The 57,671-nt window shown below is 63.9% G+C and carries 52 protein-coding genes (2 of these 52 running past the window's edge); 29 read left to right on the top strand and 23 right to left on the bottom strand.

The window, feature by feature from the left end; genetic code table 11:
• Positions 1–412: the 3' end of an aminotransferase class V-fold PLP-dependent enzyme gene (locus tag H6718_11080; protein MCB9585932.1), read on the top strand. 1,313 nt of this gene lie to the left of the window's left edge; only the last 412 of its 1,725 coding nucleotides appear in the window; its start codon lies off the left edge, out of view; its stop codon occupies positions 410–412.
• A 33-nt stretch (positions 413–445) separates the two neighbouring features.
• On the opposite strand, the gene H6718_11075 is transcribed toward H6718_11080, so the two are convergent.
• Entirely contained in the window at positions 446–2,854 is a 2,409-nt protein-coding gene (locus H6718_11075) for a TonB family protein (protein MCB9585931.1), read from the bottom strand.
• Between the two features lie 16 nt (positions 2,855–2,870).
• The gene (locus H6718_11070; protein MCB9585930.1) at positions 2,871–3,560 is read right to left on the bottom strand and encodes a DUF2461 domain-containing protein; all 690 of its coding nucleotides are present in this window, start codon (positions 3,558–3,560) and stop codon (positions 2,871–2,873) included.
• 143 nt (positions 3,561–3,703) lie between these two features.
• On the opposite strand from H6718_11070, the gene H6718_11065 reads away from it, so the two are divergent.
• The 7 genes from H6718_11065 to H6718_11035 are packed head-to-tail and all read left to right on the top strand — an operon-like array spanning position 3,704 to position 8,457.
• Positions 3,704–4,951, top strand: a complete 1,248-nt coding sequence (locus H6718_11065) for a TraB/GumN family protein (protein ID MCB9585929.1) — start codon at positions 3,704–3,706, stop codon at positions 4,949–4,951.
• An 11-nt stretch (positions 4,952–4,962) separates the two neighbouring features.
• Entirely contained in the window at positions 4,963–5,358 is a 396-nt protein-coding gene (locus H6718_11060) for a nuclear transport factor 2 family protein (GenBank protein MCB9585928.1), read from the top strand.
• Positions 5,358–5,720, top strand: coding sequence for a hypothetical protein (locus tag H6718_11055; GenBank protein MCB9585927.1), 363 nt, complete (start codon positions 5,358–5,360; stop codon positions 5,718–5,720). The genes H6718_11060 and H6718_11055 overlap by 1 nt, the downstream gene beginning before the upstream one ends.
• A 2-nt stretch (positions 5,721–5,722) precedes the next feature.
• The gene (locus tag H6718_11050; protein MCB9585926.1) at positions 5,723–6,574 is read left to right on the top strand and encodes an MBL fold metallo-hydrolase; all 852 of its coding nucleotides are present in this window, start codon (positions 5,723–5,725) and stop codon (positions 6,572–6,574) included.
• 31 nt (positions 6,575–6,605) lie between these two features.
• Positions 6,606–7,181: a Crp/Fnr family transcriptional regulator gene (locus tag H6718_11045; GenBank protein MCB9585925.1), complete on the top strand. Its 576-nt coding sequence runs from the start codon at positions 6,606–6,608 to the stop codon at positions 7,179–7,181.
• 55 nt (positions 7,182–7,236) lie between these two features.
• On the top strand, positions 7,237–8,034 hold the full coding sequence (locus H6718_11040) for a glutathione S-transferase (protein MCB9585924.1): 798 nt from the start codon (positions 7,237–7,239) through the stop codon (positions 8,032–8,034).
• A 21-nt stretch (positions 8,035–8,055) separates the two neighbouring features.
• Positions 8,056–8,457, top strand: a complete 402-nt coding sequence (locus H6718_11035; protein MCB9585923.1) for an NUDIX domain-containing protein — start codon at positions 8,056–8,058, stop codon at positions 8,455–8,457.
• Between the two features lie 10 nt (positions 8,458–8,467).
• Here the strand turns inward: H6718_11035 and H6718_11030 are convergent, their stop codons facing one another.
• From H6718_11030 to H6718_11000, 7 genes are all read right to left on the bottom strand, one after another.
• The gene (locus tag H6718_11030; protein MCB9585922.1) at positions 8,468–9,064 is read right to left on the bottom strand and encodes a fasciclin domain-containing protein; all 597 of its coding nucleotides are present in this window, start codon (positions 9,062–9,064) and stop codon (positions 8,468–8,470) included.
• Positions 9,065–9,257: 193 nt separating this feature from the next.
• Positions 9,258–11,423 (bottom strand): sel1 repeat family protein, encoded by a 2,166-nt coding sequence (locus H6718_11025; protein MCB9585921.1) that lies wholly within the window; start codon positions 11,421–11,423, stop codon positions 9,258–9,260.
• Positions 11,424–11,490: 67 nt separating this feature from the next.
• Positions 11,491–12,138 (bottom strand): hypothetical protein, encoded by a 648-nt coding sequence (locus H6718_11020; GenBank protein MCB9585920.1) that lies wholly within the window; start codon positions 12,136–12,138, stop codon positions 11,491–11,493.
• Positions 12,138–13,037: a DUF3025 domain-containing protein gene (locus H6718_11015; protein MCB9585919.1), complete on the bottom strand. Its 900-nt coding sequence runs from the start codon at positions 13,035–13,037 to the stop codon at positions 12,138–12,140. The genes H6718_11020 and H6718_11015 overlap by 1 nt, the downstream gene beginning before the upstream one ends.
• Positions 13,027–13,632, bottom strand: coding sequence for a hypothetical protein (locus H6718_11010; GenBank protein MCB9585918.1), 606 nt, complete (start codon positions 13,630–13,632; stop codon positions 13,027–13,029). The genes H6718_11015 and H6718_11010 overlap by 11 nt, the downstream gene beginning before the upstream one ends.
• Positions 13,633–13,901: 269 nt before the next feature.
• Positions 13,902–14,213, bottom strand: coding sequence for a hypothetical protein (locus H6718_11005; GenBank protein ID MCB9585917.1), 312 nt, complete (start codon positions 14,211–14,213; stop codon positions 13,902–13,904).
• Positions 14,214–14,429: 216 nt separating this feature from the next.
• Positions 14,430–15,446, bottom strand: a complete 1,017-nt coding sequence (locus H6718_11000; protein MCB9585916.1) for a hypothetical protein — start codon at positions 15,444–15,446, stop codon at positions 14,430–14,432.
• Between the two features lie 259 nt (positions 15,447–15,705).
• Here H6718_11000 and H6718_10995 point away from each other — a divergent pair, with 259 nt between their 5' ends.
• From H6718_10995 to H6718_10955, 9 genes are all read left to right on the top strand, one after another.
• Positions 15,706–16,302 carry a MarR family transcriptional regulator gene (locus H6718_10995; GenBank protein ID MCB9585915.1) on the top strand — a complete coding sequence of 199 codons (597 nt, stop codon included), beginning with the start codon at positions 15,706–15,708 and terminating at the stop codon, positions 16,300–16,302.
• 2 nt (positions 16,303–16,304) lie between these two features.
• Positions 16,305–17,738 (top strand): 3-isopropylmalate dehydratase large subunit, encoded by a 1,434-nt coding sequence (leuC, locus tag H6718_10990; GenBank protein MCB9585914.1) that lies wholly within the window; start codon positions 16,305–16,307, stop codon positions 17,736–17,738.
• A complete protein-coding gene (gene leuD / locus H6718_10985; GenBank protein MCB9585913.1) occupies positions 17,735–18,352 on the top strand; it encodes a 3-isopropylmalate dehydratase small subunit in 618 nt (205 codons plus the stop codon). Before leuC ends, leuD begins: the two co-directional genes overlap by 4 nt.
• Before the next feature lie 506 nt (positions 18,353–18,858).
• Complete coding sequence (locus tag H6718_10980) at positions 18,859–20,427, top strand: 2-isopropylmalate synthase (GenBank protein MCB9585912.1); 1,569 nt, start codon at positions 18,859–18,861, stop codon at positions 20,425–20,427.
• Positions 20,428–20,483: 56 nt separating this feature from the next.
• Entirely contained in the window at positions 20,484–21,587 is a 1,104-nt protein-coding gene (leuB, locus tag H6718_10975; GenBank protein ID MCB9585911.1) for a 3-isopropylmalate dehydrogenase, read from the top strand.
• 119 nt (positions 21,588–21,706) lie between these two features.
• Complete coding sequence (gene ilvB / locus H6718_10970) at positions 21,707–23,425, top strand: biosynthetic-type acetolactate synthase large subunit (GenBank protein ID MCB9585910.1); 1,719 nt, start codon at positions 21,707–21,709, stop codon at positions 23,423–23,425.
• Complete coding sequence (ilvN, locus tag H6718_10965; protein MCB9585909.1) at positions 23,422–23,946, top strand: acetolactate synthase small subunit; 525 nt, start codon at positions 23,422–23,424, stop codon at positions 23,944–23,946. Before ilvB ends, ilvN begins: the two co-directional genes overlap by 4 nt.
• A gap of 66 nt (positions 23,947–24,012) precedes the next feature.
• Entirely contained in the window at positions 24,013–25,035 is a 1,023-nt protein-coding gene (gene ilvC, locus H6718_10960; GenBank protein ID MCB9585908.1) for a ketol-acid reductoisomerase, read from the top strand.
• Between the two features lie 284 nt (positions 25,036–25,319).
• The gene (locus tag H6718_10955; protein MCB9585907.1) at positions 25,320–26,156 is read left to right on the top strand and encodes a hypothetical protein; all 837 of its coding nucleotides are present in this window, start codon (positions 25,320–25,322) and stop codon (positions 26,154–26,156) included.
• 45 nt (positions 26,157–26,201) lie between these two features.
• Here the strand turns inward: H6718_10955 and H6718_10950 are convergent, their stop codons facing one another.
• A complete protein-coding gene (locus tag H6718_10950) occupies positions 26,202–26,543 on the bottom strand; it encodes a hypothetical protein (protein MCB9585906.1) in 342 nt (113 codons plus the stop codon).
• A 20-nt stretch (positions 26,544–26,563) separates the two neighbouring features.
• Between H6718_10950 and H6718_10945 the strand changes: the two genes are divergently transcribed.
• The gene (locus H6718_10945; GenBank protein ID MCB9585905.1) at positions 26,564–27,202 is read left to right on the top strand and encodes a DUF4328 domain-containing protein; all 639 of its coding nucleotides are present in this window, start codon (positions 26,564–26,566) and stop codon (positions 27,200–27,202) included.
• Entirely contained in the window at positions 27,186–27,875 is a 690-nt protein-coding gene (locus H6718_10940) for a DUF4328 domain-containing protein (protein ID MCB9585904.1), read from the top strand. The genes H6718_10945 and H6718_10940 overlap by 17 nt, the downstream gene beginning before the upstream one ends.
• Here the strand turns inward: H6718_10940 and H6718_10935 are convergent.
• Positions 27,872–29,629 (bottom strand): hypothetical protein, encoded by a 1,758-nt coding sequence (locus H6718_10935; protein ID MCB9585903.1) that lies wholly within the window; start codon positions 29,627–29,629, stop codon positions 27,872–27,874. The two genes, H6718_10940 and H6718_10935, sit on opposite strands and share 4 nt — an antisense overlap.
• A gap of 180 nt (positions 29,630–29,809) precedes the next feature.
• Positions 29,810–30,823 (bottom strand): alpha/beta hydrolase family protein, encoded by a 1,014-nt coding sequence (locus H6718_10930; GenBank protein MCB9585902.1) that lies wholly within the window; start codon positions 30,821–30,823, stop codon positions 29,810–29,812.
• Between the two features lie 426 nt (positions 30,824–31,249).
• Between H6718_10930 and H6718_10925 the strand changes: the two genes are divergently transcribed.
• Together H6718_10925 and H6718_10920 are read left to right on the top strand one after the other, a co-directional pair.
• Positions 31,250–32,143 (top strand): hypothetical protein, encoded by an 894-nt coding sequence (locus tag H6718_10925; protein ID MCB9585901.1) that lies wholly within the window; start codon positions 31,250–31,252, stop codon positions 32,141–32,143.
• 13 nt (positions 32,144–32,156) lie between these two features.
• Positions 32,157–32,486 carry a TerB family tellurite resistance protein gene (locus H6718_10920; GenBank protein ID MCB9585900.1) on the top strand — a complete coding sequence of 110 codons (330 nt, stop codon included), beginning with the start codon at positions 32,157–32,159 and terminating at the stop codon, positions 32,484–32,486.
• A gap of 76 nt (positions 32,487–32,562) precedes the next feature.
• Here the strand turns inward: H6718_10920 and H6718_10915 are convergent, their stop codons facing one another.
• Positions 32,563–33,573: a branched-chain amino acid transaminase gene (locus tag H6718_10915; GenBank protein ID MCB9585899.1), complete on the bottom strand. Its 1,011-nt coding sequence runs from the start codon at positions 33,571–33,573 to the stop codon at positions 32,563–32,565.
• Positions 33,574–33,713: 140 nt separating this feature from the next.
• Here H6718_10915 and H6718_10910 point away from each other — a divergent pair, with 140 nt between their 5' ends.
• Complete coding sequence (locus H6718_10910; protein ID MCB9585898.1) at positions 33,714–35,846, top strand: hypothetical protein; 2,133 nt, start codon at positions 33,714–33,716, stop codon at positions 35,844–35,846.
• On the opposite strand, the gene H6718_10905 is transcribed toward H6718_10910, so the two are convergent.
• The 5 genes from H6718_10905 to H6718_10885 all read right to left on the bottom strand — a co-directional run bounded on the left by H6718_10905 (position 35,833) and on the right by H6718_10885 (position 44,738).
• Positions 35,833–37,203 carry a hypothetical protein gene (locus tag H6718_10905; GenBank protein MCB9585897.1) on the bottom strand — a complete coding sequence of 457 codons (1,371 nt, stop codon included), beginning with the start codon at positions 37,201–37,203 and terminating at the stop codon, positions 35,833–35,835. The two genes, H6718_10910 and H6718_10905, sit on opposite strands and share 14 nt — an antisense overlap.
• A 63-nt stretch (positions 37,204–37,266) precedes the next feature.
• Positions 37,267–37,701 carry a hypothetical protein gene (locus H6718_10900; protein ID MCB9585896.1) on the bottom strand — a complete coding sequence of 145 codons (435 nt, stop codon included), beginning with the start codon at positions 37,699–37,701 and terminating at the stop codon, positions 37,267–37,269.
• A gap of 142 nt (positions 37,702–37,843) precedes the next feature.
• Positions 37,844–38,554, bottom strand: coding sequence for a hypothetical protein (locus tag H6718_10895; GenBank protein MCB9585895.1), 711 nt, complete (start codon positions 38,552–38,554; stop codon positions 37,844–37,846).
• Between the two features lie 139 nt (positions 38,555–38,693).
• Positions 38,694–43,115, bottom strand: coding sequence for an HAD-IC family P-type ATPase (locus tag H6718_10890; GenBank protein ID MCB9585894.1), 4,422 nt, complete (start codon positions 43,113–43,115; stop codon positions 38,694–38,696).
• A 192-nt stretch (positions 43,116–43,307) separates the two neighbouring features.
• Positions 43,308–44,738 carry an aldehyde dehydrogenase family protein gene (locus H6718_10885; GenBank protein ID MCB9585893.1) on the bottom strand — a complete coding sequence of 477 codons (1,431 nt, stop codon included), beginning with the start codon at positions 44,736–44,738 and terminating at the stop codon, positions 43,308–43,310.
• Positions 44,739–44,939: 201 nt separating this feature from the next.
• On the opposite strand from H6718_10885, the gene H6718_10880 reads away from it, so the two are divergent.
• Positions 44,940–47,030: a hypothetical protein gene (locus tag H6718_10880; GenBank protein MCB9585892.1), complete on the top strand. Its 2,091-nt coding sequence runs from the start codon at positions 44,940–44,942 to the stop codon at positions 47,028–47,030.
• On the opposite strand, the gene H6718_10875 is transcribed toward H6718_10880, so the two are convergent.
• Positions 47,023–47,847, bottom strand: a complete 825-nt coding sequence (locus tag H6718_10875; protein ID MCB9585891.1) for an SseB family protein — start codon at positions 47,845–47,847, stop codon at positions 47,023–47,025. The two genes, H6718_10880 and H6718_10875, sit on opposite strands and share 8 nt — an antisense overlap.
• 674 nt (positions 47,848–48,521) lie before the next feature.
• Between H6718_10875 and H6718_10870 the strand changes: the two genes are divergently transcribed.
• The 3 genes from H6718_10870 to H6718_10860 all read left to right on the top strand — a co-directional run bounded on the left by H6718_10870 (position 48,522) and on the right by H6718_10860 (position 50,666).
• Positions 48,522–48,659: a hypothetical protein gene (locus tag H6718_10870; protein MCB9585890.1), complete on the top strand. Its 138-nt coding sequence runs from the start codon at positions 48,522–48,524 to the stop codon at positions 48,657–48,659.
• Between the two features lie 69 nt (positions 48,660–48,728).
• Positions 48,729–49,340, top strand: a complete 612-nt coding sequence (locus H6718_10865; protein MCB9585889.1) for a hypothetical protein — start codon at positions 48,729–48,731, stop codon at positions 49,338–49,340.
• A 621-nt stretch (positions 49,341–49,961) separates the two neighbouring features.
• Positions 49,962–50,666: a hypothetical protein gene (locus tag H6718_10860; GenBank protein MCB9585888.1), complete on the top strand. Its 705-nt coding sequence runs from the start codon at positions 49,962–49,964 to the stop codon at positions 50,664–50,666.
• 187 nt (positions 50,667–50,853) lie between these two features.
• Here the strand turns inward: H6718_10860 and H6718_10855 are convergent, their stop codons facing one another.
• Entirely contained in the window at positions 50,854–51,498 is a 645-nt protein-coding gene (locus H6718_10855) for a hypothetical protein (protein MCB9585887.1), read from the bottom strand.
• Between the two features lie 511 nt (positions 51,499–52,009).
• Here H6718_10855 and H6718_10850 point away from each other — a divergent pair.
• The gene (locus tag H6718_10850) at positions 52,010–52,849 is read left to right on the top strand and encodes a 1-acyl-sn-glycerol-3-phosphate acyltransferase (protein MCB9585886.1); all 840 of its coding nucleotides are present in this window, start codon (positions 52,010–52,012) and stop codon (positions 52,847–52,849) included.
• Between the two features lie 78 nt (positions 52,850–52,927).
• On the opposite strand, the gene H6718_10845 is transcribed toward H6718_10850, so the two are convergent.
• The 3 genes from H6718_10845 to H6718_10835 form a co-directional block, all read right to left on the bottom strand.
• Positions 52,928–53,347, bottom strand: a complete 420-nt coding sequence (locus tag H6718_10845) for a TIGR02266 family protein (protein ID MCB9585885.1) — start codon at positions 53,345–53,347, stop codon at positions 52,928–52,930.
• On the bottom strand, positions 53,335–54,333 hold the full coding sequence (locus H6718_10840) for a matrixin family metalloprotease (protein ID MCB9585884.1): 999 nt from the start codon (positions 54,331–54,333) through the stop codon (positions 53,335–53,337). The genes H6718_10845 and H6718_10840 overlap by 13 nt, the downstream gene beginning before the upstream one ends.
• A 210-nt stretch (positions 54,334–54,543) precedes the next feature.
• On the bottom strand, positions 54,544–56,511 hold the full coding sequence (locus H6718_10835; protein MCB9585883.1) for an NADH-quinone oxidoreductase subunit H: 1,968 nt from the start codon (positions 56,509–56,511) through the stop codon (positions 54,544–54,546).
• A 194-nt stretch (positions 56,512–56,705) separates the two neighbouring features.
• On the opposite strand from H6718_10835, the gene H6718_10830 reads away from it, so the two are divergent.
• Positions 56,706–57,347 (top strand): SMI1/KNR4 family protein, encoded by a 642-nt coding sequence (locus H6718_10830; GenBank protein MCB9585882.1) that lies wholly within the window; start codon positions 56,706–56,708, stop codon positions 57,345–57,347.
• A 141-nt stretch (positions 57,348–57,488) separates the two neighbouring features.
• Positions 57,489–57,671, top strand: the beginning of a protein-coding gene (locus tag H6718_10825; GenBank protein ID MCB9585881.1) for a polyhydroxyalkanoate synthesis regulator DNA-binding domain-containing protein. 489 nt of this gene lie beyond the right edge of the window; 183 of the gene's 672 nt are visible here — the first part of the coding sequence; its start codon is at positions 57,489–57,491; its stop codon lies off the right edge, out of view.

Below are 57,671 nucleotides of genomic sequence, written 5' to 3'. Positions count from 1 at the left end.
TTTCTACGCAAACGCGCCCGACCTGGAGTTCTTGCTGAGCGCCATCGAGTTCGTCGCGGATCACGGCGAGACGTTCGTGCCGCTCTATCGCTTGAACTGGCGAGATGGGGTGTGGCGCCACACCGAGCAGCCTGTGCCAGATATCGAGCCCATCGAGCTCACGGTCGAGGCACTTCGAGAGGCGGCGCAGTCGTTCGCAGCTGGCGACCACGAGGGTCCGATGAGCGAGGCGCAGCTCGCCGCAGAGCGCAACGAGTACTTCGAGGTCGCGCGTTGCGCCGTCGATCGCCTCACCCGGCGGTGGGGAGCGGACAAGCCCGTGTTCAACTCCGGCACGGGGCGCGCCGAAATCGACGACCTGGTGTGGTTCCGCTACGTGCACACCGAAGGGCTCGAGCGCACCCTGAGCTAGTGTCCTTGTTCAGCGAATCACGGATTCGCCTCACTAGAAGAACGCCTCGACGCCAATGCTCGGGATCGTCACGGGTCCGATCTTTTCTTCACGGCAGGTCGAGGACGAGTTCCCGAGGCCATCTTCGAAGCGGTCGCACTCGACGTCGATGGTCTCCTTGTTGAGTGTGGTGTTCACCACCTCGAACACGAGCGCCCAAGAACCCGTCTTGCCGAGCCGCCACCGCTTCTCCAAGCGCCAGTCCAGGCGCCAAAAGGCAGGGATCCGCTCGGGGTGTTCTGACCTCAGCCCCGCAAGTGCATCGCTACTGAGCGGGTAGCCCGAGTAGAACACCGCGCGCGTGCCAGCTCGCCAGCGCTTGCCCAGGTTGAAGCTCAACGCCAGGTTGAGCACGTGGGTCCGATCGAATCCCGACGGAAACGATTCCCGGTTAATGCTGCGTTCCGAGCGAGACAGCGTGTAGGAGATGAACCCGCCGACCGACTTGGTCAACTGACGGCGCACGTACACCTCGACGCCGTACGAGTGCCCCAGGGCTCGCTCGCTGAATTCTTCTGCGTCGTTGCTGCCGCCGTCGCTGCCTCCGTCGCCGGGCTCGTCGTTGTTTTGACCGCGGCGACTCAAGGCGTCGGTCATGTTGAAGAACGCGTTCTGAAACAGCGTAACGCTCGCCGTGACATCCCAGGGCAAGTCGGTCTCCACGCCGGCGCTGTGCTGGAGCGAACGCTGCAAGCCATCCTCCAGACCAGAGACCTGAAAACCAGGCAGCGGGATCACGAACGCCGGCGGCTGGTGCGCCACACCCAGCGCGTGAATCAATCGCCAACGTTGGTTGATGTCGTAGCGCGCGCTCACCCGGGGCTCTACGGCGAGCGCGTATTCGGCGTTCGAATAGTACCAATCGACACGGACACCTGGCGTCACCGTCAGCCAGCGCTCCGGTCTCCACTCCACTTGCCCAAACGCACCCATGGCGTAGTCGGTGCGGGCAGGAAACAGTCTGCCGATGTCTTCCTGATCTTCCGAATCAGTGAAGCGCACGTCGTAGTGGTCCAGCGCGAAGTCCGCCCCGACGCTGTACGTCGCTTGGTCTGAAGCGCGGTAGTCGAGCTGATACCGTAAGTGCGCCAAGCGGTCGCGGAGGAACGTGCCTTCTTCCCCTTGAGTGCGATCCAACCCGACGTAGAGCGCCGTGCGCGAGTTGGTGCTCGCGCTATGGCGTTGGTCCCAGCGTAGGTCCACGCGGTGGAACTGGGTGTTGAAGAAGGTGTCCGTGGTGCCATCCGGTTGTACTTCCCCGAGGTAATCGTAGGCGCCGAAGCTGAACAGTGTCAGGCGATCGTCGGGAGTGACCTCGTAGCTCGCGCGGGTCTGGTAGTCCCAGTAGCGCAAGATGGCTTCCGGAGCGAACAGCTGGAGCACGAGCCCTGGGTAAGCGTAACGCCCCGCGACTAGCGCCGTACCTTTGCCGCCGGCGAACGGCGACTCCACGAGAGCGCCAGCGTCGACCAGGCGCACGCTCGCCTCGCCGTGCAGCAGATCCGTACGCGGCTCTGCGGTTTCACCGGAGACGATGCCTCCCGCGAAGCGCCCGAAGCGAGCGGGGTATCCGCCGGGATACAAGTCGACTTGCTTGACGATACCTGGGTGGATGACGGACGGTCCAAGGCCGATGTGATACAAGAGCGGCACCCGGATGCCGTCGAGGAAGTAGCCCACGTTGCCCGGCGGCGCGCCGCGCACGTAGAAAAACGGCACACCGCTGATCAGCGGCGTCACGCCAGGTAGCGCCTCGATGGCGCGAAACGGGTCGCCGAATGCACCGGGTAGCTGACGCACCTCAGCGCGATTCAACGTCACCGCTCCCGGCGGCGTGCGGTTGCCGAGCACGACGACTTCGTCCTCGGGTGGTGGCTTTTTTGGGGGGGAGGCACCAGGCGCTGGGGCGGTTTTCGGCGGCGTCTCTGTTGCGCTCGCGCTCTCAGGCGCTGGCTGTTCGACCTCAGGCTCGGGCTCAGGCGCCTGAGGCGCGGCGAAGTGCACCACAAATCGAATCCTCGCGGATACAGGTTGCTCGCCGCGCAGCGCCGGTCGGAAACGCCACGCCTCGGCGGCGCTCTTGGCTTTGCTGGCGTACGGTTCTTCGCCTTTTAGCACCACGACCCGTGTGACCTTGCCGCGCTCGTCGATGGTCAACTCGAGGAGCACGTCGGCTTCGGCTTCCGTCCCTGCCGGGCGCAACACCTCGGTGTCGCTCAGCGCCTTGGGCGGCACGAGCGGGGGCGGCTTGGGCTTGCTTGCGCCGGGCTTCGTGGTCGCGTCGTTGGGTTGGGCGCTCGTGGGGCTGACCCAGGTGACTGCCAGCAGGGCTCCTAACCCCCACCCCCAAAAAGGCGAGAGACGTCGCTCGAGGCGCCGGCATCGCTGACCTTGAAAGGGCAAGCGACTCAGAAGTCGCCTACTTCCGACTGCCCAGCTCCACCAACCAGGTGTGAAGCGGCAGCATGGCCTTGAAGTGGCCCAGGCAGAACTTGGGGAAGTTCGGGGTGTAGAGATCCTTCGGGAGCGGTGTCTCCAGCGTCGCCGTGATGCCGTCGTGTCGTAGCAAGTCAGCGCGTGGGTGATCTGGAGGTAGGCCGCGCGGCACACGGGCAAGGTTTCGCCCACCGATGGCGTAGCCCGCCTTCTCGACCTTGGTCAGCACCTTCTGTAGCTCTTTGGCGCTAACGTCGTCTAGAATTGCCGCGCGGTATTTACGCAACCAATCCTTGTCGAGCTTATGCAGACCAACACCCATGATCAGCTCTCCAGGCAGGAGTCGAAAGAACAACCCGGGGCAGCCGAAGTTGCGTCCCTCCCCCTCCCAGAACCACAAGTCCAAGTGATGTTTGTAGGGCGTCTTGTCCTTGGAAAAGCGGACGTCACGGTTGATGCGAAAGATCGATCCGTTGACCCGGGGTTCGGCATGCAGGCCCGGACGCCACTTCTCGAAGGTCGGCGCGAGCGCACTGACGAACGCTTTGGCCGGTTCAAGGTAGTGTTCCTCGTACTCCGCTCGATGAGCGTCGAACCACGCCTTGTCATTGTGGTCCTGAAGCCCTTGCAAGAACTTGATGGTCTCACGCGAAAAACCTGCAAACTTCGCCACTTCGTAGCTCCCCAGCCGCGCCCCCGCGACTCGTTTTCCCCGCCAGAAGATAGCGTCTTGGTGCTTCACAAGTCGAGGCCACCGACGCCACCGGCGCGGCCAACTGGATTCAATGCCTGATCCAAGCTAACAGCCTCGCACCCATGGCCGAGACCGCCCCCGAAGCGCCGCAGAGCGGCACCGACTCGCCTTCCAATCCGCTAAACCCCGTAGCCGGAGAGGCGAGCACCAGCGCGCTCACGAGCCGCAACGTGACTCACGTGGAGATCGAAGGGCGCGACGTGTACATCGTGGGGACCGCTCACGTTTCTCCGAAGAGCGTCGAGGAAGTCACGCGGGTGATCCGCGAGGTAAAGCCGGACACCGTGTGTGTGGAGTTGGACGCGATGCGCCACGAAGCGCTGGTGGACGAGAACCGCTGGCGCAAGCTGGATATCTTCGCGGTGATCCGCCAGCAGAAGGTGCTGTTTCTGCTGTCGAGCCTGGTGCTCAGCTCCTACCAGCGGCGCATGGGAGACAAGCTTGGCGTGAAGCCCGGTGCAGAGCTCCACGCCGCCGTGCGCGAAGCCGACGCCCTGGGCGCCCACTTGGTGCTCGCCGACCGCGACATCCAAGCGACCCTCAAGCGCACCTGGGGCAACCTGAGCTTCTTCAACAAGCTCAAGGTGCTGGCTGCGATGAACGCGGCCTTCTTCGGCTCCGCGGAGATCGACGAAGAACAGATCGAGGAACTCAAGGACCGCGACGTCATCAACGAAATGATGCACGAGTTCGCTCAGGCGATGCCTCAAGTGCAGGTCCCGTTGATCGACGAGCGCGATCGTTTCTTGATGACCAAGATCGCTGATGCCCCGGGGAAAAAGATCGTGGCCGTGGTCGGCGCTGGCCACGTCCAGGGCATGCTGAACCAGCTGGGCAAGCGCGCTGACCTCGAGGAGCTATCGAAGATCCCGCCGCCCGGTATCGCCGGGCGAGTCTTCAAATGGGTGATCCCGCTGATCGTGCTGGGCGCCTTCTACTACGGCTACGTGAACCACTCGAGCGAGGGGCTCAAGCAGATGATCTTTGCTTGGCTGATCCCCAACGTGATCGGCGCGGCGGTGATGTCGATCATCGCAGGAGCGCGGCCACTCACCGTGCTCGTCGCCGGGGTCGCTTCCCCCATCACTTCACTGAACCCAACGATCGGGGCGGGCATGGTTGCGGGCCTGTGCGAGGCCTGGCTGCGTAAGCCGACGGTGGAGGACTGTGAAGGCGTCGCCGACATCACTGGCTTTGCGGAGATGCGCAAGAACAACTTCACGCGCGTGCTGTTGGTGGCAGTGTTTGCAACTCTTGGCTCCGCCATCGGAGCGTGGATCGGCGCCGCCTGGGTCGTGAAGCTGTTGTAGAGGTCCACACCGTGTCCGAAAAAGCTCTGCTAGCTGCAAACTCCGAGTTCTATCGAGCGTTTCGCGATCGCGACTACGAACAGATGGATGCGCTGTGGGCCAAGGAGTCCATCGTAGTGTGCATCCACCCGGGCGCTCCGGCGCTGTACGGGCGGGGGCCAGTGCTCGCGAGCTGGCGCGCCATCCTCAGCAACCCTGATTCCCCGCGGATTCAGTGCGTCAACGAACAGGCGACTCTTTTTGGGGAGGCTGGCATGGTGACTTGCGTGGAACGCGTAGGCCGCACACGCGTGGCAGCTACGAACCTGTTCGTGCTGGAGCGCGGGAGCTGGCGCATGCTGCACCACCACGCATCGCCCATCGGCGTGGACGAACCGGATCCGTCGCCGAACCGGAACTTGAACTGATGTACGCGATCGCTTCGAGCACAGATGTCGCAGCCGTTGCTCTGCTCGTCGTGATGGCCGCGCCCATCTTGGCCACCACGCTGTGCATCATCGGCACGAACCGCGAGTGGAAGGATCTGCCGCGCATCGCGAAGACCGCGATCCGCCTGGGCTTCCTCGCGATCGCGTTGGGCCTCCTCGGCACCCTCAGCGGGGTCATGGCGACCTATCAGGCGACGCAAGCGCCTGGTCTCACCCCCACGGACATCGCGCGCCTCTCATCGAACGGCTACCCAGAGGCCGTGTACAACCTGTTCTTTGGTCTGCTCGCGGGGCTCCCGGGAGTGATTGTCGGGCGTAATACCCTCAAGCAGCTGAGCTAGTCATGGCTGGGGTGCTGGAAGTCAAAGCGGGCAACTACACCGTGCGGGGGATCTCCGTGGGCGGCGTGTACACGAGCCTTCAAGTCCCGGAGCTCGACGCGGTCTTCGACGCCGGGATCACCCTGCGCGGCTTCGCGGGGACCGACAACGTGTTCCTCAGCCACGGCCACGCGGATCACTTGGGCGGCCTGGTAGGGCTGCTTGGGATCCGCGGCATGATGAGCAAGCCGAAGCCGCGAGTATTCATGCCCAAGGCGGTGCAGGAGCACCTGGACCAAGCGCTGGAGCACATGACGAAGATCCAGCGTTACGATCTCTCCGTGGACGGCGTTGGGGTGGAGGACGGCGACGAACACCAACTCAAGGCCGACCTTCGGGTGCGCGCGTTCAAGACCCATCATCCGGTCCCCAGTGTCGGCTATCAATTTTTCCGCAGGGTAAACAAGCTCAAGCCCGAGTTCAAGCAGCTGGACGGCGCCGAGATAGGTCGGCGCCGCAAAGCAGGCGAGCAGCTGTTCGACCAGGTCGAGCACCTGGAGCTGGCCTACGCCACGGACACGCTGCTGCGCGTGATCGACACCCACCCGAGCCTGCTCGAGACCCGCGTCCTGATCATGGAGTGTTCGTTCCTCGACGAACGCAAGGAGCTATCAGCGAGCCGCGCTGGCTGCCACATCCACCTGGACGAGCTCTTGGAGCGCGCGGGTGAGTTCAACAACGAACACCTGGTGCTGATGCACTTCAGCCAGATCTACAGGCCAGAAGAGGTCCACCAAATCCTCGAGCGGCGCTTGCCCAAGTCGCTGTGGGAGCGCACCCACGTCTTCGCGCCGCGCCGCGGTGGGTTCTTCTGATCGGCGCATTCTTTTTTTTGGGGGGGAGGGTATGGCTCAGTACGCGAATCCGTTCGAGCACCATATCCAGCTGAGCCCTGAAGAGCTCTCGAGCCTCGCAGCGTTCATCAGCCCCATCAGCTATCAAGCGGGCGCCACCCTGTTTCCCCACGGTGAAATCTGTCGCGACCTGATCATCCTGCAGAGCGGCTTGGTGCGCGTGTACTACTTGCACGACGCGCGAGAGGTGAACCTACGCCTACTCTGCGCCCCAGCAGTCGCCACGGCGCTCTCTAGCTTGATTACCGAGGAGCCTGCAGAGGAATGGGTCGAAGCAGTCTCGGAAGTCAGCGGCTTTCGTCTGCGCCTGTGCGACTTCGAAGCCGCTCACGCAGGAGGGCTCGTTGAGCGCTTGCGTCGCGCCCTCGCAGAGCAGCACTACCTCAGTATGGAGCGCCGCCTGCGCACCTTGCAGTGGAAGTCCGCGGAAGAACGCTATGCCTACTTCGTGCGCCACATGGAGTCGGACATCGTCCAGCGTATGCCCGGCTACCACGTCGCGTCCTATCTGGGAGTGACTCCGGAGTCCCTCAGCCGCGTGCGAAACAAGCGGCGCGCCGGTTCTTGATCGATGTCAATGCTCCGCGCCTCCGCCGCCCGTACACTCGCTGCTGGAGGTCGACGTGAGCAGAACCCTATATGGCCTGGCCTACTCCCCCTGGACTGAGCGAGCCCGCTGGGCACTCGACCATCACCGCATTCCCCACCGCTATCGCGAGCACCTGATCTTGATCGGCGAGCCAAGCCTGCGCTGGCGCTCGCGCAACGCAGGAACGTCCAAGGCGAGTGTGCCGTTGTTCGTGGATGGGGACTTGGCGATTGGTGACTCGTTGGCCATCGCCCAGCACGCCGACGCAGTTGGGCGGGGCGCACCTCTCGGCACCGACCATCCAGACTTTGCCGCCTTCAGCGCTCGTGTCGAAACCGCGCTTCAGGCTGCGCGCGCGCTGGTGACGGCGGCAATCCTCGCCGACCCCGAAGCCCTCAGAGAGAGCGCGCGAGCGGCGGCGCCCGAGTCACTCACGCCGATGATGCGGCCCGTCGCAGCGACAGCGGCTCGCTTCATCGCGCGCAAGTACTCCGCAGACCTGAAAGCCGATGATCGCAACCGAGCAAGTATCCGCGAGGTATTGACGGAGCTGCGCCAGCGTCGAGCCGAGACACCCTACCTCCAAGGCGAGCACTTCAGCGCCTTCGACATCTGGGCAGCGACACTGCTTCAAGGCGTGCGCCCCGTCGCTCACACCTACATCAAGCTGAGCCCCGCGGTGGAACGCGCCTGGACCCAGCCAGAGCTAGCTCGCGAGTTCGAGGATCTGATCAGCTGGCGCAATCGGATCTACCAGCTGCATCGCCACGGCCCAGCCGATGCAAGCGCGGTCTCCGCCTCGGTCTCACAGAGTGCGAGCGCCCGCTTCTGACAGGTCGGCTATGCTCGCCGCGTGGCATACACCGATCGCTTTCGCCTGAGCGCGCACGCCGTCATCCTCAACGCGGAGCAGCAGGTATTGCAGCTCCGCGCGACGTACGGCGAGAAACGCTGGGGGCTCCCAGGAGGCGCGCTCGAACCAGGGGAAACACCCGACGTCGCCTTATGTCGCGAGTGCCACGAGGAGCTCGGCGTCGCGATTCAGCTGGGCCCCCTAACGGGGGTCTACTATCACGCGACGCACAAGAGCCAGGTGTTCATCTTCAAGGTCACTCTCCCCGCCGCTCCAGTCGTGCTTTCTCCCGAGCACTCCGAACTCAATTATTTCCCCCTGGATTCTCTTTCGAGCGTCCAACGGATCCGAGTCGACGACTGCTTGAGCTATGACGGCAGCGTGAGGTTCAACCGTTTCTAGTCAGCGCGCTTCAGCCCTCTGGCGGCAGCAACACGCCATCGATGACGTGGATGATGCCGTTCGACGCCTCGATGTCGGTCATCGTGACTTCGACGGTGCCATTCAGGATGACCTTCCCGTCGACGACCTCGATGGTGACGTCAGCGCCATTGACCGTGGTGGCCTTGTCCAGGTTCACCACGTCCGCAGCTGGCACTTCGCCTACCACCGCGTGGTACGTCAGAATCGCCACCAGCTGGTCCTTGTTCTCGGGTTTGAGCAGCGTATCCACGGTCCCCTCGGGGAGTGCCTCGAAGGCGGCGTCCGTTGGCGCGAACACAGTGAACGTGCCGGAACGCAGCGTCTCTTCTAGCCCGGCGGCTTGAACAGCGGCGACCAGCGTATTGAAGCTACCTGCAGCAACCGCGGTGTCGACGATATCCATGTCTTGGGTCTGACCAGCGCTACCGCCGCTGCTCATGCCAGCTGATCCGCCGCTGCTCATGCCAGCGCTGCCGCCGCTGCCGCTCGATGAGTCATCATCGGAACAGCCTGCCAGGCCGAGGGCCGCAACGGCTGTGAGCGTAATCGCCAATCGAGTCCATCCAGTCTTTGCGAACAAGCGCATGATATTGCCCTCCAGTTGAAGACGCGGCGGTGCCGTACGGAGAGCGCACCAGTGCCCTCACCACGCTGAGGTGGAGTCCCGTTCGGCCACTCGTTCAGAGTTTGAGCGCTGAAACGCGATGACCGCCGCTCAGGAGGTCGATTAGGACCAGCTCCGCGACGGTCAAGCGGCGAGGAGCAAGAAGTTCGGGTTCCTACTTCAAGCGCTCAACATCTTTGCAGTTGAGCTTCTTCGACTCGCACTTCTCTTTGTAGGCCTCGAGGGCCACCTTCTTGTCGCGCTTCTCGAGCTCCTTGCACAACACGCCAGTGTCCATGCATCCCTGCTTGAGCACGCTGGTGAAGTTCGCGGGATCGAGCTTGGACAGGCGCTCACAGGACTGAGCAAGCACCGCGTGGCCGCCGCGCGTCTCGGCGGCGCTGACCTTCTTGCCCCCGACCCACGCCGTACCCATGCGCAGGCAGTGATCCAGATAGAGGTCCTTCGCCTTCTGCTTGTCGGCTTTCTCCAGGTAGGCGCCGTAGTCAAAGCACATCGGCGCCTCACGACCACCCCAGGCGCCCTTGCGACACGCCGCCTCATACAGCTTCAGCGCTCGCGCCTCATCCTTGGCGAAGCCTTCTTTCCCCGCGGCAAGATTGCTCGCCAGGCGCTGGCACTGCTCACCAGGACACCCCTTTTCGTAGTAGTCCGCGGCCTTGCTCAAGTCCTTGGGCCCGCCGACCCCCTTCTCGTAGAGCGTGCCAAGAGCGGTGCATGCGTCACGCTGCACCCCCTTGTCCCCGTCACACGCGCGCTCGTAGAGCTGTTTGGCGCGGGTGAGGTCTTTCTTCACGCCGTCAGCGTCGCGGTAGTGGTCAGCGGCCAGGGTGCAGGACCACAGGCTCCCGAGGGAGCAGCCTTGCTCCCAGACGCGAACGCCCTTCGGAATATCCCGCTTGACCTCCTTCGGCGCCGGAAGGCGCATGTCCGCCAGCGCCTTGCGGTCGGTGGCGTACATCGAGCCGAGCTGATGGCAGTAGTAGCTCTGCCCGTTGTCACACAGCTTTTGGTACATCGCGAGGCCGCGCTCGACGTCAGCCTTCACACCAACTCCTGCGATCAACAAGCTGCCGTAGCTCGCACACGCGTGGGGCGAGCCAAGCGAGCAACCACGCTCGGTCATCAGCGCGCCCTTGGCTTCGTCCTTCGGCACTGCACGCCCCTCGATGTACCAGCGCCCGGTATTCCAGCACGTGTAGTCGTCCCCGAGGGCACAGGCCTTCTCCAGTAGCGCAAGGCCACCCGCCTGATCGCTGCTCAACTTGGAGAACCCGAGCCGACTGCAGGCGGGAGCGAACCCTGCGTCGCAGGCCTTTTGATAGAGCGCGATGCGCTCCTCGTCCGTCTTCGCGAAGCGCGCCGAACGGAAGCAACTCTCCACGGATCCGTTGGCACACTGGGCCTTGCAGCCGGCTTCGTCCTTTTCGTCGCAGAGCTGGGGAGCACCAGCCTGCACGCTCGGCGCGCATTTGCCCTCGGTGAGGGACCAACCTTCAGGACACGGGTTCTCCACCTTGGTGGGGAGCGCCGGAGCGCCGTTCGCCCAGCTCGGGTCTGGTTCCGCGAGGATTGGCTCGAGCATCAGGCGCACGGTCGCGGCGCATTTGCCCGGAGGCTCACTGGCGCCTGGCTTCGCCGTGCGGCAGTCCTGGAGGTCGCCGTCCTTGTTCTGCATGCTGCGCTTCGTCTCACTCTCCCCCCCTGCCCCCACCGAGAAGAGCTCCGCAGCGGCTCGTACCTTGCCTCGCTCGCCTCGAGCCATGGCGAAAGCCCCGATGTGGGCTGCACGGACGAAGTGAGTCGCGCCGCCGCACTCTCCTTTGAGTTCTGGCTTGGCGGCGTGAGTGCGTAAGCTACCTCTGCGCCCCACCAAGGCGATCGCCAAATCGATGGTGGCGCTACCCTGGAGTTCACCCTCCAGGTTCCCCACGGAAAGAGGCAGGTTAGCCCAGAGCTCCGCCTTGTTCTCGATCTGGATCATGTCCTCTTTGGGCGTGACCCCGGCGAACTGATAGGACCCCTCGAGGCTGCAGCTCTCGAGCACCTTCATGCCGTCGCAGCCGTAGGCCATCACGACGACGCCCTTCTGCATCGCCACCTCGAGGTCGGTGCGGGTACCAGACTTCCAGTCGACGACGAGGGGCTCCACCGTCTTATTCACGTTGCCGCAGGTGGGGCCGGTCGATTTTTCCTCGAGCGCTTCGTTGGCGGTCGGCGCATCAGGCTTGACCGCCTCAGCAGGCTGACTCGCGGCGCTACACCCGAGGAGTCCAAGACATAGAAACAAGCTGGAGTAAGACTCTGAAATACGCATCATCGTCCCCATACGTATCAGCGCTCGAAGCGCGCCAAAGAAAAGCAGCCGCGAACCAACAGGGTTCGCGTCAGTCGAATGACGTCGGAGTGGGTCGATCCGAGTGAGGAATGGAGCTGTAGTCGAGTTCGGCGCCTTCGGGCAGCTCTGACAGACGGCTCGAGAGCTCGGTGTGATAGTCCAAGAGATCCTCGGCAGGCATGTCTCGCAGCTCACGCTCGTCTGCATCGCAGCAGAACGGCGGAAAAACCTGCAGCAAGCGCCCGGGAGCCAAGCGAGGGTTGCTCTGGAGGAACAGCTCTAGCGGATCGGTGCAGAGCATGTCCACCGGGTCCTCCTTTGCCGCCTGGAAAAACTCTGAGAGGCTCATGTCGAGGTGCTCCACTTCGCCCATCTCGGCGAAGAGTTGCACCACCTCGCCATCACGTAGCAGGTACTGATCGCCCACGCAGTCCTCCGCGAAGGGAATGTCCGTCGGCTTTACCTCGGGGTAACGCTCGTGTAGCGCGCCCGTCCCTTTCCATGCCTCTCGCAGCGAGTGCCAGTTCGGCTCGTTGCAAGCACCACGCACGTGCAAACCTCCAGCGAAGGCGATGAAGCCGTTGCGCTCCTTGAGCAAGCGAGCCAGCTCCGCTGGCAGCTCGCGCAGCAACATCGCGTCGCCCCGCTCCTCGTCGTTGTGGGGAGGCCCCTCGAATACGATGCCCTCGAACTCCATCAGTCGCCTTGTTGCTCTGTCTCTATGCCGCGCTCTGATACTGCGCCGCGCTCTCCGCGTTCCATCGGCGCCGCCCGCCGCGCTCGAAAATACTCCGGCAGGCCGTCATAGAAGGCGGCGCTGTCGTTGGCCACGTAGTCCGGAATACCAAGCAACGGGAGCGGGTACAAATCGCGGGTGCGCTGGACGCGCCGCGGGAGCTCGCTCGGCGCCCACTCGTCCACGAAGCATCGTGCGGAAAGCGCAGTTGCGAGCGAGGCTTGAGGCGCGTCGATCAAGAGCGCACGGCCCATGAGCCCGATGTATGGCTCAATCAGCGCGTGCAACAGAGCGTGCCCAACCACCAGAAAGCGCATGTTTTGCAGCAATTCCGCGCGACGTTCGAAGAACAGCTGACGCCAGCGTAACTCGCGCAGGTCGTCGTGCAGGCTTGGATCAGAGCTGAGCACGAGCACCCCACACTCATCCAGCTGAGTTGCGACGTCCCCAAGCGCCGTTCGCTTGCCGGGCTGCTCGCGCCGGGAAAAGTCCTCGAGCTGCAGCTGATGGATGCCGAGTTTCAGCTGTGGGTAGTGGAGCCAGACGAGTGCGTTGAATAGGTCATGCCAGCTCTCTGGACGGCTCGGTACTGCACGCTCGGCGCGGATGAAGAAGTCGTACCCGCCAGCCTGCTTGATCGCCTTCTCGTCTTGCTCCACGAAGCGCATCGAGACCGCCGGCTGTGCGCGCGGTAACTCGGCTGCCCAGGCGGCGACCGGCGGGAACACCTGGTGCCGAGCTAGCGCCCCGAGCACCTCGGGACAAAACTGATCGTACGCTGGGCTGAGCCGCGCGAACTCGGAGCGCCACCCACTCGGCGGCGGTGCCCACGGACCTACCGCTGACGGCTCAGATCTCACGCACCAAGATGAAGTAGTGATCCAGCGCCTTTTCGCCTTTGTACGCGGCGCCGATCGACACGTGGTTCGAGACGCGACGCATGAAGTCTCGAGTCCCATTGAACACGAAGCGTTGGAGGCCCTTCGTGTTCGGAACGACTTCGGGCCAGCTAGGCGGCACCTCACCGTCGGGAACTTGATAGTAGTCCACCACGATCGCGCCACGACTCTTCCATGCGGGCTCCTTCGCGGTGCTGCGCGCTACGAAGTACCCCGGGCCTATCAGCTTGCGTGATGGCGAGTGATTGTAGCCGAACAGCCGCGAGCTGCCGTCCCGAGGTCGGCAGAAGCGCTTCTCGAAAAAACGGTGCTTGGGAGGCAGCGGCAACGTGTTCCGGCCGCGATGGTGCACCGGCTCCACCGCGTTCATCTCTTCGGGGACGAAATGCTCGAGGGTGATCGGCTCAGCCGCTTCCGCGAGGCGATACAGCGAACGCTGACCCTTGCGCCCCAGCTCGAAAGCGGCCTCGAGGCGTTGACTCGACGACGCGCGATTGAGCCACTCCGTGATCTCGGGGAGCTGCGCCCCGGCTTTCAACATCTCACTTAGCTGCATGGCATGTGGACCGGTAGGAGGGACCACCGGGGTCGCGATGCTACGCGGCCTTTACGCCAGACGCGTCGAAAAAGCGCACCCAAAGCCGTTTATCCGGGCTCCCGAGGCATCTGGGACCCCGTCACCTTTTCACGAACGCTCGCGTTGTTCGAGTAGACCCGCGTCACCGCCTCACCCTCAACGCTCGCCATGGGAGGCGCCGCTGCTTACTTGTGAGCATGATGGGGTCGTCTGCGGCGCGGCGACTCGCCGCCCAGGCCGACGCCACCTCAGGCGGACTCTTGCCGTACGGAAAGCGTGGAGAGGCGGACGCTGGTGCCGTCCCAAATGATGCCGAGCGCTTCCGAGCGACCACGTCCAAGCTCACCCATCGCGTAGGACAACGCATGAGCAAAGCTGGTGTCGCGTTTCATCTGCACGATCTTCAACTGCATGCACAGCGCGTCCGCGGAGTTCGCGAGATCCACATCTGTATAGCCGAGTACCTGAGCCTTCGCCGCCGCGAGCCTGAGCTGGTCGAGCAGCTCCTCAGTGGTTTCGCCGGAGAAGGTGAGCGAGACGCTCTTACCGAGTAGTGTCATTGGTTCCCCCTGTCTGGGCAGTATACGCTGTCAAGGCTGCGCGAGCCCGAGCGTTCGCCGAGTTGGCGCGTCCTGCTTCCCGGATTCCTGCTGTACGAGAATCGCTGGGAACCAGAGCACGGTTTACGCGTGGTTAGACGGTGCTCTAGCCTGCCTGATCTTTACGCGCCGCTGGTGCCAATCGAGTGGCAGCCACGCAACCCTTCGCGAGCTGCCTCACTGGGTGCAAGTGATGTACGGCGTCCCGAGCGCTGGGTAACGGTAGATACCCGCGTAACACATCTCGGCAAGGCTGCTATCACCGAAGTAAACCGTTTCCCCACGGTCATTGTAATAGGTGCAGTCGACCTTGACTTGGTCACCGGCCTTCAGCTGAACCAGTGGATCTTGGATGTGGTATTGCTGATCGTCGAACGTGTAGTCCGTGTCGACCATCTGCTGACTTCCAGCGCTGGTTTCAGCGCTCACCTGCATGTGGATCCCGAGCTGGTGCATATGAGGGATCACCGCAAAGACCGTGACGTCGCCGGTCATGGTGCAGTGACCGGTCTGAGTGTTCTCCCCGGTGTCAATGACCAGGCCTTGGTCCTTACCAGCGAGCAGCATCTCCGCCTCGTGCTCGACATCCGCAGGATCGACGCGCCGCACTTCGATCCCGCTACGGCCAGAGAGGCCAGACGGGCTCACGTTGAAGAGATGCAAGTTGAGCAGCAGTTTCTCGCCCTTCTTGAGCTTGACAGCAACTCCCTGCGGAAATTCGAGAGGTGTCGTTCCGACGCCTGAACCGTAGATCATCACCGGCCCGTTCGTGCCGGCGTCACAGGGGTAGATGCCGTCTGCCTGACTACCGGTTTCGCGACTCAACACCGTGTGGTGCGTGCCGTTTGGGGCAATCGGGCGAAACCCAGCTACGTACATATCTTCGGGCACGGTGTAGACCACACAGCGGTAGCCTTCTTCAGCCGCTGGGAGCTCCCAGTCACCGGTCATGAGCTCCGTCCACTCGCCGCTGGTAGCGCCGCTCCCACCGTTGCCTCCAGTGCTCCCGGCGGTGCCACCGGTCGCGGAGCCCCCTTGACCGGAGCCCGCTGCGCCGCCCTGCGCCGAGCCTCCTTGAGCTGACCCGCCTTGTCCCGAGCCACCGCTCGATCCGGTTTCTGAGCCAGAGTCCCCGCACCCCAATACCGCTAGGCTCAAGAGCACCGCGGTCCCACCCAACCAGATCCTGCGCATGGCGCGATCATGTCCGGTTTCGCGACCGGGCGCACTGGGGTTTGGCACCGCAGAGGCGCTTTCAACACCGCACCCCAGTCTCGTTTGCAACGGCCAAAAGCATCCGCTGCGCACGCGCTCAGTAGGGAGGCTGCACACCCAACCGGTAACTAAGGCTTTATTTCCGCGCATTTAGTCGACGCCCATCGACCATAACTGCCACCCAGAGATAATTTACTAGCCTCAACAATTGGGATCGGTAAGCTGCCAGCCCTGACCGATGAACCCCCCGAGCAACAAGAGCCAACACTCCCTCCGGGAGGACTCGAACCCCGAGCGTGGTGCGCCGGATCTGGAGCTCGTCAAAACCGCAACCGAGTCGGCTGACCCTCGCCTCGCACAAATCCACGCGGCAATACATACCTTGCAGCGCTTGACGGAGGTGTTCCAACGTCGACGGGAGCAGCTCGCGAGCAGCGTTGGCATCACGGAGCGCGAGTGGCGGGTGCTCGATGGAATCTCTACGGAGGACTTCATGCCGAGCATGTTCGCGAGGCGGCGTGAATCGACGCCCGCCGCCGTCTCGAAGATCTTGCGCCAGCTGATCGACAAAGGCCTCGTCAGCGTGACGGTGTCGAAGGCTGATGGCCGGCAACGCGACTACGCACTGACCCCCAAGGGCAAGCGAACGATGCTGCGCCTGCGCAAGCAACGCGAGCGGGCGGTGCAAGACGTGTGGCTCGCCCTGGACGATGCTCAGCTAGCGACGTTCACGACGTTTGGATTCGACCTCGCCGCGCGCCTCGAAGAGTACGCTGGGTTGGGGGATCAGGTATCTCGGCCAGTGGCGACGGAGCTCGGTGAGTTCAAGGACTAACAATGGGAAAAACCCTGTACGAAAAGGTCTTCGACCTGCACACAGTGCGCCGCCTCCCGAGCGGCCAGTACCAGCTCTTCATTGGGCTGCACTTGATCCACGAGGTAACGACGCCCCAGGCTTTCGCGATGCTCGAGGAGCGCGGGCTCAGCGTGGCGTATCCAGCGCGTACCTTCGCGACGGTCGACCACATCATCCCGACCCATAGCCTGCTCAGGCCGTTCAAGGACACTCAAGCCGAGGCGATGCTGAGCGCCTTAGAACTGAACGTGAAGCAACATGGGATCCGCTTCTACTCGCAAGAGCGGCTAGAGAACGGCATCGTGCACGTGCTGGGACCGGAGCGCGGGCTGACTCAACCGGGGATGACGATCTGTTGCGGCGACTCCCACACCTCGACGCATGGGGCCTTCGGTGCGCTGGCATTTGGCATCGGCACCTCCCAGGTACGTGACGTGTTGGCAACGCAGACCCTTGCGGTGAGCAAGCTGAAGGTGCGTCGCGTGGAGGTAAACGGAAAGCTCGGCCAGGGTGTCTACGCCAAAGACGTCGCGCTGTTCATCATCAACCGCCTCGGGGTCCAGGGCGGGGTGGGCTACGCGTACGAGTTCGCCGGAGAGGTCTTCGATGCATTCAGCATGGAAGAGCGCATGACGGTCTGCAACATGAGCATCGAAGGCGGCGCTCGCGTTGGCTACGTAAATCCCGATCAGACGACCTATGACTACTTGCAGGGCCGGCCATCGTCTCCGCAGGGCAATGCTTGGGAAAAGGCAGTGGCGTACTGGGATAGCATCAAGAGCGATGCAGACGCTCAGTACGATGACGTAGTGCGCTTCGACGCCGCGGAGATCGAGCCCGTCGTCACCTGGGGTATCACCCCTGGGCAATCCGTCGGCGTCAGCGGTTCCATTCCGAACCTCGAGGCGTTTCCCGAAACGGAGCGCGGAAACGTATCCCAAGCTTACGACTACATGAAGCTCGCAGCGGGGCAACCCATCGCCGGTCTGCAGATCGACGTGGCGTTCATTGGCTCGTGCACCAACGCGCGTATCAGCGACTTTCAGGTGGTTGCCGAGTTGATCGAGGCTCGGCGTAGCGCGGGCCAGCCAGTGCGCGTCGCGCCCAATGTGCGGGCGTTGGCGGTGCCGGGCTCCCAAGAGGTGAAGGCGGAAATCAGTCGGCGCGGATACGACCGCATCCTCAAACAGGCGGGTTTCGAGTTGCGCGAGCCTGGTTGCTCGATGTGCCTAGCGATGAACCCAGACCGCCTCCACGGTGACGAGATCTGCGCGTCGTCTTCCAATCGAAACTTCAAAGGCCGCCAAGGATCACCCGACGGTCGCACCCTGTTGATGTCGCCAGCCATGGTCGCCGCCGCAGCTTTCGCTGGTGAGGTCACCGACGTCCGCAGCTTGCTGGGAGCAAAGGCATGAGTGGGAGCATGAAACGCGCTGAGTTTCGCGGCACCGCGTTGCCGCTGCCAGGCAACGACATCGACACGGATCGAATCATCCCGGCGCGCTTCTTGAAGAGCATCGTCTTCGATGGATTGGGCGAGCACGTTTTCGCGGACGATCGCGCAGCGCTCGACCGCCAGGGCAAGCGTCACCCTTTCGACGAGCCGGCATACAAGGGCGCCACGGTGCTACTGGTGGGCGACAACTTCGGCTGCGGGTCGTCGCGTGAGCATGCGCCGCAGGCCATTCATCGCTTCGGTATCCAAGCCATCGTGGGAGAGAGCTTCGCAGAGATCTTCTTCGGCAACTGCATTTCCGTGGGGATGCCGTGCGCGACTGCGGCACCGGCAGACCTGGCAGAGGCGATGCGACGTGTAAGCGCGGATCCGAAGCTGATGTTGCACCTCGACCTCGAGCACCAGCGGCTGCGAGTTGGTGACTTCGAAGTCACCGTTCAGATCCCCGAAGGTCCCCGTAAAGCCTTCATCGAAGGCACCTGGGACAGCACCGCGGAGCTCCTCGAGGGCGCGACCCAGGTGGCCGAAGTCGCCGCCGGGCTACCCTACGTGAACGACTGGCAGGGGCACTGAACACCAACGAACAGCAAAAGCGACAGCTCCCTGAACTGCGGCATGCAATGTCAGAAACGCGGTCGTCAACAACGGCAGTCGGGCGCGCCAGGATCAGCACGGGGGAGATTCAGCACAGGTTGTGTGGAGTGATGGAGGAGGCTCGGCCGAATGCTTGACGGGCGAGCGAGCAAAGGAGCAAAGGCACGGACGACACCCATGATGCGAGATGCGGTTTCACTCACGGCGGTTCCCAAACCAACAGCGGCACCGATGTGTGCAAAACGCGCTTCACGTTTCCGCTTGAAGCGACCCATGACGCGCCGCATACTCGGCTCCTGTCATCGCGCGGTCGCGGTGACCTGGAACGAGAGAGATGAGCAGCCCACTCGCACCACTTACGACCTGTGCACGAGGTACTGGGGAGAGCCCAGTAAGCGTCGTGCCTGCTGCTCGGACCGAGCTGAATCATCGTTAACCCACGGTGACTCCCCTCGGCCGAACGGAGGCCGACGTAGGAGGAACCGATGGACGATGTAGTTCGAATCTTCGACACGACGCTGCGCGACGGTGAGCAATCGCCGGGCTACGGCATGACGGCGGAGCAAAAGCTGACCCTCGCCCGGCAGCTCGATGAGCTCGGCGTCGACGTGATTGAAGCCGGCTTCCCCGCGGCAAGCCCAGAGGATTTGGAGGGGGTGAGGCAAATCGCTCGCGCGGTGAAAGGCGCCACCATCGCGACGCTCGCCCGGTGCAACGACGGAGACATCGAAGCCTGTGTTCGCGGCCTCGAGCCCGCCGACAAGCCCCGCTTGCACCTGTTCTTCGGCACCAGTCAGCTGCACTTGGACGCGAAGACTGGCCTGAACAAGCAGGACGCTCTGGACCTGATCGTGCGCTCCGTGCGCCTTGGCAAGAAGCTCTTCCCCGAGGTGGAATTCAGCCCAGAAGACGCGACGCGCACCGACAAGGACTTCCTGGTGGAGGTCGTCCAGGCGGTAGTCGACGAGGGCGTCGACGTCGTGAACATCCCTGACACCGTGGGCTACACGGTGCCCGACGAGTACTTCAAGCGCATCCGCCTGTTGAAGGAGAACGTCCGCAACATCGACGACGTGATCATCTCCACCCACTGTCATAACGACCTGGGGCTGGCGGTCGCGAACTCCCTGGCGGCTATCCAAGCGGGGGCGCGCCAGGTGGAGTGCACGATCAACGGCATCGGCGAGCGAGCGGGCAACGCCTCCCTCGAGGAGATCGTAACCGCCCTACGTATCCGCGGGGATGCACTACCGTACACAACAAACGTCAATCACGAGAAAATCTTCGAGACCAGTCAGCTGCTGAGCGCGCTGACGGGTGTCGGCGCTCAGCCCAATAAGGCCATCGTGGGACGCAACGCGTTCGCCCACGAGTCTGGCGTGCACCAGCAAGGCTGGCTGAAGGATCGCCGCACCTACGAGATCATGACCCCGGAGTCCGTCGGGGCTCCCCCGGCGCAGCTCGTGCTGGGGCGTCACTCGGGGCGCCGCGCGCTCGCCGCGCGCTTGACGGAGCTCGGCCACCCCATGACGGGTGCGCAGCTGAACCACGTCTACGACAACTTCCTCAAGGCCTGTGAGGTGGGTAAGGCGCTGGACGACGACGAGCTGATCCAGCTGGCACTCGACAACCGTCCGCCGCCAGAGCCGCCCTACACCATCAACCTGGTGCAGGCGTCAGCCGGTAGCGTGAAGCCCGCCACGGCCACGGTTCAGCTGACTCGCGACGGACGCACCTTCGCCGCGTGCGCTCTGGGGGATGGCCCCGTGGAGGCGGCGTACAGCGCAGTCGACACCATCACTGGCTACGCCGGCAAGGTGGTGGAGTACGAGCTCCGCGCGGTCGGCACCGGGCGCGAAACCGAAGGCGAAGTTTCCGTGCGGGTACAAATCGCGGAGAAGACCTTCAGCGGGCGCGCCGTCGACACGGACATCGTCGCCGCGTCGGTGAAGGCGTACCTCTCAGCGGTGAACAAGGCCCTGGCCCTGCGGGAGGCGATCAAGCCACCCCAGGTCGCCGTCGCCGAGAAGGCTCCGCAAATCATCAGCCAGTAGTCCCACCAACCATAAGCGCCGAAGCCGACGCCGAAATCACAGCGCCAGAGTCGTTCATGAGTAGTCAAAGCCCACATCCCGATGAGAGCCTGCGCGTCGTCTCCCTGCCAGGAGACGGCGTCGGTCCCGAGGTCACCCGCGCAGCGGTCCAGGTTCTGGAAGCTTGTGCAAAAGCCGCGGGACGGAAGCTTGAGATGATCGAGCTGCCGATCGGCGGCGCCGCTTACGACTCCGACGGCGATCCGCTCCCCGAGCGCACCGAGAGCGCGTGCAAGCGAGCACACGCGGTGCTGCTCGGGGCGGTTGGAGGCCCGCAGTACGACGGCCTCACCCCCGACAAACGGCCTGAAAAAGGCTTGCTCCGCCTGCGCAAGGCGCTCGGCGTGTTCGCCAACCTGCGCCCTGTAAAGATCTACCCAAGCCTCGTCGACCGCGCGCCCATCAAGGCTGAGTATCTGCGCGGAACCGACATGGTCGTGGTGCGGGAGCTGCTCGGCGGCATCTACTTCGGTGAGCCCCGGGGCTGGGATCGCGAAACGGGCAAAGCCTTCAACACCATGATCTACAGCGAGTCCGAGGTGATCCGCGTGGCGCGTATCGCCTTTGAGCTGGCGCGCGCCCGTGGGGAAGCCGGCGGAAAGAAGCACGTCACCAGCGTCGACAAAGCGAACGTGCTCGAGGTCTCGCGCTTGTGGCGTGAGGTTGTCAGCGAGCTGCAGAAGAGCGACTACCCCGACGTCGAGCTGGCGCATCAGTACGTCGACTCCGCCGCAATGGACCTGATCAAGAACCCGGGCCGCTTCGACGTCGTCGTCACGGGCAATATGTTCGGCGACATCCTCACGGATGAAGCCGCGGTGCTGTCGGGATCCATTGGGCTCTTGCCCAGCGCGAGCCTTGGCGATGGGCCTGGCCTCTACGAGCCAATTCACGGCTCGGCGCCGGACATCGCCGGGAAGGGCATCGCCAACCCCATCGGCACCATCGCCTCCGTTGCCTCCATGCTCCAGAGCAGCCTCGGGCTGCCGGAGCAAGCGAAGCGCGTCGAGGCGGCCATCGATTCAGTGCTCCAGGCTGGCCACTACACGGCCGACCTGGGCGGTGATATTACCACGCAGAAAATGGGAGACCTGATATGTCAAGCGCTCGAGGCACAGTGAGCCAAGGAAGCGCCGCGCGCCACAGTAGTCGCCCGCCGTCTTCGCCGAAATCGTCGAAGGGCAATGGCAACAATGGCAGCGCCGCTGAAGCAGCCGAAGCCGTGGTCGATGCACCCGTAATGCGGGGTGCAAAGATCCTGGTAGAGAGCCTCTTGGCAGAGGGTGTAGACACCATTTTCGGCTACCCCGGTGGCGCGATCCTGCACGTCTACGACGAGCTTCACCTCGCTGAGGGCCGACTGCGCCACGTCCTCGTGCGCCACGAACAGGGCGCGATTCACGCGGCGGAAGGATTCGCGCAGTCCACTGGGCGAGTCGGCGTGTGCTTGGTGACCAGCGGTCCTGGCGCCACGAACGTCATCACTGGCCTCGCCAACGCGATGATGGACTCCACGCCGCTCGTGGTGATCAGCGGTCAGGTGCCCACTTCGATGATCGGCAACGACGCCTTCCAGGAGGCGGACATCGTCGGCATCACGCGTCCTTGCACCAAGTACAACTACCTGGTGCGGGACGTCTCCGAGCTCGCCGGCATCATCAAGGAGGCGTTCTACCTCGCACGTAGCGGCCGCCCGGGGCCGGTGCTGATCGACCTGCCGAAGGACGTCACCGCGGCGGAGTTCCCCTTCGTTTACCCGGACTCCGTTGACCTGCCTTCGTACAAGCCGACGGTGAAGGGCCACCCGATGCAGGTGAAGCGCGCCGTCGAGATGATGCGCGAGTCCGAGCGCAGCGTGCTCTACATCGGTGGCGGCGTGGTCAACGCCAACGCCCACGAAGAAATCTTGCAGCTGGCGGAGCGCCTGAACCTGCCGGTAACGCCCACGCTGATGGGCCTCGGTGCGTTTCCTTACGGACACAAGCAGTGCCTCGGCATGCTCGGCATGCACGGCACTTACACCGCCAACATGGCGATGGCAGAAGCCGAGCTGATCGTGAACATCGGAGCCCGCTTCGATGACCGCGTGACGGGGCGCCTGGACTGCTTCGCGAAGAAGGCGAAGATCATCCACGTCGACATCGACCCGACCAGCCTGAACAAGAACGTAAAATGTGACGTGCCCATCGTGGGCGACGCCAAGACGGTGACTCAGCAGTTCCTGGAAGAGCTAGACGCAAACCCGGGGGACGCACCGCCCCGCACGAACTGGTGGGCGACCTTGGACGAGTGGCGTACGAAGCACCCGCTCAAGTACAAGAACCGCGAGGACTCCATCATGCCGCAACGCCTGATGGAGGAAATCGCTGACATCACCCAGGGCGAAGACATCTGCGCGACCGACGTCGGCCAGCACCAGATGTGGGCCGCTCAGTACTACCCAGCGAAGAGCGGTCGCTCCTGGCTCACTTCGGGCGGCCTCGGCACCATGGGCTATGGTCTCCCCGCGGCAATGGGCGCGGCGCTCGCCAACCCAGATCGCCGCGTCATCTGCATCACCGGTGACGGCTCGATCCAGATGTGCATCCAGGAGCTCGCGACCTGCGTTCACGAAGGCCTGGACGTGAAGATCATCATCTTCAACAACAACTACCTCGGCATGGTGCGCCAGTGGCAGGCGCTGTTCTACAGCCGCCGCTACTCATCCGTCGGCATGAAGTACTTCCCCGACTTCGTGAAGCTGGCTGAGGCTTACGGCGCTACCGGTCTCCGCGCGGAACATCCGAGCGAGCTCCGCAAGGTGCTCGAGGAAGGCCTGAACACCAAAGGCACGGTGATCATGGACATCATCGTCGAGAAGGAAGCCAACGTTTACCCGATGATCCCCGCTGGCGCGGCGCACTACGAAATCGTGCTCGAGCCCGACGACAAGGATCACGACACCCGGGAGCTAGCATGAGCGCCGAACGTCACGTCCTGAGCATCTTGGTCGAGAACCGCTTCGGCGAGCTGGCGCGCATCGTTGGTTTGTTCAGCGGTCGCGGCTTCAACATCGATAAAATCACGGCCAGCCCCACCCTGGATCCGCGTTACTCCCGCGTGATCCTGGTGACTCGCGGGGATGACGCGATCATCGAGCAAATCACCAAGCAGGTGCATAAGCTCATTCGCGTGCGGCGCGTGCACCACGTCGTCGAAGGCAAGCACGTCGAGCGCGAGCTCTGCTTGGCGACGGTGAACGTACCGAACGCCAAGAGCCGTGAAGATCTCGAGCGCATCATCAAGCTCGTCGGCGCGCGCGTCATCGCCTACGCCCCCACTGCCTTCACGCTGGAGGTCACCGCCTCGAGCGCCGAGGTAGACAACTTCATCGAGCTGCTCCGGCCGCTGGGGATCCGCGACATGGTGCGCTCCGCGCCCATCGCCCTCCAACGTCCCCTCAGCGAAACCGAAGCGCCGTCGAGCAGCTCAGCCGCCTGACGCCGCGATCCTCATAGACATCTAATCCGCGCGGAGATGCGCGGCAGCAAATCTCGGAGAACACACATGAAAGCTTTGTACGATGCCGACGCGAACCAGGGCCTGATCAAAGGCAAGAAGGTCGCCATCATCGGCTATGGCAGTCAGGGCCACGCCCACGCATTGAACCTCAAGGACAGCGGCGTGGACGTGCGAGTCGGCCTGCGCGACGGCAGCAGCTCCAAAGCGCGAGCCGAAGCCGAAGGGCTCACCGTCGTGAGCCCGAAGGAGGCCGCGAAGTGGGGCGACGTGGTGATGATGTTGGTGCCTGACGAGTTGGCCCCCGACATCTACAAGGAAGAGATCGCCCCCGGCCTCGAGGCGGGGAACTACTTCGCGGTGGCTCATGGCTTTGGCGTGCACTTTGACTACATCGCGCCGCCTGAAGGCGTGGGCGTGTTCCTGGTCGCTCCCAAGGCTCCCGGTCACACCGTGCGTCGCGAGTACGCGAATGGCCGCGGCGTGCCGATGCTGATCGCGATCCATCACGACGCGAGCGGCGACACCAAAGACGTCGCGCTGTCGTACGCGTCGGCGATTGGCGGCGGCCGCGCCGGCATCTTGGAGACCAGCTTCAAGGAAGAGACCGAGACGGACCTCTTTGGCGAGCAGGCGGTGTTGTGTGGCGGCCTCACGGCGCTGATTCAGGCCGGCTTCGAGACGCTGACTGAAGCGGGCTACGCGCCAGAGATGGCCTACTTCGAGTGCCTACACGAGCTGAAGCTGATCATCGACCTGATCTACGAGGGTGGCATCGGCAACATGCGCTACTCCGTGAGCAACACGGCGGAGTACGGCGACCTCACCCGTGGCCCGCGGGTCGTGACGGCTGACACCAAGGCGACCATGAAGCAAATCCTCAAGGAAATTCAGACGAAGCAGTTCGCTGAGGAATGGATCTCCGAGCACAAGGCGGGCAAGCCGAACTTCAAGCGCCTGGAGGCCGCCGGTGCCGAGCACCCCATCGAGGGCGTCGGCAAGAAGCTGCGCGGGATGATGCCCTGGATGAAGGAGAACCAAGCCGTCAAGGAGCGCGCCTCCGAGAACTGATCGCTCCCTCAGAATCCGATGCGCGCGCGCGTCGCCATCAGGCCGCCACGTCACCCGACGAGGCGGCCTGTGAGTTTTTGTGCCAAAGCGTGAAGTCCGCTCAATCCTCGAGCCGCCCCTTTGGTTGCACTCCAAGGACGAAGATTCATGAGCGGCCCTTAAGTTTCCCACACGGGTTTTCCGCGTCCGTTCACACGAGAAAGGCGGAACCCTCGGCCAAATCTGAGCACTCAGATTCAAGCCAAGGGCTCGCGCGGCCGTAGTCCCAGCCGAAGACTATGCAGATGCGCCTCCCGTCCCTGGTCACCGTGCTGCTCGGAACGGCGAGCTTGCTAGCCTCCAGCGTTGCACTGGCAGAACCAACCCGGAGCTACCCCCTGCCCGAGCCCAGCGCGGCGCCCGAGCCGAGTTCACAGAGCTTCGCTCCCCGGGCGGCAACTCAATCGCCGGCACCTCAGGCTCCCGCCGCAGCGCCTCCCCCGGCGAACTACTACTCCGGCTACGCGTATCCCCAGGGATCCTCAGGCAGCGGGTACACGGACTACTCGGCGAGCAGCTACTCGGGACAACCGACCCAGCAATGGCAGCAAGCGCCAGCTCAAGGTCCGGTCGCGGATCAGCCCGGCGCCACTCCTGAGCCTGACGATGCGAAGCGCGGACCGTCCAGCGTGAGCATCTCCCTGAGCCTACTTCACCTGATCGGGCCGCTTGCCGAGGGCACGCTGGAGCTGCGCCCCTTCGACCACGTTGGGATCGCGGGGGTACTGGGGCGCGGCAACTTTACGGTCGACGGCACCGACTACACCGTATGGGAGTACGGTGGCCAACTGAACATCTACTCCAGCGCCTTCGATGGCCTGGCCATCACCGGCGAAGTCTTCCGATTTTCAGGTGAGGGTGAGCCGGAGCCCGGAGTCAAGGGTAGCGGGCGCGGCACCCTACTGAGCGGCCTCATCGGCTACAAGGGCATCACGACCGCTGGCTTCACGCTGATCATTCAAGGCGGCTTCACCCGTGTCCTCGCGGAAGTGACTGCCGAGCACCCGCAGCTCGGTAGCGCGAGCGAAGATGCCTCGACCTGGCTCCCGATGGCCAACCTCAACCTCGGCTGGACGCTGTAGTTCCCTCACCCCCAAACCCGCACGCGGCGATTTCAGCGGTCGCGCCTACTTGAGCGCGTAGTAGAGGCTCTGGGACACCAGGCGACTGAGGTTCGCCTCGTCGAGCCACGGGAAAGCTTCTAGCAACGCTTGGCGGCTTGCATCCGCGGCTGCGCTCCCCTCCAAGCCGTGGCGCTTCAGGGCTTCGCGACCGAGCTTCAGCGCGTGGTCGAAGACGCGCTTCGCGTCCGCCTGACAATCATCGAGCTGCGCCTGTGTTAGATCCGGACGGATCTGTGAGAGGCGCTCCTGAATGGGCACGAGCCAGTCTTCGCCCCACTCAAGCGCCAGCCGAAGCGATAAGTTCGCTAGCTCTGGATCAGTTGGCGTATTCAGCGCTCGAACCACACGGCAAGCGTAGCCGAAGCTTGCTAAGCTCTGAACTCGGGCTGATGCAGAATCCGTACGCCGCACCCGAGGCCGAGGAGGCTCCGCCCGTCCTGCGCTTTCAGACGACGGGCTTCGGCGGCGTGGCGCTTGGCGGCGCGGCGGTCTTCGGCTGCGCTGAACTCCTTGTCGGCTTGGGAGCCGCGTTTCTAATCCCGGAGTCTCCGGCGTGGGTCACCGAGCTCGGGCAGAACCTGCTGGAGTTCGGCGCAATGTTCTCACTCGTTGCACTCGGACTGAGCGTGTTGGGCGTGGTCCCCTTCCTCCACGCGCATGCGAAGAACGCCTACGCGCTTGGGCTCACTGAGCGCGCGCCGACGAGCGCTCACTTCCTCGTGAGCCTGCTCTTTCCCGTCGGCTCGTTTAGTCCCGCGACCACGTCGCGCGAGCTCATGAAGGCCTTCGAAACGGAGGAGCGCTATCACGTGGCGCTCCTTCTGTGGTGGCCGCTGTTTTGGATCGCCGTCGCGTTCCATGTGCTCGCGGTGATCTCTTGGTTCGAGCCGTGCTTGATCGCCGGCTCGATCTGCGGCGTCATCTCCAGCGTGTTTGCGTTCAGTGTGTTTCGGGACATCGAGCGCAGCGTCCTGGCGAGAGTGCGTGGTGAGCCGCAAGCCTGATCGACCGCTGGATTCCGCGCAGAATCCCTACGCTGCGCCTGAGACTGAGGAGGCGCCGCCAGTCCTCGAGCGGCCTGCCTTCGAACCGACGCGGGCGGGTTGGGGGGCGCGCTTGGCGGTGGTGCTCACGGGCGTCGGCCACCTGGCGGTGGGCGTGGTTGGGGTCTTCGGCGTGCTCCACTTCGTTGAGCTGTACATTTTTCCAGTTCGGGCGATCTACTTGGCGGGCTTGGCGGTGCCTTGTCACGCACTTGGGTTGCTGCTTGGGCTCGGGGCGGTGCTCCCGTTCTTCCAGCACCTGACGAAGAACGCCCACGCCTTGAGTTTGAAGTCGCCCACCAGAGCACCTGGTGCGGCGGCGCTGGCATTCATTCCACCTTTTGCCGCGTGGCAACCAACGCGGCTAGCCAAGGAGCTTGCCGAAGGTCTCGGCGAAGAAGACAAGTACGCCGGTGCCCTGGCGGTGTGGTGGAACGCGTGGCTCGTCGCCATCGGGTTCTACATCGCCGCATGGTTCTCCCTGCACGGGCCTTCGCTACTGATCCTGGTGCTCTGCCTGGTGCTCGGCGGGTTCTTTGGCGTCGTCGCTTGTGTTTGCGCGTTCCGCGTATTTTGGAACCTCGAGATGGGCATGCGCGCCAAAGCGAAGCTACCCACCCGCGGTTTGATCTAGCGCTTCTCCACGCGCAGGGAGCGGAGCGCGTAGCCGCTGTTCGCCGTCGAGTCGGAGTCGAGGGACAGGTGATAGCCCCACTTGCCAACGAACTGCGCGTCGTCGATGTCCCACGTCAGCTCATGCCACTGGTCTGCCGCGGGCACCGTATTCCAGCCGTTCGTCCCGTGAGTGCCGGTGGTCGACTCATACTTGACGTTGAAGCCCGCGTTGGTCCCGGCGTTCAGCCGCCTAACTACCGCACGGATAAGGATGGGCAACGTGTCATACAGCATGAAGTTCGGGTCCACGCACACGGAGTACGCTGCACCCTGACTCAGGTCAAAAGCAGCCTCCCCAAACACATTCGTGATCGGGGGTGAGGCTAACAGGTGCAACCCTAGCTCACCGCCCGCGGCGCTGAGCTCGACGCCCGAGGCTGCGCTGTAGTCCCCTTCCCAAGGAAACGGCTTGCTCCTGTTCTGCTGCGCCTGGCTGAGCAACCCACTGAGTGCGCCGCGGACGATGCGTGGGCTAGCCCCGAGGCTCATGGACATCGCCATGCTCTCGGCGCCGGTGTTTGGCTCGACGAGCATCACCACCTCACCGAGGTCGACGCTCTCAGTCACGCCAGGTCGCGCCCACGCGACCAGCGCGCGGCCGCCTTTGGCGCTGTCGAAGACGAAGCCGTAGTGGGTATCGTTCAGCAACACCCAGCCGTGATACTTCGGGCGGCTCCCGAGCTCGGCGATGAGGGACGTCGCCGCGGTCAAACTGGGCCGCGGAGCACCGCCCTGGGCGATCAAGCCGAATGGTCCCGAGTCGCCGTCGATGCCTTCAAACCAGTGAATGCGAGCCACGCCTTGAGCCAGGCTCAGCACGTAGGATTTGATGAAGGTGTCCGCCTGATGTTCCGGTGTGATGCCGTTTTGCACCGGCTCCCCAAGCTCCGTGAAGATCACCGGCACGTCCTTCCGCGCGGCACTGCGCGCAGCGAGCAACTTGCGCACCGCCGGCACGGTCGCCATGAATTGCGCCTCGAAGCCGCGGTCCACGAGGCCCAGCGTCTCGTAGGGGTGAAGCGTGACGTAGTCGAAGTGGTCAGCCGCGCCAGCGAGCAGAGCCTGATCAAGGAAGTTCAGATGAACGCTGGCAGCGCACAACCCAACCTGGAGGGTCGGATCGAAGGCTTTCACCTCTTCGTACGCCGCCTTCACGATCGCGCCATAGCTCTCGGGTGTCTTGTCGGTGGAGAAGTTGGGTGGCTCGTTCCACACCTCCCAGTACTTCACGCGACCGGCAGCCTCCGTCAGTAGCCCCTTGATGTACGCTTTCCAGCCAGCGATATCATCCGCAGGGAAACTACCTCCCATCGCCAAGATGCCCGTGCTCTCGACTCCAAGCGCTGCGGCGTCCTTCAAGCGAGCATCGGTGTTTGCGCGGTCGAATCCGCGGATGCACTCGAAGCCAGCGGCTGAGATGGTCGAGAGCCAACCCAAGTTGAAGGACGACGAGTGAGAGGTCGCGATCCCCCAGGGGCTGCCATCGATCGCGCCAACTGGAGGTCCGGCGTCCACACCCGCGTCGCCACCAGCCCCAGCAGCCGCGTCGTGGGCAGCGTCGACGCCCGCATCGGCTCCTCCGCTGCCGCCGTTCCCTCCGGCACCACCGGACCCGCCGGCACCACCGGACCCGGAGCCTGTGCCCTCATCCGAAGAGCAGCCGAGCGCCGCCAAACCGACCAGTTGGACAAATTGCCTACGGGAATGGCTCATGGCGACGAGTTTCGTGGCGAGCGCGCCGCAGCACAAGGACGCAGCCAGCGAGCTGAAAAAAGCTCAGGTATGCAGCCTTCCCGGATGGAATCTCACCCCCAAAACAGGAAAAACTGACCACGGCCCTCCTTCGGGGCGCGCGGAGACACACAGGGGCAAGCTGCCCCTGCGGCCGTGCGACTACTTTGATTCCTCGAGGAATTGACTGATTCGCTCGGTCATCGCAGGCACCGCCAGAGGGAAGCTCATATGCCCGCCGTCGATCCAAAAGATGGGCGGCTTGTTCCAGCGCTCCCACTGCTTCTCGACCATCTTCGCGTCGATGTACACATCCTCCCGAGCTTCGATCCAGAGCTGCTTGTGCCGCTCGAGCTTCGGCTGGTAGTTCGTGATCCGCAGGCGCTCGAAGAGCTTGGTGCGCGCCGCGTGGTCGATGCCCCACTTCTCCAGGTCATGCTTCATGCGCCAGAGAATCGGCGCGTGTTCCACGGCGTCTTGCAGCTCGAGGTGACCGATGATTGGAATGATGAAATCTGGCAGCGGGTCCACACAGCCCGTGATCATGGTCAACGCACCACCCAAGCTGATGCCCGTGACGCCCACACGCTCGTAGCCGTGACCGCGCAGCCAGTCCATCAGGGAGCGCGTGTCGCACACCGCCTGGCGCACACCCTCCATCGAACGGACGAGATCAGCGGTCCAGAAGTACTCGCCACTGAAGAGAGCGCCGCGTGGGTTTCGCTTTCCGTGGAACGGCAACGACACATGCACAATGTCGATGGGCAGCTCCTTGGTCCACGCGCGAAACAGCGTTGCCTCCTCGACCCAGGAGCCGGGCTCGAGCCAACCGTGGACGTAGATCAAGCAGGTGGGGCGCACCTGCTTTTCCGGACGGATCCAGCGGGCCCAAGCCGTGAGGTTGCGCTTGTACTCCCCGCGGTGGCGCCTCGCGTACTTCGGGCACAGCACCTCGTGGGAGCTGGTCCAGCTCAAGGTGCTGGTGCGCAGCGCCTTGTCGACCAGGCGGCGCTCGACCTTCATGTCGGTGATCGGAGGCGGCTCCGGAAAGAGCTCCCCCGGCTCGTTGTCTAGGTACGGATCCAGGTCCGGGAGCGTGTTTTGCTTGGCGCCCCGGATGTGGAGCAAGCGGCTCATCCCGCCCACGACTTGGTCGATATTCCTGCCGTATCCCATGTCGCCGTGGTCTACCCCAAGCGGCGCAATCTGCCCCAAGAATCAGCGAAACCAGGCAAAATTTCCGGCGCTTCATGGGCATCCAGCCTGTTCGGGAGAGCGGAGAGAGGAGAGCGGGGAGAGGAGCGACGCGCGGTATCGCGCGACCGCTGGAAGAACAGGTCAGCTCGAAGCGGACTCGGCGGATCGAGATTCAAAGCGAGGCGGTGTTGGGTTACGCTTTTGAGTTCCCCGGGGATACATATGAGCCACTCGGTCATTCGCACTAGGTTGATGGGACTACTCTCGCTATTGCCGTGTTGTGCACCCAGCGCTACCGGTACCGCGCCGCAGCCAGCCCCACTTGCAGCAAGCGCGACCAGGGAGCCGGGTCGAGAGGCACCGAGGGAAGCCACCGCACCAGAACTTCCGGGCCGCGTGGCCTGCATGGACGCGACCAAAGCCAACGAGCCGCTGCTTGCCGCCGGGGCGAGTGATCGTGAGATTTGGGCGTGCTACGGCGGAGGCGGGGCAGACGCCACGAGCTGCGTGTTCTTCGACACGCACGGGTCTATTCTCCGCATAGAAAATGACCAGCAACTCTCCGAACAACTCGGTTTCATCAGTCACACCGTAGACGACGACCGGAGGCTCAACATCCGTGAGAAGGATGGCGCGCTCAATCTGTGCACGAACGTTTCAGAAGAGTGCCGCCCGCTGCCAGCCTCGATCCAACCGACCCCCGGCATCCTCCCGACCGTAGCGCTCTCCGCCGACCGGAGCCGTGCGCTGCTGCTGGCCTTCGAGTACATCGGTGACGACGCCCACGTGCGAACATGGGTCCTCAACTATCCCAAGCTAGATGTCATCACGACCCGGCTATCCCCACGGTCGTTCTATGCGGACTTTGGAGACTGGTATGCGATCTGGCCTGGCAGGTTCGCCATCCTCTCGGCGATCCTCTGCTGCGGTCCCGCCGGGCATACCTTGCTGGTGGATCCAAACACCGGTGAGTGGGAACGCTTGTATGGATATCGCGGGAGCGTAGCCCCTTTGGGGGGTTCGACCTTCACCATACTCGACGAGAAGCAGGTCAAGTTCGTGGACGTGGACACTGGGGAAACGAGGCTCGGTCCAACGCTGCCCGGGGAGCTACCCGAGGATCCGAGCGAGGTGGTGGCGACCCAAGTGTGGCCGAAAGGGCCTGCCCCCACTGAGGCGAAAGACGCGCTGATCGCGGTGGCGTTTCCCCCAGCGCTCGTCCACTTGAAGGGCCACAGCTTGGCGGGTGTGTCCCCGATCCCGCTGTGTAAGTCGAGCGCCGACCCGCCAGAAAACTGATACGCTGGGCGCGATGTTCGACAAGCTGGACTCCGAAGCACGTCTCCTTTTATTGCGCTTCGTGTGCGCGTTTGCCTGGGCGGATCTCGAGCTGAAAGAGGCCGAGGAGCGCTTCGTGCGCAACCTGCTCGAGAAGTTCGAGCTGGGCGAAGAGGAGACAGCCCAGGTGGAGGACTGGCTTATCACGGCGCCGTCTCCCGAGAGCGTCGATCCGAAGCTGATCCCTGCGGAACACAAGCGGATCTTCATCGAGGCCGTGCGCGCAGTGATGTACGTCGACGGCGATGTCGACGAAGACGAGCGCGCCTCCCTCGACGCACTGAAGACCGCGCTGGGCGCTTGACGCGCTGAACGGCCGACCCGCGCCGGGCGGCCGACGGCGGCACCGCCGTCAGCCCAAACCGACTTGGAACAACAGCTCAGTTGACGTGGGTCAGCCAGCCGGCGTGCTCGGCTGTCTTGCCGGTGACGACGCGGAGATAGGCGCGCTGGAAGGTCGCGCCGAACGTCTTTTTGCCGGTGCGGAACTCGATGCCGTCAATCTCACGCACTGGGGTGACCTCCGCCGCCGTGCCCGTCAGGAAGACCTCGTCGGCGCGGAGCATCTCTTCCCGGGTGAAAGACTTGACGGTGACCGGCACCTGAAGCTCCTGAGCGAGCTTCAACACGGTGTCGCGGGTGATCCCAGGGACGATCGAGGAGCTCTCGTCGTTCGTGTAGAGGTGGCCGTGGCGCACGAAGAAGACGTTCTCGCCGGTGGCGCTCGAGACGGTGCCATCGTGGTTCAACAGCAGCGCGTCGTCATAACCCCGATCAAGGGCCTCGTGAGCCGCGAGCACCGAGTTTGCGTAGTGACCACTCGCCTTGGCCATGGTCGGCAGCATGGTGTGATGGAACTTGCGCCAGGAAGATACCGTCACGCGAATCCCGTTCCGCAGCGCACCCTCCCCCAAAAATGATCCAAGCTCCCGCGCGGCAATGAAGGCGCGCACTGGGCACTCCCGCTTTGGCTTCAAGTCGATGGGGCCAGGACCGAAGAACGCCAAGGGGCGCAGGTAGCCGTTTTCGATTTGATTCTCACGGGTCACGGCGACAGCGCCATCCACCAGCTGCTGCTCGGAGAAAGGCACCACCATGCCGTACAGTCGCGCCGAGTGAAGCAAGCGTTGGATGTGCTCCTTCAAGCGGAACAACGCCGGCCCCTTATCCGTGGGGTAACAGCGAATGCCTTCGAACACTGCGGTTCCGTAGTGCAGAGCGTTGGAGTAGTAGTGAACGCTCATGGGCTCTGCCTCACGCAGCTCCCCATCCCACCAGATATGCCGCGAGAGCGTCTGCCCTGAGGGCCGCTTGGACAACGGCAGGGTGTCGTCCTCAGGAACCATGGTGAAGCTGGGCCATTCGTCGAGCGCGTTTTCCACGGGAGTCATCCCCCCGAGAATCACTCTCAAAACTGCGAGAGGTCAATCCCGCTCACGCGACTGCTAGCTGCGCGCTGCAATCGTCAAGCATTCCGGGCGTGCCCCAATCGCAGCTGACAAGCACCGCCGACTCTCGGTATGAGCCTGGTATGGCGGGGCGCACAGCTGCGTGGCTCTGGGGCGCAGCGCTCGCCGCGCTGATCCTATTCGCGCCTGGCGTCGCGCGAAGTGCCGAGGTGATCCCGCCAGGGCGCGAGGCGATCGTGCTCGCGCTGGTGCAGCGGGCGCTCGATGCCGGAGAAGCGACGCCAGACGAGAAGCTGAAGTACGACATCCGCATCGAGTACGACGTGGTGCGCGTGATGCTGACGGCACCAGACGACGTGGAGCTCGTCGTCCACGCTCAGCGCTGGGTAGAGAACGAGTTAGCGCCTGGCGTGGTGCTGAAGTGCGGCAGCGCTGCTTGCAGCGACGCTCAACAGGCACGCTGGAAAAGCTCTGCGGAGGCGCTCGCGCTGGAGCGAGATAACGCGCGCGACACGGTTTGGACGGACGTTCAGCCAACAGTCGCTCCCGACTCGCCGAAGTCTCAAGGTCCGCCTCGCGCCTTGTGGGTCGCGGTCATGCTGTTCGGGCTTGGCTGGCTGGTCGCCCACTCCGTTCGTTGCCTCAAGGAAATAGACTGGAGAGCGCGTCGTCGAGAGCTGCTCGTAGGTGCTTCTCTGTGCCTAGCTGCCACGCTGATCGCTCTCGCATTGACCGCTGCGCTGCCGCTGCACGAACACAACAGCTACGTCGCTCGAGCGGACTGCGCTTGGTCTTTGGACTGCTCCCGGGATCCCGCCGGCCCAGGCTGGGTCCCCGGTTTCTTCAAGGCCTATGGCCCGCTGCTGCATACCTTCCCCTATGGGGTAAGGAACCTCTGTCGGTTCACCCTGGTGGCTTCGCTGTTCGCGGCCCTGCTCGCTCGCCAGTGGCTCATCGGGTCCCTGCTCGCGCTGGGTTGGACTCCGAATGACGCGCGGCGCGCGGGGCTGTGTGCGCTGGCCGCGATGTGTCTGAACCCACTTTGGATCCGGGTCGCCGTCGCGGGCACGCCGTGGCCCTATGTCTTGGTCTGCCTGTTTGGCGCCGGGCTCGCGACAGCTGAAACCCAGCGCGGTTCCCGCGCAAACCGCCTTCTCGCTGGGGCCGCAGCGACCTGCCTGCTGTCCCTCGCCGTGAACTCGAATCTGGTCCTGCTCACTGCGTTGCCCCTCGCCTGGCTCGGACCCTCGATGGTCCGCAAAGGCACGCGCTGGTGGCTCCCTTCAGCGTGGCAGCTCCCGGCGGTCGCCCTCTTGGCAGGCCTGAGCTTGGAAGCGATTAGCATTTTCCGCGCAGCAATCTCACAGAGCGCCAACCCTCACCTCGAGCCTCGGGCGTATCATCTGTTCTTCGACGCGCGCTTTCTACCCCCGGCGCTCGGCTTGTTGATGCTGGTTGGCTTGGTCGTCGCCGCGCGTCGCCGTTCTTCACTCTGGGCGCTCGGCTATCTGGCGCTCGTCACCCATCCGACGCTGACGAACTACGCCGGAAGGACGCTCGGCACGAACTATCCCGTCAGCCTGATCAACGCCTTCATTGGCGAGACGTTCGCGGCGGTGTTCGTCGGCGTGGGTAGCGTTTGGCTGTTGCGCAAAGCCGCCGAGCGAAACCGTGAACGCCTCGCTCTGGCCTTGCTTGGGCTCGCGCTGTTGCTGCCGCTACCGTTTGCACGCGAGTCCTGGCGCTTTCTCACGGGCAGTCGCGTCGCTGAACGTGAGCTCGCTGCGATCTCTTCAGTGTTGCCGAGACTTCCCCGTCACGCACAGCTGCTGTTGCCGTCTCGCATCCAACCGATGGAGGGCGACGCGAAACCGCAAGGCGACCCGCTGGAGCTGCAATTCCCGGTCGGTGAATACCTGGCAAGCGAACACAGGCTCGGACGCGAACCAAAGCACCCGGTGCGACTCGACGAAGGAGATGAAGGAAAGAAGTCGCTCGACGACGTCTCCCAGACGTTGGTCTACGTGGGAGTCTCCCAGCGCAGTTTTTTTCGCACGGAAATGGACTCAGGAGTGGTGCCCGAGAGCTTGAACCGCAGCGAGCTCGAAGCGCTACGGCAGCGATTCGACTTCGTCCCGGTGGAGACCTTCGAGCTCACGCCGGCCCAGCACGAAGCGATTCCGTGGCGACTCGGCGCGGACCGAGTCGCCACGGTGGAGCTAGGCTTTTACTGGCTGAAACCTAAGGCGCGTTGAAGACGGTGTAACTGCCACCGGCGTACACCACCCACACGGCGAGATCCGCCGAGAAGGCGCCACCGCAGATCCCCACATCCACGTCGGCGTCAACGCCCAGTTTCAGCACACCCGTCGTCGAAATAGTGGTGAGCGCAGTTCCTTGGTTCAAGTTGTAGACGCCGAAGCGCGTCGCCGAGCCGCCTCCCCTTGGGCGGTAGCACGGATACAACTCCCCGGTGACCACGCTCTGCTGCGCATCCGGACGCATTGCCGCAAGGATATTCACTGAGACCCCTTGCCGGTCCGTGAGCGAAAAGCTCCCGAGCGCCATGATCCACACGGCGTGTCCGAACCTCTGGGGATTACTGAGGGTCATGGGACCCTCCACGCTGCCCATGTCGATGATGCCCTGAGGTCCCTGAACGCCTTGGAGCCCCTGGAAGCCTCGTGGCCCGGTTGGCCCCTGGATGCCTTGCAGGCCCTGTAGCCCCTGGGGCCCGGTCGCTCCCGCCGGTCCCTGGAGCCCCTGCAATCCTCGCGGACCCGTTGGGCCGATCGCTCCGGCAGGCCCCTGAGCTCCCGCCGGGCCAGCTGGGCCCGTCGCACCCCGGGCCCCGGTGGCTCCGGTCGCTCCCGTTGGCCCTGCAGGTCCTTGAGCTCCCGCTGGACCCTGCGCTCCGATGGGCCCAGTGGCGCCACGCGCACCGGTGGGTCCCATTGCGCCGGTGGGTCCCATTGCGCCGGTGGGTCCCATTGCGCCGGTGGGTCCCATTGCGCCGGTGGGTCCCATTGCGCCGGTGGGTCCCATTGAACCCGCAGTACCGGTCGGTCCAGCCGGACCCATCGGTCCTGCGGCGCCAGCCGGCCCGGTGGCCCCCATCGGCCCCGTCGGACCGACCAAGCCGCTGCTCGGCCCCACCCACTCTCCAAACTCGTTGATCACGAGTCCCCCGCCGACGCTCACAGTGTGGGGGGTGATGTCGCCAATCGCATTTCCGCACGTCAATGCATAGGGCACACTGGTCACCGGCTGTCGCGGCGTCATTTCTGCGTCACTCCCAACCTGCACCCCGAGGTACATCAGTGATCCATCGAAGAGCCCTGCTGGGAAAGGCGTCACGCTACCAAGCTGCACGGAGAAAAAGCCGTCGCTCAGCGCTACGCTCTGAGTCTCGGTCCAAAGCGGCGTCAGGCCGTCCGAGTCAGCGTAGAAGGTGAAGGTAAAGTCCAGGGTGTCGTTGATCGGCGCGCCAGCGGAGTCGAACAAGCGTCCTTGCTGAGTCAGCAAGTCGATCGGAACCTGAGCCGACGCCATGGAGCTGAAGCCGAGGGCGCCCGTAAGCGCCAACGCGCCGAGACAATGCTTGGGTTTCATTGCAGTCTTCCTTTTGCCTTCACTAAGTCGAGTACTTTATTGCCACGCGGAATCAAGTGCGCGTCACTGAGTCGCGCCAACCAGGCCCATGCGAAGCTGATAGGATGCGCTGGACATCACGCGGTTGCCGCCGGGCGCTTCGCCGAGGACCACAACTCCGGAGTAGTTCGGGGAGGACACCTGCGCGCCGGCGCTCGTCATGCCCATCCCAGGCGCCCCAGGAACGACTGGCTCTCCGCCGGTACCTGCCACACCTCCGGTGCCCCCGGTGACCGCACCGCCGGTGCCGCCACTAGGCATCCCGCCGCTGCCTGCCATGCCCCCGGTGCCTCCCGATGGCTGCCCGGCAACTCCAGCGCTGCCACCGGTTTCGCCGCCTGCGACCCCCATGCCACCGCCGGCTCCGCCGTTCTTTGCGTTCTTCTTGGTGTCGTCGCCATCGCAGCCGCCCAGCGCAAAACACAGCGCCAACAGCCCTAGGCCAAGCCCACGAGTCATGTCCCCAGGCTAGCGAAAGCCGAAAGGCGAAGCTTGAGCGCACCTTGAATGGACCCTGAATTCACCTACACCGGAGCCCCAACGCAAACGAGGCGCTCAGCACAACGTGCTGGCGCCTCGCCAAATGAAGCTGGCTGTGAACTCAGCGGCTCGCGACGTCGGAGCTGCTCGTGTCGTGGCCCATCTCGATCAACTGGGCGCGGTACACCAGCTTGCCGTCTTCGGTCATCACCTCGCCCCCCAGGTCGCGCCCATGCGCCGACTTGCTCGTGGTCACGCTGAGCTTCGCGGACTTCTCACCGATGCGTACGCGGTACTCCGTCCGCTGGCAGTCGACAGACTCGTCGCCCAGCATACAGGTCGTCTTCTCGCTGGCCACTTGCTCCTCATTCTCATCGGGAGCGAACATGGTGCGCGCCATCAGCGCCTCGTAGGCAGCCAGGGTCGCTGGAGACTCCTTTTCGCCGTTCAGCTCACTCACCTGAAGAATACGGCGAGGGTCCTTCGAATCCACGCGGAGACGTAGTGTCGACGCGTGTTTGCCTTGCTCCAGGCGAAAATCAACGACGAAGGCGTGCTTCTCACGCGCAATGACCCGCTCCGTCAGCGTCATCGGCTCCTTGGTGAACGTGCCGGTGAAGCGTTGCACGTAGTAGTCACCTACTTGCATCGTTCGAGCCTCTGGCTCTGCGTCGGCCGCCGGCATCGCGTCTTCGCTCGGAGTCTCCGGAGCGACTTCCTCCGCGGCGCCTGCTGCATCGGTGCTAGGAGCCTCGGGCGCGGGCGTCGCCGCCCCCCCACAAGCAACGATCAACAGAGATGCGGCACAGCAGGCGATGAGCGGTAGCTTCATGCCCCCCCTAAGCCAGAAGTCTGTCGCCCGGGCCAAGTTTCGCGCGCGGTTTTCTTCGCCGGCTCTCATCGCGAGCGGCGCGCTCTCCCCCCCCAAAAAACCACCCGATGCCGCGTAACCCTGCGCAGCCTAAGTGTTTCTACGCGGGTTTGGGGGTGAGGGAAAAGCCGGGCAGACGCACGCCAGGGTTGTTCAACACCCCGGAGAACTCCGTGCGGATTCGGTCCCCAATGTCAGCCATATAACGCGGGAACGCCACACTAGCTCCGGTCGCCGCGACACTCGCGCTGATTGCCGTCGCCCAGGCAACCGGCCCCATCGGTCGGCAACCAAAGAACTGGCTGACGAACGGCGTTTGAATGATCGAAGCAAGCAGCAACGCGGAGCCCATGCTCGTCGCCACGACCTGCGATGAGTAGCCACCGATGCGCATCGTCTGACCGAGCTGCGACCCCACCAGAGCCGCCAAGCCGATGGTGCGCGCCCGCGCCTGAGAGCCGGTGAATCGTCCCACTAACCACGCGGAACCGGCTCCCAGCGCCGTCACACCAGCGCGTGAAGCGATCTCCCGGTTCAGCGCGCTGCCGAGTGACGCTTCGGGCCCCTCCTTTGCAAGGCTCGATAACACCTCGGCGGAAGGCGGGCGCAGAGCAATCGCCATGGCAGGCACTACGTCGGTGAACAAGTTCACCAGGAGCAACTGACGTGCGTTGAGCGGTGGGCGGCCGTCGACCAGGCCCGCGCCGAGGGTGAATCCGATCTCGCCCAGGTTCCCACCAACCAGGATGGAGACGGCTTCGCGCACAGACGCCCAGGTCGCCCGCCCCTCCACGATCGCGTCAACCAACGTCTCGATGCGTTCGTCGGTTACCACCACGTCGGCTGCACGACGAGCCGCCGCGGTGCTGTGCTCGCCGAGCGCAATCCCCACGTCCGCCAAGCGAATCGCCGGCGCGTCATTCGCGCCATCACCGACCATCGCCACGACCTTACCCGCGCGCTGAAGAGCGCGCACGATGCGCACCTTCTGTGAGGGGGTAACTCGGGCGAAGACGCTGATCCTCCCGATGCGCGCGTCGAGTTCCTCCTCTGTCAAGTTGCCGAGCTCCGCGCCGGTCATGGTTCCGTCGGGAGACAGCAGATCGAGTTCCTTGGCGATCGCTTCGGCGGTCGACGGATGGTCGCCGGTGATCATCAACGTCTTCACCCCGGCTTGCTTGAGACCTTCCACCGCCTCCGCGGCGGTCGCCCTCACGGGGTCGGAGAACGCCAAGAAGCCGCGGAAGCTCAGCCCAACGAGTCGCGAAGCGTCCAGGTTGTCCTCGGTACCCGCGCGGCGCTCTGCAACCGCGATGACGCGGAGCCCGGCGCGGGCCATACGCTCGGCTTCAGCGTTCAGGCGCTTCGCCGTCACCTCGTCCAGAGGCACGCTCTGCCCCGACGTCGAGCGGCGAGTGCACGCGGGGAGGAGCACCTCTGGGGCACCCTTCACACTGAGCAGCGCGCCGCCCTCCACGCTGCTCGTTACCGCATGGTAACCGCGGCCGGCCTCGAAGCTCAGCTCGTGAGTCTTGCGCCAACCTTCAGCGCCGTAGTCGCGAGCCACGCCCAGGCGCCGCGCGGCGTCGTTCAGCGCCTCATCCAGCGGATCGTTTCGCCCAGCCGCGGCGCGGCGATCCGGAGTCGCACGCAGCGCTGCGGCCAGCACCTTGATGCGCGGGCCGCTCGCGCCGGTGAGCGGTTGCTGCTCGTCGCCGTCGCTAAGCGCCGTGAGGCGGACCTGACCTTCGGTGACGGTGCCGGTCTTGTCGACGCACAGCACATTCACGCGACCGAGCGCTTCCACGCTGCGTACGTTTCGTACCAGCGCCCCGCGCTGACTCAAGCGACGCGCGGCCGCCAACTGGGCAGCGGTAGCCAGGAGCGGCAAGCCCTCAGGCACCGCGCCAACGGCGAGACTCACGCCAGTGTCGACCAAGTCGGCGACCCGGCGGCCGCGCAACATGCCAGCGCCGACCACACCTGCACCCGCGGCTAGAGCCACGGGGCCGGTCAAGCTCATCAAGGAACGCAACCGCTGCTCGACACCGCCGACGCGATCTTTCCGAGCGGCAGCGCCACGCCGCGCCTCCGTCTCGTCTCCACACGCAACCACCACGGCCGTCGCTCGGCCTGCAGCGATTGACGTCTCCGCGTAGAGCATCGAGCGCCGATCAGCGACCTGTGCATCGAAGTTGACCCCGGTGCCCTTCACCACCGGGAGCGACTCACCGGTGAGCGCCGAAGCGTCCACCTCGAGGGACTCGCTGTCGATCACGCGACAATCCGCAGGCACCACATCGCCTGCCTGCAGCAAGACGACATCTCCCTGAACCAACTCGCGGGCGCTCACGTAGCTGGTTTGACCGCCTCGGCGCACCAAAGCGTGACGAGTCGCCGTGCGCGCGAGGTCTCGAATCGCGCGTTCCGTACGGAACTTCTGCACGCCACCGATCAGCGCGTTCAACCCCACGACGCCGCCGACCATCACGGCGTCCGCGGTGGAGCCGACCACCGCCGACAGTCCCGCGCCAGCAGCAAGCAGCGGCGCGAGCGGATTGAATAGCTCGTCCGTGATCGCCTCCACCAGCTCGACCGCGGCGGGGCGGGGTTCGATGTCGAGGCGCCTGCGGTTCATCACCTGCCGCAAGACGAGTCCAGTCGAACTCGAGCCAAGTCGGGCTAGCGTGCCTTCGGCGGTCAAGGAGTGCCACGGCGTGGGATCACGAGGCGGCGGCAGGGCGCGACGCTCGAGCGCAAACGAGTTGCGCAAGCCATTCGCCATCGAGATCAAGGTGGCCGTGTTCACGACGAACAGCACGCGACGGGTCGTGAGCGGGAGCAGGCCGCCGGCGGAGACGAGCGCACCCAGCGTCGCCGCACCAAGCGCGACGTTGACGCTCTGCTTGGAGACGGCACGCGCCGTGGGACAAGCTTCGATCAAGAACCGCACATCGCTCAAATCCTCGCGGCAAATGATGTGCGCACCCCAAGGCAACTTGGAGTCACCACGGCAAAGGCCGATCCCAACGTCTGCGGCGGCCAGTGCATCGCGGCTCTCAGTAGCCACAAGGCACACCACACGGCCCTCACGCTGCAAACGGCGCACGCCAGCGACCATGCCTTCGCCGGTAGTGATCACGTCGTCAACGTTCAGCCCCTGGAGCGAGCTCTCGTCGGCGTGGGTCAGCACCACGCGCATTTCCGCGGCGTGCGCGGCGGAGATCAGCTCTTCGACACCGGTCTGAGGCACGATGTCGAGCTCTGCTAGCGCGAGTACCTCGCCGCCCTTAGCCAGCGCGAGCACCAGCGCGCCCTTGTCCGCCCATTGGGCAGCCAGCTCTTCTTGCTCCGTCGTCGCCTCAGCGTCGAGCAGTCCCAGAGGGCCAAGGCGCCACTCGCCAGAGCGCTGGACGGCGACCGGCGCTTCAGGGTCGAACAGCTCTCGCGCCTGAGCGCGGACCTCCGCTGTCTCTAGAGAGTCGCTCTTCACGCGACCGAAGGTGAACTTGTCTTTCGCGACCAGATCCCCTTGAACGACCAAGCAGTCCACGCGATCCAGGCGGCGGACGGCGGTCGCATCCATGATCACGATTCCGCGCCCGCTGAGCACCCGCGCCAACTCCGAAGAGAACACTTCGCGCCCGAGGCGTGCGGGCTTGGGCAAGCCACCGAACAAGGCTGCGATCGCCCGCTGGACGTTGCGCGTCGTCACGAAGCTCAATACGAAACCGCCCAGCGAGACGAACCACGCGCGGTCCGCGTACTCCTCGATGGGTCCGCGCGGCAATGGAACTGGACGGGGATCGCCGTGGGAACGTTCAACGTCGATCTCCGCACGATCGGCGGTGAGCTCTAGGTGTCTCCGTTGCCAGGCGCGTTGACGGGCTCGAACCTCTCGCAACGCAGCCAGCTTGTGGCTCAACTCGACGAGCTGGGTACCCTTGCGCTGCGCCAAACCGCTCGCCAGCGCGCTCGCCAGGTTCAACACCAGGTCCGAGCGCTCGAGCCCGAGGCGCTCGTCGATCCCTCGGCGCAGGCGCGGAGACGCTTTGAGGACGCTGAGGATGGCTGCAGAGCTCGAACCGACCACGAACGGCTTCAATGGAGACACCGTCACCGCGGTCGCGAGCCCCAGGCCGGTTAAATCCGCGAGGATTTCTATGAGTAGCCGCGTCGCAGGCTCTTCGTCAGCGGGATGAGCGGCTTCGCTCTCGACAAAGCGCGCGCCGTCGACGCGCGCGACGTGCTCCGCCTCGCGGACCAAACCTTCAAGCTCCTCGAGCCCGAAGGCCTTGGACGCGAAGGCGAACACCACGCGGCGGGTGTGAGGGTTGACCTCTGCCCACTCGAGGTGCTGAACGTCCTGAGTGAGTCGCTCGATCGCCTGCGTGAAGCGCTTGAACTCCTCACGCCCAAGCTCGGGATATTCGACGTGCGCTCGGGTGTCGCTGAGCCAGCTGCGACGAGAACGATCCTTGAAAAGCGCAACGGCTGACCCCAGCAGCTCGGAAAATCGCATCACCTCGAGTCTTACAGGTGATGTCTGACGCCGTCGATACGAGTCGATCGACAGCGTCACAATCCGGGGTGTGCAAACACAAGTGCCGCAGCGCGGCGTTGAGCCTCGCTGCGGCACTCCATTTTTTGGGGAGCCGCACGACTACAGCAGCCGCACGACTACAGCAGCCGCACGACTACAGCAGCCGCACGACTAGAGCAGGCGCTTAACCCACTTCATCTTTTCCTCGGTGTACGGGGGGTACCGCAGCGCCGGGTCAACGAAGGTGGGCTTGTCCAGCACGCTCTTCTTGTGGCTGAAGCAGTCGAACGTGCCCTTGCCGTGATAGGCGCCCATCCCGCTCGCCCCGACGCCACCGAAGGGCAGGTCCGGGGGAAGCATGTGACTGATCACGTCGTTGATGCACACGCCGCCGGAGCTGGTGCGCTCGACGACGCGTTCCGCGACCTGCTTGTCCCGTGTGAAGACATACAGCGCAAGGGGCTTCGGGCGTTGGTTCACGAAGCGGATCGCCTGGTCCAGGTTCGCGACCTTGAGCACTGGGAGGATCGGACCAAAGATCTCGTCGGCCATCACCGGCTCGTCGCCGGTAATTCCCCGGAGAACTGTGGGTCCGATGTAACACTGCTCGGCATCGGTGTCGCCGCCGACCACCGTCTCACCGCTCTCGAGCAGCTTGCTCAAGCGATCGAAGTGGCGTCGGTTGATGATGCGAGCGTAGTCGTCGCTCTGCTTCGGGTCATCTCCGTAAAACTCTTTGATCACGCCCTTCATGGCGTCGAGGAGCGGCTTCTCGAGGGACTCGTGCACGAGAATGTAGTCGGGAGCCACGCAGGTCTGGCCTGCGTTGAAGAAGCGACCCCAAACGATGCGCCTCGCAGCCGTTTCCAGATCCACGTCTTGGTCTACGATGCACGGGCTCTTGCCACCGAGTTCCAAGGTGACCGGGGTTAGGTGCTTCGAAGCGGCCGCCATCACGATCTTCCCGACAGCGCCGCCTCCCGTGTAGAAGATATGGTCCCAGCGCTGGTCGAGGAGCAGGCTGGTTTCCTTGACGCCGCCCTCCACCACGCGGACACAGTCGCGGTCGAAGTACTTCTCCAGCAGGCGCTTCTGCAGAGCGCTGGATGCCGGAGCCAACTCGCTCGGCTTGATCACCGCGCAATTCCCTGCGGCAATGGCCCCGATCAACGGCGCGAGGCTGAGCTGAATGGGATAGTTCCAGGCGCCGATGATCAGCACCACACCCAAGGGCTCGGACACGATGCGCGCCTTGGCTGGCTGAACTGCCATGCTCGCGCCGACCCGCTTCGGCTTCATCCACGACTTCAGCTTCTTGATCGTATGTCCGAGCTCCGCCTTCAGGAACTGCGGCTCCGCTGACCAACCTTCGAAGTAGGGCTTGCGTAAGTCCTGCTTCAACGCCTCGATCATGGCGTCCTCGTTCTCCTCCACCATGCGCATGAACTGGCGCAGCTGTTGGATGCGCCACTCGTACGAGCGAGTCGCCCCGGACTCGAACGAGGCACGAAGGGTCTCGCACACGGCGAGGATTTCAGCGTCCGGGGTGCCCTCGGCGGACTTAACGGAAGCGTCGCTTGAAAAGGTGGTGGCTTGCGTCATGACCGGCGGATCATAGTGTGCTTGGGCCAACGCGACAGCCCTGCACAAGCGAGCACCGCAAAAAGCGCGGATAATCATGTCACTAGGCGCTGAACTGAAACGCCAGACGACCCCTGGCATCAGCCCGCTGCGCCAAACTCCAGAGGTCGCTTCGGCTCGGGTTGATCTACAGTCTCTCCGTTCTTTGCACGCCAGGCCAACGTGAACGAAGTCAGCTGCAAGACTCTTCAACTATGCTTCGCGGCCGCGGAGCATTTCGACCGCCCTGTCGCGCAGCTGGTCGAAGGGCTCGACATCGACCCCAAGTCCATCGATCAGCGCGGAGCGCGCATGAGCTGGTCGAGCTTTGCCGCCCTGTGTGAGCGCCTGAACACCAGCCTTGGAGGACACCAAGCGCTGCTCGAACTAGGAGAGGTCGCGCTACTCGATCCGGAGGTGGCTCGTCTCCGCGCGGTAGCAGGGTACTTCGGGAGCGCGCGGGCGGTCTACTGGGCAGCCTGCAGCTGGTACGGCCCGTCGCTCTTCAGGAACCTGAAGTTTTCCTACGAGGAGCAAGACGAGCGCGAGCTGATCGTGCGCTTGGAAATTCCAGAGGGTGACGAGGACTGCCAGGCGTTCTTTCATTTGGTGGCGGGAGCGCTGAGGGTACTGCCGGACTATCTCGGACAGCCGCATGCAGAGGTCACGGCGGACCTCTCCCCCAGGAAAGCCAACTTCCGCGTGCTGGTGCCTCCACCACTGACGTTGGGAAGTCGCTTGAAGCGGTGGTCGAAGGCGCTGGTAGGCGGCAAGACCGCGGTCGAGGAGTTGGCGCTACAAGAAGACCTGCTCAGGGACCGCGAAGTGGAGCTTGCGAAGAGCGAGCGAAACCTATTCACCACCCTCGACGCACTTCCGCACGGTATTATCATTCACTACGCGGGAGAGGTACACTACGCGAACAAGTGGTTCTGGGAGAGCCTCGGTGGCCTAGGAAGCAAAACGGGCCTGCAGCTGCTCGACCTGGTGCATCCCGACGATCTGGCGCGCGCGACCCGCCTGATTGCTCGGGCGCCGGAGAGCGCCGGGCCGTCGAGTGCTGAGGTGCGTTGCCTCATGCCAGATGGTGGGGAGTGCGTGTTCGAGCTCGTCGTCGGGCAGCCTGTGAGTTTGCAGAACAAAGAGTACGCTCTGCTGGTTGCGCGCGAAGTGTCCAGCCAGCGTCGCCTACAGACTCGCTTGGCGCAAATGGACCGCCTGGCGTCCCTTGGCACGCTCGCAGCAGGCGTCGCCCACGAAATCAACAACCCGGTCACCTACGTACTCGGCAACCTGTACATGGCTGAGCGGGCACTGAAAAGCGACAGCCATTCCCGCGAGGATCTAGGGAAGTTGCTCGCGACGGCTTCGGAGGGCGTCGAACGCATCAGCGAGATCGTGAGCGACCTGAAGACCTTTGCGCGACCCGACGAGCGAGAACTGGGCGGCGTTGACGTCGCTCGGGTGCTGCAGAGCGTGGTCGGGCTCGCGCGCACGGACATCAAACGCAAAGCGCAGCTCATCCTGCATTTGGAGCCCGTGCCTCCCGTGGTCGCCAGCCGCGCCCGGCTGGCTCAGCTGTTTCTGAACCTGCTGGTGAACGCAGTTCAAGCGCTCCCGGAGCGCGAGCCAAGAGCTAGTCGTATCACCATCACGACCCGTGTCGCGGGGCCCTGGGTCAGCATCGAGATCAGCGACAATGGCGTAGGCATCGACCCCGAGTCGCGAGAACGTGTGTTCGAGCCGTTCTACACGACGAAGCCCGCAGGCGTAGGCACTGGACTCGGGCTGTCGATCTGCCACGGCATCGTGGAGAGCCTGGAGGGCCGTATCGTCGTCGAGAGCGACGTGGGGATAGGAACCACGTTTCGCGTTCTGTTACCCCACGGAGACGATAGCCTCCAGGTGCAGACACAACCTCCCAAGTCGAGCGCGCAGTCGATTGCCGTCGTCGCGGATGACGACGTCGTTGAGGTCATCAAGAGCGCGCTGGAGGATTATGCGGTGTTCGGCCGCACACTCGCTGCGCTCGAGCCCAGCGCAGCGCAGCTCTGGGTCGTGGATTTGACCCGATCAGTCCCCGAAATCGCGCAACTCGAACTCGCCAAGATCGCCAGCGCAGGGCGGCCGGTGCTGTTGCTGGTTGACGCTGAAAGCAAGCCCGTGGCGGAGTTAAACAAGAGCAGCGCAGAGAAGCTCTACAAGCCCTTCCGCTTCAGGGAGCTCCGCGCGTTGGTGGCGCGGCAGCTGCACGGCACCGAAGGGCTCAGCTGAGCTGCTCGGGCAGCCGGGGCGGCTCGACCGCGAGCGTGTCGAACAGGATGTCGATGTAGCCAGGCTCCGGCACCTTGCCTTCAATGCGCTCGACGATCATCCGGCTGAGCGACTGCACCTCCACGTCGCCGCGGGTCTTCACGTGCAGCGTCAGGTGCGGTTCGATATCGCGCTCGGCGTTGAACGTCTGCTGGAGCGCGTAGCTCTCGATAGAACCCGACTCGGCAACCAGGGCGTCGAGTGCCTGAGTCAGATCACGCGGTGGCGGACCGTCCAGCTCCGCGACCAACGTCTGCTCATCCTCGAGCTCTGGGATGTCGCGCACGTAGTTGACCAGGGGCAGCGCGGTGTTCTGCGCGAGGCTGGCAACTTCCGCGCGGCTCAGCAGTAACTCCGTGTCGTCCAAGGGATTGAACACCAACCCAACGACGCGCTCCTCGTCGATCACCTGGAGCGCCATATCGAGCGCGGTCAGCGCGGGCACGGAACAGAACTCCAGACCGCCTTCTCCAGTGGTCCACCCCAGCTCGTCTTGGACCACCTCGAGCATCTCGGTCTCAGAGAAGAGCGCGGCGTATTGGTCTCCGTCCTCGTCTTGCAGCAGGTGGGGGATCAACGTGAGGCCGTCCGACATCTCGACCGCCTCACCCAGCGGGACGCCATCCATCGGCACCTGGAGCGGGACATAGAGTTCCGCACTCTGTAGGAGATCAAGGAGACGTTGGACGTCACGGCGCAGTCCGCGATGCGCCGCCGCAACCGCCTCCGTCACCTGGTGTCCTTCGATACGTACGGGCGTTTCCGATTCGTCTGTCATGTGAGCTTCTCTGCCTCGGCGGAGCCGCCTGCTGGGCAGTCGGGTAGGCGAGGGTCGGCTCTCGAACCACATCTTCGGCGGCGGGTCCAGGACTGTTTGAGCGCCCGGCCGGAGCCCCCTAGGTGCGACGTCAGTTACGCGGCAACACAAGGCAAGTGCCGCTCGGGGTCAGCTGACGCAGCAGAGACTAGCAACTGAACTGCCGCGAACGCATGGCCGGCTGCGCGCGAGACGCGCTCGGTAACGACGGACTGGAATATCCATACGTGAACGAGGTCGCTAGCTCACGTTAGCGTCGAGCTCAGGCGTGCACCGGCTCGAACTCACGACCTCGGCCGTCAGTACGAAACGTCAGACACGGGTTCAGATCCCGCGCATCGACACACATCGAGTCACCCCGGTCAGCACAAGGAGTAAGAATTCGCCCATGCAAATGCCAAACTTGGCAAGCGCATCAGGCATCCGAGTGTAAGGATGCGGGTCACGTCGAGTCGGAGAGCGCGCATCAAGCGCCGAGTCCCCAACCCGACCCCCAAACGAATCCCCCAAAAAGGACCGCGCGGCACGCTGCCTCAGCAGTGAGCGGCGCGGCAGGAACCGTTTCGACTCGGGACATTTTCCACGCTGACATATAGCGCAGCCCGATCGAAGGCTCCCAAGCCAAACAATCCCCCATGCAAACTCACCAGTTGGTTGCGATACAGAATCAGCCAGCCGTGGCGCGCAAGGTGAAGCGCTACCTGAAACACTTCGCTGCTGCAGGCGTGCTCGTCGGCTTCGTCGGCTTCCTACCTGACACCGCCTACGCTTGAGGCCTCGGAGCACCCGTCGGTCCGACGGGATGTGAAGGGCGTTCCAATCCGGAGGTAGCTCCATGGTCTGTGGGCCTGAGCTATGGCTATTTCGTTGCGGATTTACGCTTCGACGGTGAAGCCGACTACACGCTGTCGCAGCACACGCTCGCCGCGTCGTTCGGACGCCAGCTAGGTGATGCTTTCAGCCTCAACCTTTCGGCAGGCGCCATTCTGGACGGCGAGCTGGAAGGCGAAAACAGCACACATGACGTTGCTCCTGGCTGGCTGGTCGGTGCCCAGCTGTCACGGCGCTGGATCGGTGGAAACACACGAACGCCCGCTCCATTCCTGATGACGAGCCTCAGCTTGGGTTTTTCAATGACGAAAACCGAGCGCTCTGATGTGACTCAACCGGCGGCGGATTCCGTCACTCTCACCGCAAGCGATCTGCGTCTTGGAGTGATGTTCGGAATTAGCATGTGGGATGGCTTCGCACCCTACGTCGCGGCACGAGCGTTCCTCGGACCGGTCAACTGGACGAGAGCGGGAGAGAGCAGCGTTGGTAGCGATCGCCATCACTACACCCTCGGCGGTGGGCTCTCTTGGAGCGTAACCGGTACCGGCGGAATCAGTCTGTTAGTGGACGGGTCTTTCCTAGGGGAAAGGAGCGTGTCCGGCGGCACCAGTATATCTTTCTAGAGCGACTAGAGAGCGCGAGACGTTAGTCGTTTGTTGGCGAGCGACCTTTACGCAGCGCCGACAAAAGCGTAAAGGAAGCTAGCCCACTGTTGAGCGCGCTCGCTCCACCAGAGCCGCGCGACACCACAAGCAAACGACACGCACACAGCTCGCATCTCGAGCTGTACGGAAGCGAGCGACTCGCATGTTGCGCGAGTCGATATCCGCAGCGCACGAAGTTCAGCAACGCTCCCGGTCGGGGCGTGGTGAACACAGCACGCACCTGATCGAATCAACGGCGCCGCCGGATGAACACGGAGCGCCAAGCTGTAACCTACGGGGAACAACTCAGAAGCTGAGTGGTTCTCTGTCTCTTCGAAGCAACCTCTCCTCGAAGCAACCAGTCTCGAAGCATCCCTCGTAGCCGCGGGGATGCACCCAAGGATGGAACGGTTGCCGCAACTCAGACGTAACACAGTCGATCTTTCGGTTGCGAAAGCGACCGACCTATCCCCACCCATTGTCGTCCCTCGTCGCGTCTGCCCAGACGCGAGCTAACAGGAACCGCGATTCCACGGAGAAAGCCTCCCCCAGACGGCAACTCACCACGGAATCATCAGCACACAGGAATAGAGCGCAGCCATGCCCGCAAAGAAGAAGACCTCGAACAAGTCCACCCCGAAGAGCGTGTCCACCAGCGCGGCGAAAACCAACGGAAACGGCGCCAAGGCCGCTGCCAAGAACGGCAACGGAAACGGCAAGGCAAAGGTGCGCTGGCCCGACGCCGCAGTGAGCGACAACGCCCCGCCGCTGTCTGCAGAAGACGCGTATGAAATCGGCCGTATGATCTCCGAGCGGTATCAGGGTGAGCTCAGCTTGCGTGAGATTGGCGAGCAGGAGCAGCTCCGTCTAAGCCCCGGTGCCCTGCATCGTTGCCTCGCGGTCTTCCGCGTCTGCAACAACCTGAACACGAAGCCCAACTGGCAGCACCTCGGTTTCAGCCACCTCAACCGGCTTGATGCGCTGACCGCCGCCCAGCAAAAGAAGCTGGCCGGTCAGGCTGAGAAGCAGCGTTGGTCGGTGGACCGCATCGAGCGTGAAGTGACGCGACTGCGCCAGACCAGCAAGAAAATCCAGCGTCGCGGTCGGCCCGCGTTGCCGCGCTTCGCCAAGGCAGCGCACCAACTGCGCCGTTTCACGGACGGCCGTGACGACTTGCTGGGCGATCTCGACGCAGCGACCTCCCTCGAGCGCGATCGCTTGAAGGATCTGCAGACGCAGGTGATCCAGGTGAAGGGCCAGCTCGACAAGCTCGACCAAGCGCTCAAGCGTGCGATGAAGGCCTGAACTCAGTCAGCCAAGCAGGATGTTGATTGGCAGGTGTTTTTCAACACCTGCTAGCGAGTGACACCCCGGACCGAATGGTTCGGGGTGTTTTGCGTTCAGAGGAGCGCAGCTGGGACAGAACCGGTAGGCGAGCGGCGGCCGCAGTGCTTTGCGCAGGTGTTACGACATCAGAACACGCTAACCGGTACTAGCCGCCGAAGTTGAACGTGCCCATCAACATGAAACGATACGGCAGCGCGTTGTCGTCCTTGCCGGAGTCGCCGCACGTCTCCCCGCCGCCGTTTATCTCCTCACAGTGGGTGCTGGAGGTCTGGAGGTACGCCAGCGCCTGGGGGCCCAGGCGGAAAACATCACCTAGCTCGAAATCGAAGCCAATTCCGAGGGGAAAAACGACGCCAGAGTTGGAGACGCGGTACTTCGCGCCGCTCTCAGCGGTTGCCTCGCCCGTCACCACTCCCGCCCCGAGACCGAACTGGAGGTAGCCCTGGTACGAGCCGAGCTTCGCTAGCCAGTACCACCGCGCGAGCAACGCGAAGTACGTCGAGGAGAACTTGACGTCCGTAGCCGGGTCTTCGAGCTGCCCTTGCCATTCGTCGCGCACGCCGAATTGCCACCCCGCCAGTTCCGCCCCAAGCGCCCAGCTCTTGCTGACCCGCCAGGCGCCACCCAGGGCGAACGCTCCCCCTGTTTCCACGGGACAATCCGAGGTCGGCTTCTTGTCGTCGCAAACGGCATTGCCCGCGCCGATCCCCAGCCACAGCTCAACCGGAGGCGCCTCACGCTCCTCCGCAGTTACAGGATGCGCTTCTGGCGCACTCTCGGCTGGCGCCATCGGACCAGCCGAAGAAGCATTCGCCGCAGGGGGTGAGGGAGATGCAGGTGCAGGCGTGGGCTGCCCTGTCACCTCCGCGGCGCTCGCGTGCGTTTCCATAGACAAAAGCAGCCCTAAGCCCGCGACCACCAAGACTACACCGTTACCCCGCCACCCACAGTTTGCCTGAGCCATATGCTGCTGCTCACGTTAGCAACCCGCGTGCCGAGACCAACAGCACGTTCGCAGGGCCAGATGACGTGAATTTCTGCATGGAGACTCCGCTCTCGCTGGCCCCTCCAAGGTTCCACCTTCGAGCGCGTTCTCAAGCAAAAACGCAGCATGGGGCGAAGCGCGCTACGCAGAGCCGCGCGGCGCGATGACGGATCGGTCACGGATTGTTCGGCGAGCAAGCGTGAACAATCATCAACACCAAACGGCGGAACCAGCGCGCGATTCGCAGGCTGAATGGAGCTCGACAGGGATGCGGCTTGTCTCGACTGCGCAAAGCGGCTAGCCGCGCAGGATGGTGATGCGCGCCAACCAAGAACTCGAACGACCAGACCTGGTGAAGCTAGGTTCCGATCGCCTGTCGCCCCTCGAGAAGGCCCAGATCCGCTTCATCCGCCACACCTTCGAGAGCGAGCCGTTGGACCGCGCCGTGCGAATCTGCCAGCGCTTCGTGGGGTCTCGCTGGATCACCTACTGTACAGATCGACTCACCCACCTGCATGGGATCGATCGGGTACCCCGCTTGGCTCCCCACGAGAGCGTGATCTGCGTCGCCAACCATCGCTCGTTCTTCGACCTCTACATCGTGACCGCGAACCTGGTGCGCCAAGGACTCGAGCAGCGCATCATCTTCCCGGTGCGCTCGGAGTTCTTCTACGACAAGCCCCTTGGCTTCGTCGTGAACGGCGCGATGAGCTTTTTCGCGATGTACCCACCCATCTTCCGCGAGCGGTCTCGCGCCGCACTGAACTTGGCGAGCCTCGACGAACTGGCATACCGCCTGAGCCGCGGCGGAACCTTCGTGGGCATTCACCCGGAAGGCACACGCAAGAAAGACGACGACCCGTATACCTTCCTGCCCGCCCAGAGCGGCGTCGGCCGCGTGATCCACAAGGCGAAGGTCAGAGTGCTGCCGGTGTTCATCAACGGCCTGATCAACGACATCGCGCTTCAGGTGAAGAGCAACTTCGATGGAACTGGTGCTCCGATCAATATCGTCTTTGGAGAGCCGCTGGACGTGGACGACCTACTGGCGAAACCCGGCTCCCCCAAGACCTACAAGGCGATCGCCGAGCGCTGTCTCGAAGCCATTGGATCGCTCGGACAAGAAGAAAAAGCGATTCGCGCGCAGCTCCATTGAACGGCGATAGCCACCGTGAGCAGCGCGCTCAGGTGGCTATTCCGGGAGGATTCACTGCTGCCTCAGTTCAGCGCAGGCTCATTCGTCGTCGAAGAACAGTGGGTCGCGTTCCCTCAGGAAGTCCGCGATCGCCTGATCGGCGCCTGGTGCGAGCTCGAGGAACCGGATCCCCATGCCGGGAGGCACGTTCGAGCGCTCAGAGTACTCCCTGACCCAGCGCACCTCACCCACGCCCTGAATCGGACGCCCATCGGGGAGGTTGATGTTGATCTCGAAGCGCTCGCCAACGGGACGCAAGTTGTGCGTCGCCACGAAGATCCCACCGGCCGAGAGGTTCTCGACGAAGCCAGCGTAGAAGTTGTGGTCCGAGCCAAAGTGCACATCGAGGTCGACGGAAAAGCGGGTGTGCGCTCGTCGTCCGTCGCTGCCGGGCTGCAGGCTGTGTCGCCGGATGGTCGCTTCGGCGCGTGGCTCTTCTTGTGTGGTTACTGGATCCATAATGGGTCGCCTCCCTTGGTCTTGATTACGGTTCGGTAGTGGCTGGGCTTGAGCCGATTCCCGCCGGTCGATGGAGGAGCCACGACTTCGAGGAATGCACCGACGTGCGGCACCGGCTCGCGTCCAACAACCTGAACGACACCATCCCGAGATCCTCCAACCCAAGTCAGTTGATTGGGGAGTTCGTCACACACAGCGCCGTTGCAGTCGCGAGTGGCCAACTGTAGGTCCGTATACAACACCCCCCCGACCCAACGTGCGCTCGCGTGGGTCACCTCGAGGTACGCCAGAGGACCTCTCAGAGGCTGCGCCCCATCGCTGGCGAGCGCCGCCTGCGAGCCACCTAGAACGAGCCACAATGAGGTGTAAGGCAGCACCCAAACCAAGCTCCGCTTGCGCCGTCGGAGGGCCATGAGGCCAAACAACCCAAGAACCAAGAGGTAGTTCCCTACGGCAATATTTCGATCGCCCGCGGCGACTCGCGCGCTGCATCCTGGCTCTGCGTCGGGTAGCGGGGTGCTGTACAGCGTCTCGAGCTGGGTCTCGTCCGCCGTCTTGAGGTTGCGCGACGCCACGCTCCAGGGCGAGGCGTAGGGATACATCACCGCGTCTGGGTGCTCTAAGTCTTCTTCCAACCCAAGCACATGCCCCAACTCGTGCTGTAGGACTCCCTCGAAATCGTAGGCGGGAGCACCACCGTCCCGCTCGCAGCTCGCGACATCTACCAGCCGATGCCGACCGTTGAAGATGATGTCCGCGTCCAGTAGCTCCAACGTGTCGGAGTCGTAAGTCAGCAGCGTGATGGCGAGCGCTTCCCCGACGAGCTGGCTGCCCTCTGGAGCAAAGCTGATGCTGTTGGTTGGCCCTCGAGGGTCGTAACCTGGCCCCGTTTCACGACGGGCAGCGCTGACCTCTAGCTCCGGAGCGCCGTCCACTACAGACCAGCGGGCGGCGGCTCTGCGCACCACCTCTTCCGCGCGACTCACGGCCTGACCCAGGCTAGGTTCGACCTCGACGCTGACGCGAGACCCGCGCCAGCGGGTGCCCGCCTCCGCCTCTGGGGCACACAGGCCTAGTCCCAATAAACAAAGCGCTGCTAGCCGGCGTCTCACGCCAGGGGAGAACGGCGAGGCGCGCCAACCCTTGAACCGAGCGCCCTACGCCCGGCGCTTCAGGACTCGAAACGAACCCGGGGCTCAGAGCCAGGGATTGACGCTCAGCTCGGCGTGCCGATCTCTAAGGCCGCTAAGGACGCGCAGCATCAAGTAGATCGGAACCAGCACCGCGAAGCCGAATAGCACGTAGGAGAGCCCGCCCTGCACCACCCGGAACACCGGGCTCTTCAGCGCGTTCATCCACCCAAGGGTCGCGCCAAGTCCCAGCAGCGCGGCTGGCACGAACCACTTCCAGACGACGCCGATCAGCTGATCCACACGGATACGTGGCAGCGCCCAGCGAACCCACAGCACAGCGAGGGTAAGCCCCCAGGCCTTCAGATTGAAGACCAAAGCCGAGAGCAACCCGAGGCTGGGGGTGGACATCACGAGGCCGCGGCTCACTCCAGGCAACTGCCAGCCTCCCAAGAACAGCGCAGCCCCAAGCCCGCTCATCACGAACACATGTCCCCACTCGGCGAAGAACATCAGGTAGCGGGTCTTCACCGAACGAAACCTCAAGGCCACGCCAGATGCCGTGCCGCGCTTAGACTCTTGCCTCGACAACGGGCTCGCTAGCTCCCAATCCGCCTCAGGTAGCTCCGCGTGGGCCCGGCTCCCTTCCGAGAGTGCCGGGACGAAGAACAGCAAGAACATCACGAAGGTGATTGGATTCTCGAAGACGTACCATTCCCAAGGCTTGCCGCCTTGCGCTGCGACTATGTCTCCAATCCTCACGGAACCGGACATGAGCACCACGACGAGGATCGAGAAGAGCGGCGGAATCTCGTAGCTCAGGGTCTGGAGCGCGGCACCTAACCCCCCAAAAAGCGACCAGCGTCCACGTGGCCGCCAACCACCGAGCATCAAGCCGGTGCACACGAGCGCGGTGACGGTGCCCAGGAAGAGCGCGCCAAGATCCAACTCGGGTTCGAGCAGCGGGTGCCCGAAGCAAATCACCGTGAACATGGCGCTGGTGCCTAGGAAGAGCAGGTACGGCACGACCCGCAACGCCGCGTGGCTGTTCGCCCCAGGCAGCACATCCTCACGGAACACTCCAGCGACTGAACCGCGGACCCAATCCAGCAAGCCCACCCGACGTGCGTCTCTGCCGAGCGCACGGCTGCGCTGCACCACCCGCCGTTCGAACCAGCCGATCACTGACGCCACTGGCAGCAAGAACGCCAGCAACGCAACGCACACCACGCCAACGACGACCCCCGCCCACAGCAAGTCTTCTGGCGGAGTATCGCGGAAGCCCTGCACATCGACCCCACGGCGAAGCGTCTCCTTGAGCTTGCCGCGCACGATCTCGAGTTCCGCGGTTTGCGAGCGCCCAGATGGCACGAAGTCAGAGATGTCTGCGAGGCGCAGGCCATCAAGCGCAACCAAGCGGTCGCCGGCCTTCACCCCAGCCGTTTCCGCGCGGCTATTTGCAGCAACGGTCTTCACGAGCAAACCCGCGCCGGGCCCCTTGGGCTCGAACTCGAGTCCCAATAGGGCGGCGGCACGTTGGCCTTCCGCCTCGAGTTCATGCGTGACCGAGACGGGCACGTCAGAGGGAAAAAAGTCGATCTGAACGCCTTCGATGCTCCCCGTGACCGGGGGTGCGCCAGACGTACGGGGGGCAAACGCGGCGGTCACCCGACCGCGGAACGTGGTGTGGGCGCCTGATGCCCCACGCCGCGCGAACTCCGCGAGGGTGACATCGTCGAGCACGACCGCGATGCGATTACGTGAGCTGCTGCTGGCAGCGATCACGATCTCGACGTCCTCCTGGGCGACTTCGCCGGGCCGGTGAAGGGAGCCTTCGAACGAGATCGTGGCCGGTTTGCCCTCCGGAAAATTTGTTCCGACGACCTCGAGCTCATCACCGCTCGAGAGCTCGCGAGGCCCAGCACCGATGACGTTGAGCAAGCTCGGTCGCTCACCCTGCCCGCTGCATCCACACACCACGGCGAGCAAGCCGAGCAGGCTCAGCAGCAGCGCCAGCAGTGGGGTTCGGGGCATCTCCGTCGGTATACCGAGCTGCTCCCAGGTGGGCGAAAAAACGCCGAAACTCGCGCACGAATGAGCAACGTTGGGCTGACGTGGAAGCGAGTCAGCAACGCCTCGGCGAGGCAGCGCGGCGCGCAGGACTCGCGCGCGTCGGAGGACCGCCCGTTTCTTGGCCCGCAGCTCTGGCTTCCGCCACACCCGACGGCATGCGCGAGACAAGCCCCGAGAGTGAATCGCAAGCCACCTGGAGAGACCTGCTGCGCGCGATCCGCGGCCGCCAAACCGAGCTGATGCGGCAACGCCCATGGCGCGACTCGGGACTCGTGCCGAACCCTAGCGGTCGGGAGCAGCAGCTCGCAGACGCGGAGGCGCGCCTTGGACGCACCCTGCCGCCCAGCTACCGCGCGTTCCTGGCGAGCCACGACGGCTGGCCGCGCTTCTACGAGGGCGCGGGGCTGCTCGGTGCGAAGGACCTCGGTAAGGAGAAGCACCTGGATCTGGTGACTCAGACCTTCGAGAGCTGCTTCCCACCGAGTGAGGACCCGGCGCGCGCGGAGACCTCGCAGAAGCCCCACTTGCTTCCGTTCGGTATCGATGCTGCCGGAACGACGCTGTTTGCCTTCGACCTGGACAGCCAGCGTGATGACGGCGAGTACGAAGTCGTCGCTTGGCTTAATGAAGTGGGCGTTCGCCGCTCGGACTTCACGAGCTTCCTGCGCTTGGTCCTCGAACTCTGCGATGCGGAGTACGACGAGCTAAAGCGCGAGCACACCGAATCGAGGCGTGAGCGCGCGTCCACCTCTGACAGCGACTCTTCGGAGCTGCTCGCCATCGCTGCGATCGCCTGATCAATCCGCACAAGCGGCTCGGGTGGACGCAAGTCAGCTTGACGCTATGCGGCACATGCGCTTGTATTGAGCAGGGCCAACAGGCGTATCAGGCGGCCTTGGTGGCCACTGATCACTGCTTAAGCCTACCCTGGGGTACCCGTGTCGGAAGACGTCATTTCTTCGGAGCAGCCGGCTCAGCCTGTTGAAGGCGAGAGCGCGGACCGGCGCATCATCAAGCGCTACTCCAACCGCAAGCTCTACGACACCAAAGACAGTCGCTACGTCACCCTCTTGCAGATCGCGGACATGGTGCGCGCAGGCGAGGACGTGCAGATCATCGAC

This window comes from Polyangiaceae bacterium, from assembly GCA_020633205.1.
GTDB lineage: Bacteria > Myxococcota_A > Polyangia > Polyangiales > Polyangiaceae > JAHBVY01.
This window is presented reverse-complemented; position numbering and strand designations above follow the sequence as displayed.

Excerpts from the sequence above, each read along its gene's own strand:
- H6718_11065 (MCB9585929.1), top strand. The coding sequence starts at position 3,704 with ATGGCCGAGACCGCCCCCGAAGCGCCGCAGAGCGGCACCGACTCGCCT.
- H6718_11055 (MCB9585927.1), top strand. The coding sequence starts at position 5,358 with ATGTACGCGATCGCTTCGAGCACAGATGTCGCAGCCGTTGCTCTGCTC.
- H6718_11050 (MCB9585926.1), top strand. The coding sequence starts at position 5,723 with ATGGCTGGGGTGCTGGAAGTCAAAGCGGGCAACTACACCGTGCGGGGG.
- H6718_11045 (MCB9585925.1), top strand. The coding sequence starts at position 6,606 with ATGGCTCAGTACGCGAATCCGTTCGAGCACCATATCCAGCTGAGCCCT.
- H6718_11030 (MCB9585922.1), bottom strand. The coding sequence starts at position 9,064 with ATGCGCTTGTTCGCAAAGACTGGATGGACTCGATTGGCGATTACGCTC.
- H6718_11025 (MCB9585921.1), bottom strand. The coding sequence starts at position 11,423 with ATGATGCGTATTTCAGAGTCTTACTCCAGCTTGTTTCTATGTCTTGGA.
- H6718_11020 (MCB9585920.1), bottom strand. The coding sequence starts at position 12,138 with ATGGAGTTCGAGGGCATCGTATTCGAGGGGCCTCCCCACAACGACGAG.
- H6718_11010 (MCB9585918.1), bottom strand. The coding sequence starts at position 13,632 with ATGCAGCTAAGTGAGATGTTGAAAGCCGGGGCGCAGCTCCCCGAGATC.
- H6718_11005 (MCB9585917.1), bottom strand. The coding sequence starts at position 14,213 with ATGACACTACTCGGTAAGAGCGTCTCGCTCACCTTCTCCGGCGAAACC.
- H6718_11000 (MCB9585916.1), bottom strand. The coding sequence starts at position 15,446 with ATGCGCAGGATCTGGTTGGGTGGGACCGCGGTGCTCTTGAGCCTAGCG.
- H6718_10995 (MCB9585915.1), top strand. The coding sequence starts at position 15,706 with ATGAACCCCCCGAGCAACAAGAGCCAACACTCCCTCCGGGAGGACTCG.
- leuC (MCB9585914.1), top strand. The coding sequence starts at position 16,305 with ATGGGAAAAACCCTGTACGAAAAGGTCTTCGACCTGCACACAGTGCGC.
- leuD (MCB9585913.1), top strand. The coding sequence starts at position 17,735 with ATGAGTGGGAGCATGAAACGCGCTGAGTTTCGCGGCACCGCGTTGCCG.
- H6718_10980 (MCB9585912.1), top strand. The coding sequence starts at position 18,859 with ATGGACGATGTAGTTCGAATCTTCGACACGACGCTGCGCGACGGTGAG.
- leuB (MCB9585911.1), top strand. The coding sequence starts at position 20,484 with ATGAGTAGTCAAAGCCCACATCCCGATGAGAGCCTGCGCGTCGTCTCC.
- ilvB (MCB9585910.1), top strand. The coding sequence starts at position 21,707 with ATGCGGGGTGCAAAGATCCTGGTAGAGAGCCTCTTGGCAGAGGGTGTA.
- ilvN (MCB9585909.1), top strand. The coding sequence starts at position 23,422 with ATGAGCGCCGAACGTCACGTCCTGAGCATCTTGGTCGAGAACCGCTTC.
- ilvC (MCB9585908.1), top strand. The coding sequence starts at position 24,013 with ATGAAAGCTTTGTACGATGCCGACGCGAACCAGGGCCTGATCAAAGGC.
- H6718_10955 (MCB9585907.1), top strand. The coding sequence starts at position 25,320 with ATGCGCCTCCCGTCCCTGGTCACCGTGCTGCTCGGAACGGCGAGCTTG.
- H6718_10935 (MCB9585903.1), bottom strand. The coding sequence starts at position 29,629 with ATGAGCCATTCCCGTAGGCAATTTGTCCAACTGGTCGGTTTGGCGGCG.
- H6718_10930 (MCB9585902.1), bottom strand. The coding sequence starts at position 30,823 with ATGGGATACGGCAGGAATATCGACCAAGTCGTGGGCGGGATGAGCCGC.
- H6718_10925 (MCB9585901.1), top strand. The coding sequence starts at position 31,250 with ATGGACGCGACCAAAGCCAACGAGCCGCTGCTTGCCGCCGGGGCGAGT.
- H6718_10920 (MCB9585900.1), top strand. The coding sequence starts at position 32,157 with ATGTTCGACAAGCTGGACTCCGAAGCACGTCTCCTTTTATTGCGCTTC.
- H6718_10915 (MCB9585899.1), bottom strand. The coding sequence starts at position 33,573 with ATGACTCCCGTGGAAAACGCGCTCGACGAATGGCCCAGCTTCACCATG.
- H6718_10910 (MCB9585898.1), top strand. The coding sequence starts at position 33,714 with ATGGCGGGGCGCACAGCTGCGTGGCTCTGGGGCGCAGCGCTCGCCGCG.
- H6718_10905 (MCB9585897.1), bottom strand. The coding sequence starts at position 37,203 with ATGAAACCCAAGCATTGTCTCGGCGCGTTGGCGCTTACGGGCGCCCTC.
- H6718_10900 (MCB9585896.1), bottom strand. The coding sequence starts at position 37,701 with ATGACTCGTGGGCTTGGCCTAGGGCTGTTGGCGCTGTGTTTTGCGCTG.
- H6718_10895 (MCB9585895.1), bottom strand. The coding sequence starts at position 38,554 with ATGAAGCTACCGCTCATCGCCTGCTGTGCCGCATCTCTGTTGATCGTT.
- H6718_10890 (MCB9585894.1), bottom strand. The coding sequence starts at position 43,115 with ATGCGATTTTCCGAGCTGCTGGGGTCAGCCGTTGCGCTTTTCAAGGAT.
- H6718_10885 (MCB9585893.1), bottom strand. The coding sequence starts at position 44,738 with ATGACGCAAGCCACCACCTTTTCAAGCGACGCTTCCGTTAAGTCCGCC.
- H6718_10875 (MCB9585891.1), bottom strand. The coding sequence starts at position 47,847 with ATGACAGACGAATCGGAAACGCCCGTACGTATCGAAGGACACCAGGTG.
- H6718_10870 (MCB9585890.1), top strand. The coding sequence starts at position 48,522 with ATGCAAACTCACCAGTTGGTTGCGATACAGAATCAGCCAGCCGTGGCG.
- H6718_10860 (MCB9585888.1), top strand. The coding sequence starts at position 49,962 with ATGCCCGCAAAGAAGAAGACCTCGAACAAGTCCACCCCGAAGAGCGTG.
- H6718_10855 (MCB9585887.1), bottom strand. The coding sequence starts at position 51,498 with ATGGCGCCAGCCGAGAGTGCGCCAGAAGCGCATCCTGTAACTGCGGAG.
- H6718_10850 (MCB9585886.1), top strand. The coding sequence starts at position 52,010 with ATGCGCGCCAACCAAGAACTCGAACGACCAGACCTGGTGAAGCTAGGT.
- H6718_10845 (MCB9585885.1), bottom strand. The coding sequence starts at position 53,347 with ATGGATCCAGTAACCACACAAGAAGAGCCACGCGCCGAAGCGACCATC.
- H6718_10835 (MCB9585883.1), bottom strand. The coding sequence starts at position 56,511 with ATGCCCCGAACCCCACTGCTGGCGCTGCTGCTGAGCCTGCTCGGCTTG.
- H6718_10830 (MCB9585882.1), top strand. The coding sequence starts at position 56,706 with ATGCGCGAGACAAGCCCCGAGAGTGAATCGCAAGCCACCTGGAGAGAC.